The sequence below is a fragment of the uncultured Gimesia sp. genome (genome assembly GCF_963972345.1).
Classification (GTDB): Bacteria; Planctomycetota; Planctomycetia; order Planctomycetales; family Planctomycetaceae; genus Gimesia.
The window spans coordinates 1-57,671 of the sequence record NZ_CAXAVM010000014.1 but is presented as its reverse complement, the minus strand read 5'-3'; the positions used below and the strand labels follow the sequence as shown (position 1 = coordinate 57,671).

The 57,671-nt window shown below is 51.2% G+C and carries 40 protein-coding genes and 1 tRNA gene (1 of these 41 running past the window's edge); 18 read left to right on the top strand and 23 right to left on the bottom strand.

Annotated elements, in window-relative coordinates; genetic code table 11:
* On the top strand, positions 1-857 hold the 3' portion of the coding sequence (locus AACZ40_RS04160) for an SLC13 family permease (RefSeq protein ID WP_339673387.1). Its footprint begins 760 nt before the window's first position; 857 of the gene's 1,617 nt are visible here — the last part of the coding sequence; its start codon lies off the left edge, out of view; its stop codon occupies positions 855-857.
* 9 nt (positions 858-866) lie between these two features.
* Here the strand turns inward: AACZ40_RS04160 and AACZ40_RS04155 are convergent, their stop codons facing one another.
* The 3 genes from AACZ40_RS04155 to AACZ40_RS04145 all read right to left on the bottom strand — a co-directional run bounded on the left by AACZ40_RS04155 (position 867) and on the right by AACZ40_RS04145 (position 5,303).
* Positions 867-2,240, bottom strand: coding sequence for a GTPase (locus tag AACZ40_RS04155; protein ID WP_291172616.1), 1,374 nt, complete (start codon positions 2,238-2,240; stop codon positions 867-869).
* Between the two features lie 190 nt (positions 2,241-2,430).
* Complete coding sequence (locus tag AACZ40_RS04150; RefSeq protein WP_291172619.1) at positions 2,431-4,554, bottom strand: YidC/Oxa1 family insertase periplasmic-domain containing protein; 2,124 nt, start codon at positions 4,552-4,554, stop codon at positions 2,431-2,433.
* Positions 4,555-4,556: 2 nt separating this feature from the next.
* Complete coding sequence (locus AACZ40_RS04145) at positions 4,557-5,303, bottom strand: metallophosphoesterase family protein (protein WP_291172622.1); 747 nt, start codon at positions 5,301-5,303, stop codon at positions 4,557-4,559.
* Positions 5,304-6,389: 1,086 nt separating this feature from the next.
* Here AACZ40_RS04145 and AACZ40_RS04140 point away from each other — a divergent pair.
* A complete protein-coding gene (locus AACZ40_RS04140) occupies positions 6,390-7,784 on the top strand; it encodes a sigma-54 dependent transcriptional regulator (RefSeq protein WP_291172625.1) in 1,395 nt (464 codons plus the stop codon).
* Positions 7,785-8,029: 245 nt separating this feature from the next.
* On the top strand, positions 8,030-9,211 hold the full coding sequence (locus AACZ40_RS04135) for a hypothetical protein (RefSeq protein WP_291172628.1): 1,182 nt from the start codon (positions 8,030-8,032) through the stop codon (positions 9,209-9,211).
* Positions 9,212-9,232: 21 nt separating this feature from the next.
* On the opposite strand, the gene cmk is transcribed toward AACZ40_RS04135, so the two are convergent.
* Both cmk and AACZ40_RS04125 read right to left on the bottom strand, forming a co-directional pair.
* Positions 9,233-9,895: a (d)CMP kinase gene (cmk, locus tag AACZ40_RS04130; RefSeq protein ID WP_291172631.1), complete on the bottom strand. Its 663-nt coding sequence runs from the start codon at positions 9,893-9,895 to the stop codon at positions 9,233-9,235.
* Positions 9,896-9,898: 3 nt separating this feature from the next.
* Positions 9,899-12,808, bottom strand: coding sequence for a hypothetical protein (locus AACZ40_RS04125; protein ID WP_291172634.1), 2,910 nt, complete (start codon positions 12,806-12,808; stop codon positions 9,899-9,901).
* Between the two features lie 796 nt (positions 12,809-13,604).
* On the opposite strand from AACZ40_RS04125, the gene pilM reads away from it, so the two are divergent.
* The 3 genes from pilM to AACZ40_RS04110 all read left to right on the top strand — a co-directional run bounded on the left by pilM (position 13,605) and on the right by AACZ40_RS04110 (position 19,832).
* Positions 13,605-15,749, top strand: a complete 2,145-nt coding sequence (gene pilM / locus AACZ40_RS04120) for a type IV pilus assembly protein PilM (RefSeq protein ID WP_291172637.1) — start codon at positions 13,605-13,607, stop codon at positions 15,747-15,749.
* Positions 15,750-15,843: 94 nt separating this feature from the next.
* Complete coding sequence (locus AACZ40_RS04115; RefSeq protein WP_291172640.1) at positions 15,844-17,571, top strand: hypothetical protein; 1,728 nt, start codon at positions 15,844-15,846, stop codon at positions 17,569-17,571.
* Positions 17,572-17,651: 80 nt separating this feature from the next.
* The gene (locus AACZ40_RS04110; RefSeq protein WP_339673381.1) at positions 17,652-19,832 is read left to right on the top strand and encodes a hypothetical protein; all 2,181 of its coding nucleotides are present in this window, start codon (positions 17,652-17,654) and stop codon (positions 19,830-19,832) included.
* A gap of 164 nt (positions 19,833-19,996) precedes the next feature.
* Here the strand turns inward: AACZ40_RS04110 and AACZ40_RS04105 are convergent, their stop codons facing one another.
* The gene (locus AACZ40_RS04105) at positions 19,997-21,430 is read right to left on the bottom strand and encodes a folylpolyglutamate synthase/dihydrofolate synthase family protein (protein WP_291172645.1); all 1,434 of its coding nucleotides are present in this window, start codon (positions 21,428-21,430) and stop codon (positions 19,997-19,999) included.
* A gap of 208 nt (positions 21,431-21,638) precedes the next feature.
* Here AACZ40_RS04105 and AACZ40_RS04100 point away from each other — a divergent pair, with 208 nt between their 5' ends.
* Positions 21,639-22,127, top strand: a complete 489-nt coding sequence (locus AACZ40_RS04100; RefSeq protein ID WP_291172648.1) for a DinB family protein — start codon at positions 21,639-21,641, stop codon at positions 22,125-22,127.
* Positions 22,128-22,397: 270 nt separating this feature from the next.
* Positions 22,398-22,724 (top strand): hypothetical protein, encoded by a 327-nt coding sequence (locus AACZ40_RS04095; RefSeq protein WP_291172651.1) that lies wholly within the window; start codon positions 22,398-22,400, stop codon positions 22,722-22,724.
* Positions 22,725-22,740: 16 nt separating this feature from the next.
* On the opposite strand, the gene AACZ40_RS04090 is transcribed toward AACZ40_RS04095, so the two are convergent.
* The 5 genes from AACZ40_RS04090 to AACZ40_RS04070 form a co-directional block, all read right to left on the bottom strand.
* Positions 22,741-23,952 carry an AAA family ATPase gene (locus tag AACZ40_RS04090; protein ID WP_291172654.1) on the bottom strand — a complete coding sequence of 404 codons (1,212 nt, stop codon included), beginning with the start codon at positions 23,950-23,952 and terminating at the stop codon, positions 22,741-22,743.
* Between the two features lie 265 nt (positions 23,953-24,217).
* Positions 24,218-25,993, bottom strand: a complete 1,776-nt coding sequence (locus tag AACZ40_RS04085) for a type II and III secretion system protein family protein (protein WP_291172657.1) — start codon at positions 25,991-25,993, stop codon at positions 24,218-24,220.
* Positions 25,994-26,147: 154 nt separating this feature from the next.
* Positions 26,148-27,197 (bottom strand): Flp pilus assembly protein CpaB, encoded by a 1,050-nt coding sequence (gene cpaB / locus AACZ40_RS04080; protein WP_291172660.1) that lies wholly within the window; start codon positions 27,195-27,197, stop codon positions 26,148-26,150.
* A gap of 311 nt (positions 27,198-27,508) precedes the next feature.
* A complete protein-coding gene (locus AACZ40_RS04075; protein WP_291172662.1) occupies positions 27,509-28,060 on the bottom strand; it encodes an A24 family peptidase in 552 nt (183 codons plus the stop codon).
* 806 nt (positions 28,061-28,866) lie between these two features.
* Positions 28,867-29,040, bottom strand: coding sequence for a Flp family type IVb pilin (locus tag AACZ40_RS04070; protein ID WP_291172665.1), 174 nt, complete (start codon positions 29,038-29,040; stop codon positions 28,867-28,869).
* A 457-nt stretch (positions 29,041-29,497) separates the two neighbouring features.
* On the opposite strand from AACZ40_RS04070, the gene AACZ40_RS04065 reads away from it, so the two are divergent.
* Entirely contained in the window at positions 29,498-29,695 is a 198-nt protein-coding gene (locus AACZ40_RS04065) for a hypothetical protein (protein ID WP_291172668.1), read from the top strand.
* Here AACZ40_RS04065 and AACZ40_RS04060 read toward each other — a convergent pair.
* The gene (locus AACZ40_RS04060; protein WP_291172671.1) at positions 29,671-31,128 is read right to left on the bottom strand and encodes a hypothetical protein; all 1,458 of its coding nucleotides are present in this window, start codon (positions 31,126-31,128) and stop codon (positions 29,671-29,673) included. The two genes, AACZ40_RS04065 and AACZ40_RS04060, sit on opposite strands and share 25 nt — an antisense overlap.
* Positions 31,129-31,421: 293 nt before the next feature.
* Here AACZ40_RS04060 and AACZ40_RS04055 point away from each other — a divergent pair, with 293 nt between their 5' ends.
* The gene (locus AACZ40_RS04055; protein ID WP_291172674.1) at positions 31,422-32,336 is read left to right on the top strand and encodes a glycosyltransferase family 2 protein; all 915 of its coding nucleotides are present in this window, start codon (positions 31,422-31,424) and stop codon (positions 32,334-32,336) included.
* Between the two features lie 38 nt (positions 32,337-32,374).
* Here AACZ40_RS04055 and AACZ40_RS04050 read toward each other — a convergent pair whose 3' ends face one another.
* The 4 genes from AACZ40_RS04050 to AACZ40_RS04035 all read right to left on the bottom strand — a co-directional run bounded on the left by AACZ40_RS04050 (position 32,375) and on the right by AACZ40_RS04035 (position 40,768).
* Positions 32,375-34,105, bottom strand: a complete 1,731-nt coding sequence (locus AACZ40_RS04050) for a divalent metal cation transporter (RefSeq protein ID WP_291172677.1) — start codon at positions 34,103-34,105, stop codon at positions 32,375-32,377.
* A 272-nt stretch (positions 34,106-34,377) separates the two neighbouring features.
* Positions 34,378-37,068, bottom strand: coding sequence for a pitrilysin family protein (locus AACZ40_RS04045; protein ID WP_291172680.1), 2,691 nt, complete (start codon positions 37,066-37,068; stop codon positions 34,378-34,380).
* Between the two features lie 181 nt (positions 37,069-37,249).
* Positions 37,250-38,176 carry a rhomboid family intramembrane serine protease gene (locus AACZ40_RS04040; protein ID WP_291172683.1) on the bottom strand — a complete coding sequence of 309 codons (927 nt, stop codon included), beginning with the start codon at positions 38,174-38,176 and terminating at the stop codon, positions 37,250-37,252.
* A gap of 336 nt (positions 38,177-38,512) precedes the next feature.
* Complete coding sequence (locus tag AACZ40_RS04035) at positions 38,513-40,768, bottom strand: transglutaminase family protein (protein ID WP_339673373.1); 2,256 nt, start codon at positions 40,766-40,768, stop codon at positions 38,513-38,515.
* A gap of 246 nt (positions 40,769-41,014) precedes the next feature.
* Here AACZ40_RS04035 and AACZ40_RS04030 point away from each other — a divergent pair, with 246 nt between their 5' ends.
* The 3 genes from AACZ40_RS04030 to AACZ40_RS04020 all read left to right on the top strand — a co-directional run bounded on the left by AACZ40_RS04030 (position 41,015) and on the right by AACZ40_RS04020 (position 43,457).
* A complete protein-coding gene (locus AACZ40_RS04030; protein WP_291172689.1) occupies positions 41,015-41,266 on the top strand; it encodes a hypothetical protein in 252 nt (83 codons plus the stop codon).
* A gap of 186 nt (positions 41,267-41,452) precedes the next feature.
* A complete protein-coding gene (csrA, locus tag AACZ40_RS04025; RefSeq protein ID WP_291172691.1) occupies positions 41,453-41,686 on the top strand; it encodes a carbon storage regulator CsrA in 234 nt (77 codons plus the stop codon).
* Positions 41,687-42,056: 370 nt separating this feature from the next.
* Complete coding sequence (locus AACZ40_RS04020) at positions 42,057-43,457, top strand: DUF1501 domain-containing protein (protein WP_291172694.1); 1,401 nt, start codon at positions 42,057-42,059, stop codon at positions 43,455-43,457.
* Between the two features lie 27 nt (positions 43,458-43,484).
* On the opposite strand, the gene AACZ40_RS04015 is transcribed toward AACZ40_RS04020, so the two are convergent.
* A tRNA-Arg gene (locus AACZ40_RS04015) sits at positions 43,485-43,558 on the bottom strand.
* Between the two features lie 300 nt (positions 43,559-43,858).
* Here AACZ40_RS04015 and AACZ40_RS04010 point away from each other — a divergent pair.
* Positions 43,859-45,514, top strand: coding sequence for a Na/Pi cotransporter family protein (locus tag AACZ40_RS04010; protein ID WP_291172697.1), 1,656 nt, complete (start codon positions 43,859-43,861; stop codon positions 45,512-45,514).
* A 22-nt stretch (positions 45,515-45,536) separates the two neighbouring features.
* Here AACZ40_RS04010 and AACZ40_RS04005 read toward each other — a convergent pair whose 3' ends face one another.
* Positions 45,537-46,637: an acyl-CoA dehydrogenase family protein gene (locus tag AACZ40_RS04005; RefSeq protein WP_291172699.1), complete on the bottom strand. Its 1,101-nt coding sequence runs from the start codon at positions 46,635-46,637 to the stop codon at positions 45,537-45,539.
* 124 nt (positions 46,638-46,761) lie between these two features.
* On the bottom strand, positions 46,762-47,901 hold the full coding sequence (locus AACZ40_RS04000; RefSeq protein ID WP_291172702.1) for a hypothetical protein: 1,140 nt from the start codon (positions 47,899-47,901) through the stop codon (positions 46,762-46,764).
* Between the two features lie 416 nt (positions 47,902-48,317).
* Here AACZ40_RS04000 and AACZ40_RS03995 point away from each other — a divergent pair, with 416 nt between their 5' ends.
* The 3 genes from AACZ40_RS03995 to thiL all read left to right on the top strand — a co-directional run bounded on the left by AACZ40_RS03995 (position 48,318) and on the right by thiL (position 52,355).
* The gene (locus AACZ40_RS03995; protein ID WP_291172704.1) at positions 48,318-49,415 is read left to right on the top strand and encodes a tetratricopeptide repeat protein; all 1,098 of its coding nucleotides are present in this window, start codon (positions 48,318-48,320) and stop codon (positions 49,413-49,415) included.
* A 483-nt stretch (positions 49,416-49,898) separates the two neighbouring features.
* Complete coding sequence (locus AACZ40_RS03990; RefSeq protein ID WP_291172707.1) at positions 49,899-51,158, top strand: trypsin-like peptidase domain-containing protein; 1,260 nt, start codon at positions 49,899-49,901, stop codon at positions 51,156-51,158.
* 273 nt (positions 51,159-51,431) lie between these two features.
* Complete coding sequence (thiL, locus tag AACZ40_RS03985; protein ID WP_291172709.1) at positions 51,432-52,355, top strand: thiamine-phosphate kinase; 924 nt, start codon at positions 51,432-51,434, stop codon at positions 52,353-52,355.
* A gap of 6 nt (positions 52,356-52,361) precedes the next feature.
* Here the strand turns inward: thiL and rpoN are convergent, their stop codons facing one another.
* The 4 genes from rpoN to dnaX form a co-directional block, all read right to left on the bottom strand.
* Positions 52,362-53,852, bottom strand: a complete 1,491-nt coding sequence (rpoN, locus tag AACZ40_RS03980) for an RNA polymerase factor sigma-54 (RefSeq protein ID WP_291172712.1) — start codon at positions 53,850-53,852, stop codon at positions 52,362-52,364.
* 73 nt (positions 53,853-53,925) lie between these two features.
* On the bottom strand, positions 53,926-54,552 hold the full coding sequence (gene recR / locus AACZ40_RS03975) for a recombination mediator RecR (RefSeq protein WP_291172715.1): 627 nt from the start codon (positions 54,550-54,552) through the stop codon (positions 53,926-53,928).
* Positions 54,553-54,632: 80 nt separating this feature from the next.
* Positions 54,633-54,986, bottom strand: coding sequence for a YbaB/EbfC family nucleoid-associated protein (locus AACZ40_RS03970; RefSeq protein WP_291172717.1), 354 nt, complete (start codon positions 54,984-54,986; stop codon positions 54,633-54,635).
* Positions 54,987-54,988: 2 nt separating this feature from the next.
* Complete coding sequence (gene dnaX, locus AACZ40_RS03965) at positions 54,989-56,782, bottom strand: DNA polymerase III subunit gamma/tau (RefSeq protein WP_291172719.1); 1,794 nt, start codon at positions 56,780-56,782, stop codon at positions 54,989-54,991.
* A gap of 513 nt (positions 56,783-57,295) precedes the next feature.
* Between dnaX and AACZ40_RS03960 the strand changes: the two genes are divergently transcribed.
* Positions 57,296-57,671, top strand: a 376-nt coding sequence (locus AACZ40_RS03960; protein WP_339673365.1) for an amidase family protein, incomplete at its 3' end; no start/stop codon positions are given.

Sequence of the window (57,671 nt, the reverse complement as noted above, 5' to 3'; positions counted from 1 at the left end):
ACATGCCCCGGCTGTCGAGTTCGAAAGAGTCCTCTAAAGCAATTATCAATGAACATGTGCGGAAACTGGGGAAGCCAACCCGACCTGAAATCCTGATGTTAATGGTTTTTGTGGTCACGGCCGTGTTATGGATCACCCGGAAACCGCTTACTTTTGGAGAAGATTTTGTTCTGCTGCCCGGCTGGGAAAGTCTGCCCCTCCACTTTCTGACCAGGTGGGGTATTCCCGTCGAATCCGCATCGGGCTGGGTCCACGACTCCACCGTGGCGATGGGCATGGCATTGCTCATGTTTGCGATCCCGGCTCAGAAATCGGAGCAGGGCGAAACAGAATACCTGATGGACTGGGAGACCGCCGAACGACTTCCCTGGGGAGTACTGCTGCTGATTGGCGGCGGGTTTGCGATCGCCAGTGCATTCAGCAGCACGGAACTCTCCGACTGGGTGGGACAGGTATTTTCCCAGCTCATCGCAGGCTGGCCTGCCTGGGCACTCATCTTTGCCGCGTGCTTGATGCTGACGTTTCTGACGGAATTCACATCCAATATTGCGACCGTCAATACAGTGTTGCCCATCATGGCGGCAACGGCAGTCAGTCTTGATATCGATCCAAGGCTGATCATGATCCCTGCCGCGATTTCAGCGAGCTGTGCGTTTACAATGCCGATAGCCACGCCACCGAATGCCATTGTATTCGCGTCGGGAAAAATCAAGATGTCGGACATGCTCAAATACGGCATCATCCTCAACCTGATCGGGGTCTTCCTGCTGACGGCGTTTATGTGGTTTTATTTTGTACCACAACTGGGTATTGAGTTTGGATCCGCCCCCGAATGGTTACATCAGCACAAACCCTGAAGCAATTGATCATTTTCCTATGCAGAATTTGCTGAAGATACGATCCAGAATGTCATCGGTATAAACCTGGCCGACAATCTGCCCCAGGTGCTGCAGTGCTTCGCGAATCTCAATTGCCACCAGTTCCTCGCCCATCTGGCGCTCCGCTGCTTCTTCAGCCGCCTGTAACGCCAGTCCTGCCTGACGCAGACTGTCGCGGCAACGGGAGGCCGTCGAACCGATGAGCTGGCGACCGCCACGACGGTATTCCGTCAACCGTGACAGAATCAGATTCTTGAGATCATCCAGTCCGGTTTCTTCAGCCACGCTCAGCGCCACTTCACAGGATTCGTCTCTGTTGAGAGCAGGGGAGAGATCACTTTTGGTCAGCACGGTTAAGACATGCTGTGATTCAGAAAGCTGCGCCCGTTGTGCACGATCAATGCTATGCAGCTCGGGGCGGAGGTCCGCTGCCGTGCACCAGATCACCAGATCCGCCTGTGTCATCTGCTGTTGACGAAACTGTTGAGCGGAGATGGAAATCTCATGCACGCCCGGCTCCAGACCAGCAGTATCAATCAGTTGAATCGGCTGTCCCTGCCAGTTAAGGGAGGTTACCAGGTAATCCCGGGTAGTGCCTTCCACGTCGGAAACAAGGGCCGCCTGTTTATCTCCCACCAGGGCGTTATACAAAGTACTTTTGCCCGCATTCGGCAGACCGGCCAGCACGAGTGACAGGCTGCCCGTCGATTCCATCCGTTCTGACGAATCGAGATACAACTGCTCGCAGAACTCACGGATCTTCCGCAGGCGATTGACCAGTGTATTGCGATCAATAAATTCGATATCTTCTTCCACAAAATCCAGCCCGGCTTCCAGTTCGGAAAGCAGTTCCAGCAGATCCATCCGAGCAGCGCCGATCCTGGTGGAGACGCCTCCTGCCAGTTGACTGAGTGCCAGATTCAGCTCTTCATGATCGTAGGCATCTATCACCCCCAGTACCGCTTCTGCCTGCACGAGATCCACCCGTCCAGCCAGAAATGCCCGCAGAGTGAATTCGCCCGGCCGTGCCAGTCTGGCTCCGTGCGCTGCCAGATTTTCGATGACCGATTCCAGCAGGGGAGGCGAACTGATGGTATGAAATTCCGCCAGAGGCTGGCCTGTGAAACTCCGCGCCGTCGGCCAGAAATAGAGGGCCCCCGGTAAGCGGACATGGGAGCCTGCCAGTTTGATGATGCCGGGATGACGTGACGGCACCCGGGAACTCCGCCACTGATCATCAGCTTCAAAACAGTGTTCCAGGCAGGGAATAATATCAGAACCACTCACACGAATCAGTCCTGCTGCACCACTGCCTGGTGCCGACGCTAAAGCAACTATGGTATCGTCAAATTGCAGATTCATGCTGAATTTCGTAGTGAAACTTTACGGGAGCATGAACGTTATGAAAAACGCGATGCCCACAAAACCTGATCTTTCTGCTCCCTGGTTTCAGACTCAGACTGGAGCGCATCACACTTAAGCATTGCGTCTCTCAATCCATGCTACTCAGCCCGAATCGCCCGGGAGACGTTGCAGTAAAACTGGACACGGTTTAGCGTCGTTTTTTCGACTTTTTCCCCGGTCCTCGGTCCCGGGAATTCGGCTGTTTCCGCTCATTCAATGCTGCCTGCTCCTGTGCCTGATCCGCGATTTCCTGGAGACGGGCAAACCAGCCTTTTTTAGCGGGTGGCTCATCCTCTTCCGGCTTATTTTTTCTGTTCTGCGTCTTTTTCGATTTGGCTTCGACTTCGATCACGTTGGGATCGGTTCCCACAATTGTCGAGGTACGCCGTTTGGACTGGTAGTCCAGCAGCTTTCGCTCACAAATCCCCCACAGGCTGGAGGCAATGAAGTACACACACAGACCAGCGGGAACATGGTAGAACATGAATCCCATACCGATCATCATGTAGTTCATGATCTTGTGCTGCAGTTCCTGATCCTTATCGGTTGGCGGCGGCATGAACAGCTTCTGCTGGATGACGAACAGCCCCACTGTCACGATGGGTAACAGGTTGAACTGGTCTCCCAGGAAAGGAATAGCAAAGGGCATCTGAAACAGGGCATCCGGAGCGGCCAGGTTATCAACCCACAGAAAGGGAGTCCCCCGCAACTGGACAGCATTGTTCAACGCGGTATACAGACCAAAGAAAATCGGCAGCTGCATGAAGATAGGCAAGCAGCCCGCCAGGGGGTTGTAGTTGTTCTTGCTGAACAGCTCCATTTGTGCCCGGCCCAGCTTTTCGCGGTCATCTCCGTATTTCTTTTTGAGTTCCGCAATCTGGGGCTGCAGCTCTTTCATCTTCTGAGCGCCGATTGCCTGCTTGCGCGACAGCGGATAAAGGCTGCCACGAACGATGATCGTCAGACAGATAATGGCTATTCCGTAAGACAGACCAACCCCATGCAGGGTCGTCAGCAGCCAGAGCATCAGCTTGGCAACCGGCCCGAAAATGCCGAGGTCCATAATCTCAGTGGCATTGAGCGGTGGCCCCAGCAGGGATTCCCGTTTCGGCCCCGTATACATTGCATAGCTGTGTGTGATTTCGCCACCGGGCGCCAGTTCCAGATCTTTCGAATTGACTTTGACCGTGATCCGGCTCTGTGTTTCATCCATCAGTCCACGCTGGACCAGGACCGGCTCGATACTGGCCGAATAATTGGACTGCATTTCGCCGTTAACGAGCTGAGGATCGTAGTTTTTCCCATCAGGCGTCAGCAGAGCAGCGAAGTATTGAATATCAACACCGGCGAATTGAAACGCGCGGCTGTATTTCTCGACCTGTTGTGCGTTGACATTTTCAATGATGTCCGGAGCGGTAAATATTTCCGTTTCTACACTCTTGTCATCCTGCAGAAAGCCGATGCGCAGATCGCGAAACTTGCGGGTGTTTTCGGCATTTTCCAGAGGGATCCCGATCGGTCCCAGCAGTTGGTATTCGAGTTTCTGAACTGCCTGGCCGTGGTTGATCACTTTGATATCAAAGTGGACCATGTAACCTGACTGGTTAGTATCTCGAAATTCACGAAAGTCATCCGGGGGAACCGGATACTTCTTGAGATCGTATTTTTTCTGTACTTCAATGCTGCCATCTGGTGCGGTCAGACTCAGGAGAACTGACTGATAGAGTTTAGGATCATCCGGATCCTTCACCAGGTCCAGAATCTTCCAGTTGGCTGAGTGGCTGTCTACGTTTAACGCCGCCAGTTTGGCATCCAGTTGTGCCACATCCAGATCGAGGCTGCTGCGTTTGAAGTTTTTGCCTGCATCAAATTGACCCAGAATCTGTAAAGGTTGTTTGGGATCTTTCAGATCCCGGTATAAGGGGTCGTTCAGGTGTGCCTCAACCAGTGACGCTCCTGTCGTCGAAATCTTTGTCTGCAGGAAATAGCCCGTTTCAGGGTCCAGTGATCCCAAGAGGATTGTACGCTGAGGATTGTTCAGCAGATCCGCTTGGGGAGGCGCCGGTTGCTCGTCAGCGGCATTTTTCGCCCCGGGGATATCCGGTTTTATTGCCACCAGAGGCGCATCAGGATCCTGAGGATCCTGGATATCATTCTCGACTGCGTTTTGCGCTGCGGGGGGGGGAGCGATTTTCGGGTTAATGAACAGCTGCCAGGCAAATAACATTGATGCTGACAGTGTGACAAACAGTAAGAGTCGTTTTTGTTCCATTGTTATCGACCATCCCGCAGGCGGTCGCCTAAGAAGTTGTCTAGATCAGAAATTTCGTAAATTTTTTCAGCGGTCGTATTAAAGTCATATTCAACGCGGCAGAAACTGACTTTCTCATCATCGATGATCACATAGGAAGATCGATTGTCTGCATCACGGGGCTGACCGACGGATCCCACATTTACCAGAAATTTTTCCTGGCCAAAGGGGTAAACGTAATCAATCTCATCCGGAGCAAGAAAATTCATACTTTCTGTGAAAACGCCGGGAATATGTGTGTGTCCCTGGAAACAGTACTGGTCGACCAGACCAAAAATCCGCTCCATTTTGCGCTGGTTATAGATATCTTCGGGAAACACATATTCATTCAATGGGTTCCGTGCCGAGCCGTGCACAAACAGCATTTTGTCTTCGCGTATCATGCGAGGCAGTTCGCCCAGAAAATCCCAGCGATCCTGGTTCTTTGAAGCATCGCCCGTTTCCAGCATGCGGCGTGTCCAGAAAATGGCACGTTCGGCACCGGCATTGAAACCTTCCGGATCAAATAACGCGGCCTGATCATGGTTACCCAGCAGGGACTTCTGGCAACGTTTTCTCACCAGGTCGATACATTCGCGCGGATTCGGGCCGTAGCCGATAATATCGCCCAGGCAATAAATTTCACTGATCTCACGGCTGTCAATGTCTGCCAGAACCGCTTCCAGCGCTTCGAGATTACCGTGAATATCACTTATTATCGCTCTTAACAACGGACAACTCCCACTTTCTTGACCGGGTCCGCACCTGACGGGGGCCTTCCTCGGCTGTTATCTTTTGAGGAGCCTGATACGAGAGGCTATCTTCAGGAAATTATTACCTGTCTAACGGAAAGATCCTCGGGGCATAACCACGACGATGCAGACCTGAATGTGAGTAACTGCGAAGTTCAATCGTGCCATGAGCCGTTGGAACGGTTATCGAGACAGTTTCTCGCTGAAATGATTCTCGCCAGGTCCACCCATTCTGCCTGCTGACAGTCTGAATTCTTTCCACGTAAGCCCCAATAGTAGCAGTACAAGCGCACCATCTCAAGGCTCTGTTTACAGTTATCATTCGTTCTCAATCGGTATTTCTGAGTGGAAACAGCTGACTTTCAGCCGAATTTCATGCTCGGATACCAGATTCCACAATGAAAACTGCGAAAAACACCGTTTCACTGCTGTTTAACCCGCAGTAAACACTGCCCTGATTTAATCTAAATCAGACAAAACCGGTAAACCCGGGGATTTACCAGCCAACGTAACAGTAATACGTGATTTTCCAGCTGCAGCGCTTTTGCTAATTACAGGACACTGCTGCGCTCTGTTCGCATCACGGGATAACCGGAATGATTGCTGCAATCCTCGCCAGCGGTACGCAATCAGGCAGGTTCAGTGTCCATAATAACAGATCCTGAAAGACACCGTCTGATCTTTTCCACCACACTGATTCTGGAAAACAACAGTCTGTTGATGGTGCATGTTGCCCGATTGAAACCTGTGATCTATGTTTGATTATCCCTTCATTATGTTTGACTCCCAGTTTCATCATCAGGTGATTTCCTCACCGGTCCGGTGACAACTTTGCCTGTGATAACTTTGTCTGACATGAAAGTCTGGATCTGAACCTCATCCGTAACGAGGTCTGATTTATCCAGCAGTTTGTTCCGCTGAGATCATGGATTGATTTTCCACCGGGCATTGAAACAGATTTTCAATTCAGATTGTAAATTCAGCGATAGAACTCCTGAATTTTACCCACGACACAGTTGTACGACGATTACAGCTAACATGCACACTTTGGCGAGACATAATTCAATGAAGACAAACTCTGGTTCCTTACTGGTAGTCGATGACGATCAATATATTCTGGAAGCGATGGCTGATTATCTCAGAAGCCTCGGGCATCGCACCGAAACTTCTCTCAGCTGCCTGGATGCCATTGAACGATTAAAAGAATTCCCTTTTCAGGTCGTCGTCTGTGATGTGAACCTGCCTGACCAGGATGGATTTCATCTACTCGAATGGGTGAAAGACAATGCCCCTGATACCGCGGTCATCATGCTCACCGGGTATGGCACGATTGAAAGCGCCGTCGAAGCAATCCGTCTGGGTGCGTTTGAATATCTGACCAAGCCGGTCATCGATGAAGAACTCAGCATGGCGATCGAACGTTGCCTGGACCAGCGGAAAGTGGTCGCAGAAAACAAATCTCTCAAGGCCCAGCTTGATCAGCGATTCGGTCTCTCGAATATCGTCGGTCAGGACTACAAAATGCAGAAAATGTTCGACCTGATCGAAAGCGTGGCAGATACACGTACCACCGTGCTGGTACTGGGAGAAAACGGTACCGGTAAAACGATGACGGCCCGTGCGATCCACCAGTTAAGCGACCGCTGCAATCAGCCTTTCGTTGAAGTCGCCTGTGGTGCGCTGCCCGATACATTGCTGGAAAGTGAACTGTTTGGACACAAAGCCGGTTCATTTACCGGAGCGTCTCACGATAAAATCGGTAAGTTTCTGCAGGCAGACGGCGGAACTCTGTTCCTGGACGAAATCGCCACCGCTTCTCCCAGCCTGCAGGTGAAACTGCTGCGGGTGTTACAGGATCGGGAATTCGAAGCCGTCGGTGACAACGTCACTCAATCTGTCGACATTCGCCTGATACTCGCCACCAACCAGAACCTGGAAGAAATGGTAGCCAAAGGGGAGTTCCGGCAGGACCTCTACTACAGAATCAACGTCATTACCCTCACACAACCTGCTCTGCGGGAACGCATCAGCGATATTCCCCTGCTGATTGAACACTACCTGAAAGTCTATAACGAACAGATCGGAAAATCGATCAACGGCTTTGATGCTTCTGCCACCCAGGCGATGTTGAAATACTCCTGGCCGGGTAATGTTCGTGAGTTGATCAATGTGGTGGAACGCTGCGTTGTATTGACCAAGGGTGATTATATCCGCATGCACGACCTGCCCGAACAGATTCGCCAGGAACAGTCGTATTCGCTCTCATCGGAAAATCGGATGAGCAATGGATCATTGAAAACCGCGCTGGCAAATCCGGAGCGACAGATTATTATTGAAGCCCTGGAAGCAAACGGCTGGAACCGGCAGAATACTTCCAAAGCACTGGGGATCAACCGGACCACGCTGTATAAGAAGATGAAAAAATACGATATCGATTTCGAAAAGCAGTTAATGCATTAGTCTGAACCTCTTTCCGATTCGCTGAAACCTCGAATGAAAGCACGTCTCAAGGACGTGCTTTTTTTATTTAATCGTAACAACTGCTGCATGCAGCATTTCCATGTAATCCGATAAAACAGATAAACTTCGTTTTATATACCTGTTCTTACACAGCGGGAGTGACGATAACTCCTGTGATACTGCAGGTCTTTTTCAATAAAACAGGCGAATATCGCTTAACTGTCTCATTTCCAGAGGGGGGAAATATGAGGTTCGGGCTACTGCTTTTGACCATGTTTACATTACACGTTGGCCTTTCGGCAATTCCTGCCGCAGAGTCGGCTGAACCACAATCACTGGAGCAAGTGTTCGCAGAAGGCGTCCTCGATCTGGAACCGGCACCAGCCCCTCCCATTGTCGAAACTACGGTGGCTCCCACACTTCCTGCCGCTGTACCTTCAACAGATCTGGCTCCCCCTGCAGAAAGCCTGGATCAACTGATTTCAGCCCCTGCGGCTGCACCAGTTGTCTGTCCCTCAGGTTCTGGATGCAATTGTTCCACCTGCACCTGTCAGAGTCCGGTCTACAGCAGTGAGGCCTGCGATTGTAATGCCTGCACACTCTGTGATCGCATTCCCTTACTCAATAAATTCCCCAGTGATCGCTGTTTTGATGACTTTGTGATGCCCGTCAGCAATCCCGTCTGGTCAATTGATCCGCGTTCCCTGACCTACGTCCGAGGCATCTTCATCAACCAGATGATTGATGCCCAGACTCCCGTTCTCGGAGCAGGGGACTTGCAGGTTTATGCTCTCCAGCTCGGAATCGCATTAAACGAACGTCTTTCGATTATTGCTGTGAAAGACGGCTACAACACGCTGCAGACACGCGGCGTCGGAAACCGAACCGGCTGGTCTGATATTGGACTGGGCGTGAAATATGTTCTGATCCGGGATGTGGAAAATCAGTTCCTTTTATCTGGAGGACTGATTTATGAAGCCACCAACGGCAGTTCGCGTGTATTTCAGGGGAACGGGGATGGCGTCTGGACTCCCTATGTCTCCATTGGTAAGCAGATTGGCTCAGGTCACCTGATCGCCTCCTCAGGCTATCATGTTCCCGGTGATACTGCCGAGGAATCTCAATCAATCTACTACAGCATCCATTATGATCACCCCGTTACCAGCAAGCTCTCCGCGGTAGCGGAGCTCAATGGGATTGTTTATACCAAAAGCGGGCAGGCGCTTCCCTTAAGTATTGAAGGAGGAGACTGGATCAACCTGGGTTCATCCAGTGTTGCGGGAAACAATGTGGTAACGACCGCCGTCGGAGCCAACTACCGGCTCAATTCATGTCTGTCGGTTGCCGGCGTCTGGGAATTTCCGCTTTCGAACAGAAAAGACCTGCTGGACAGCCGCACGACTGTCACACTGACGTTGCAGTTCTAATTAAAGGGACTCGAAAGCGAATCAGTGTGACAAAGCACTGATTCGCTTTCGAACCGTTTTTTCAAGCTGATCCAGCACCTCGTCTCTAGTCAGCGACGAGGTATTGATTTCCAGCGCGTCGTCTGCTGCTTTCAAAGGAGCGACGACGCGTTGTTCATCCCGTTGATCGCGTTGATAAATCTGATCGAGTATCTCTTCCACCGTGATCTGTTTGTCTTGCGCCTGCAGTTCATCATACCTGCGCCGCGCCCGTTCCTCGGGATTTGCCACCAGAAAGAACTTGCAGAAGGCATCCGGAAAGACAACCGTTCCCTGATCGCGGCCTTCGCTGACAATATCAATCCCGGAAGCAGCCTCGCGCTGCAGTCGAACCAGTTCTTCGCGCACCCCTGGATACTGGGCCACCACGGAAGCGACCTCTGTTACTTCAGGAGTCCGGATGAGTCCCGTGACCTCTGTCTCGTTCACCAGCACACGGGCATCAGAAAACGCAATGTGTGTCTGTCGGCTGACCTCAACCACGGCTGCTTCATCCGCCGGGTCGACCTGTTTCTGAAGCACACTCCAGGCCACGCAGCGATACATGGCACCGGTATCCAGAAACTCGAACCCCAGTCTCTCAGCCAGCCCCCTGGCTGCAGTGCTCTTCCCGGAACCGGCGGGACCATCAATCGTCACGATCATCTTTTAGACTGAATCCTGAAAAATAATTTCGATTTCTGCAATTTCGTAAGGTGACATTTCTACCAGAACCGCATCTTCTTCGACAGGCAGTTCGACGACGGTTTTACCATGAAAATCGCGCTGGCGGGCACTCACAGGAGACTTGAAGCATCTGAGTTTGACAGAGCGGTGGATTCCTTCCGTCTCAATCAGTCGCAAAGCAAACCCCACAGGCGTACCGGATAAATCAGCCTCCGCTTCGTGCGCTGATTTCTGCAGATTCATCACACGGGTAATCTGGACATTACTCACAGAAACATGAAACAACCACCCCTGATCTCCCATCCGGGGCGGACCGATCTGGCTGGAATAACTTCCGGCAGGCACCATTACATTCCGGGCAATCTGCATCGGGAAGTTCTGATTGATTGCAATCGAGAACTGAAACTCCCGTCTGGTTTCGCCTTCGACAACCAGCATACTGTCGAGCATCCGGGGCCCTGTTTTACGATGAAAGGGCAGCCCATGATTCAAAATTGTTACCCGTTCTTCCCCCTCGGCGATTTCAAAGTAATGCGGGCCTTCAAAGCGTTCTCCCTGGAAGGCATGCGCACTTTCCAGCAGCGACCGGGTCAGTGAAGCCGTGCTGTCGCCCCAGGCAAACCGGGCCGCATAATAATGATCCCAGGGATTGCCATCGGGGAGCGTCTGCGCATCCAGTTCGATTTTCACATCCAGGATCGGTCGGCCGCGCCACAGTTGAAATGTCTGACGAAACGTGGCGAGTGATGTATTACTCACCTGGTCGTAAATTTCTCCGGTGGTCACGATCTCGCCCATCCCCGGCCCTTCGCAGGTAAGCACTGCTTTAACGCCGCGTGTGGCTGAGTAGGGGGTTTTCGTATCCCAGTCACCCAACGCACCGGGAGTGGAAATGTTGCGTTGATAGGGAAAACGATACGACAGCTGCTGGCTCAGACGATTTGGTTTGCGGCCGTATTCTTTGATCTGGGCAATGCCCCCGGTTTCTGCATGGATATGTACTTCAAAAAATTCATTTCTCAACAGCAGCGGTTCGGCGATGGGCACACTTGTTTTAGGAGGAGCAGCAGGGGACAGACCAGGCTGCAGCCAGACAAATCCGGCAGCAGGAAGTTCGACGACTGCCTGCTTCCGCGTCTCATCAAATTGAGTAGCTTTGACAGCGGGATGTACTGCCGGTTCATGGGGAAAATCAGGCAGATCCACAATAACACGCCGCGAGAATGACAGGGAGTTCAATAACAGGACTCCACTCGCATTCTGTTCTGCTCCCTGCAGAATGATCTTTGCCAGTTGTTCTACACCATCATCAAAGAACCCCTGCAGTGACTGCACCGCCTGGTTCGTGGCTTCCTCATCTGCATCAGGATGCCCGCACTCTATTTCCTGTTCTATTTTGAGCAGTGCTTCTTCTTCCGGCGGTTTTCCATAGATGACCCGTGCCACCGTATGAAACCAGCGCCCTGCGGTAAACTCATCATGCCTGGCAAAATGCCTGATGAAGCGACTGAGTGGATCGGGCTTGCGCATCGCCACCAGCTGACTCAGGAAGGGGGAAAGGTATTCCCGCGCATCGTAAGAGGAATGTCGTCCCGATGATTCCGTGTTCTGGAAGAAATCATTCAGCAGCACAAAGCTGCCCAGGACAGGCGCATAATGATGGATGCGTTTAAAGTCTTCAAAAAAAGGCGATTTGACATCAGGCCAGTGCGCGAACATTAACGCGCCCACCTGATCTTCCTCCATCGATTCGGCCATTCTCTGGGGAAATCGCAGGTAACCGGCTGCCCCCTCCGCGGACATGGGAATCCGGGAAAATGCATCCAGAATTGTGCCGTCCGCTCCTTCCCAGTGAATTTTACTCTGCTCGTAATCGGGATAGATACCGTCATCCAGCACCAGATGCAAAGCCGAATGATATCCAAATCGATGCAACAGCATCGGCAATAGAGAGGCGAGCCCGAAACGGCGTCGCGCCCATGTAGTCGGAGTCATCCCGGTTAACTGTTGAACCGTTTTCGTACCAGCTTGCAACTGCCAGATCACAGACTCCACGGGGACTACCGGGGTGGAAATCTGATCCTGCTCACCGCCGATCACTTCGCTCTCGCGATCCTGGCAGCTTTTGCTCAACAGCGAAATCAACTCTGAATTCTGGTCGGCGATTGTTTGCAGGTCATCCCCGCTGACCAGAATGTTAAAAGGACGCTCATCTGCGATGGACTGTTTCAACGCTTCATTCGCCCATTCCGGCGTCAGCAGACACAGATCAATCAGATAGCAGTCGATCGGATAAAACCGCTCACGATTTTCCAGCAGCACTTCAAAACAAGCTTTGAGATGGGCGCGGGCCGCCTCGTTATCATCCGCCAGAACCGCATCCGCAGCCGCGATGGCTTCCCGCTGAATCGTCGCTTCATCCAGACTGCTGAAGTGATGCATGCAGCGCGTCAACAACTCGAGCTGGATATAACAAATCCCCAGGGCATAAAAATCAGCAACCAGTTCCTCAGACAATGTCGCTTTCTGACCGGCTTCCTCTGCCTCGGTTGCGGAAGAGTGTAAGGGAAGCAGCGCTGCTTCAGCCCATTCCTGCCGGTGAATTTTCCCGCTGACGACCGTCGCGCCATTTGCCTGGGCTTCTTCAATCCAGCCATAAGGCAGCCAGTCTTCAGATGTTTTGGGAACCAGAAGCAGGCGATCCGATAAAAACTGGGGAGGTTCATCAGAACGATGCCAGCTGGGAATGACACGCGAGGAAGCCAACAGTTCCGGGTGCCAGGCTACCGCAAAGGCATTCAGCAGGCTTTCCGCCTCTTTTTCATCCAGTTCCGTAGGAAAATCATCGAGACTGTGGCAGGGAATCAGTACAACAATATCATTGTATGTCATTGAATCACAATGCTTTACATAATTAACAATAGTCAATGGGACTTTGGGTCCGGCAGGTCATTTTTTTCGACACATGCTCGAATCCATTACATTTTACCCATCACGTCTCAAATTTCTGAAACGCATCACATTTGAGCCTGACGTCTTTCGATCTATCATGCTCGGGCCAAATGGCCGGGAGACGCTACATGAAAGCGGGACACTGGTTAGCATAAGCAATCAATTGCCAAGTATCCATAGCGCTGCATGTTTCCGTATTGAGTAAAAGCGAAAAGACAGTCTAACTCATAATCAATTCGGTAGTTAAGCATGAGTCTCCACGGAAATAAAAAAGCAGATTACCGGAAATCATGCATCTCCGATCCAGCAAAAAAACTGATAAAATCGTATTAATTATCAAGTTAACGGGAACTCCTGTAATTCACGTTCCGTCCAATGGAAGGAAAGCAGCGAATTTCTGATATGTAAACGCAATACATTCGCAGTTCGTCGCTGCATCAGGTGACATTGGTTATAACGGTTTGTATTAATTTTTATGAAGTCGTTTTCAAACATCAGTTATTTCATTGACTTTATAGGAAATCCTGTGATAGCCTTATGTTAGGGAATCAGAACTTCTCAATTCATTCCCAAGCCTATCCTGACAGAAATTGAATTGATCTGATACATTTCTGCCTGTTGTCTTAGCTCTCTCAACCGGCAGAATTTCACCTCGTAAAATATTTTCCAAGTAAATTCCGGTTCAATCTGATGACCAGTGGTTCCTCAGATCCGGAAAGCAGGAGTAACCAGACACATGGCAGAAAATCAAGCTGTTTGGGGTATTGAAATTGGTCAGGCTGGCTTAAAAGCCATTCGCCTGCGATATGCAGAAGCCGCCGACCAGGTGATTGCGGTGGCCTTTGATTATATTCCCCACCCGAAAATTCTCAGCCAGCCCGATGCGGTTCCCGATGAACTGATCGGTCAGGCTCTGGACACCTTCCTGTCCCGCAACCAGACCAATGGCGACCTGATCGCCATCAGTGTTCCCGGCCAGACTTCACTGGCGCGTTTCATTCAGTTGCCCCCCGTGCAGTCCAACCGGGTTCCGGAGATTGTAAAATACGAAGCCAAGCAGCAGATTCCTTTCGCGCTCGAAGACGTGATCTGGGACTACCAGCCCCTGGGTGGTGGGGTCGAAGAGAGCGGTTACATGCTGGATGCCGAGGTCGGTATCTTCGCCATGAAACGCGATCAGGTCCTGCACGCCCTGCAGCCGTTCCTGAAACGAAAAATTGAAGTGGAACTGATCCAGATCGCACCTCTGGGACTTTATAACACGCTCTGCTACGACTCTCTGGGGATGCGGGTTGGTCAGGACTTTGAAGGCAACCCGGAAGAATCTGCCATTGTTGTTGACATGGGTGCGGACAGCACCACCCTCATGGTGACCAACGGAAATAAAATCTGGATCCGCAATGTTCCGATCGGCGGCAACCATTTTACCCGCGCTTTGACCAAAGAGATGAAGCTGACGTTCGCGAAAGCCGAACACCTCAAATGTAATGCGACGCGTTCTGAAGATCCCCGTGCCGTCTTCCAGGCGCTGCGGCCGGTCTTCAATGAATACGTCTCGGAAATTCAGCGTTCCATCGGTTACTTCTCGAGCGTCAACCGTGATGCCAAAATCTCAAAAGTATACGGTACCGGTAACGGTTTCAAACTGGCCGGTCTGCAGAAATTCCTGCAACAGAACTTGCAGTATGAAGTGGAACGCCTGGACGACTTCCAGGCGCTCGTCGGCGATGCCGTTCTGAATGAGCCCTTGTTCCAGGACAACATCCTCACATTCACCGTGCCTTACGGAATCGCATTGCAGGCTCTGCAACAGACCACCATTCGCACGACTCTACTGCCCCCCGAAATCGCGACGGCCCGTAAAATCCGGCGTAAAAAGCCCTGGGCTGTGGTGGCAGCAGCGGCTCTGATGATCGGCCTGTGTATTTCCGCAGTCGGCTACAGCAATGTTGCCAATTCCGTCAGTGAAGACCGGTTTGGTGCAGTGGAGACAAAAGTCAAGAACCTGAAACAGCAGGTTGGCGGATATAATACCGCTTATGAAGGGGAAAAGACGGAATACACCAACCTGATCCAAGAGGGGAATAAGCTCGTCTGGAATCTGGACAGTCGCGCTGACTGGCTGGAAATCTACAAAGCCATTGACGAATGCCTGCCGCGCGATGTCGGCGATGACATTGACAACGAACAGATCGAGAAACGAAACCGGATCAAACTTCCCGGGATCACTGTCCGCTACGAGAAGGACCTGGGCTCCTGGTTCCAGCAACTCTTACCTCCGGCAAAATCAACTCTACCCAAAATTGACCGAGAGAACCCTCCTGAAGGTGAAGGATATATCTTCACTTTAAATGGTGTGCATTATCACCACGATGAGTCCAAGATAGCCACGAATGTCGGCGTCCTGTATGTCCACGAAACCCTGCTGAAAAACCTGCAGTCCTGGACGGTCAAAAACCCGGGCTCAAACCCCGTCGATGTCCGGAAAATGGGGATTACCCATCCGGTTGTCATTAAGGACAGACGTGACCCCTTTGAATTCTATCCCAATGGCCGTCCGCGTGGCATGCAGCCAGGGGGAGACGGTGGACGGTTTACCGGGAGAGGCGGCTTTGGTGGCTTCGGCGGGGGAGCAGGTGTGCTGCCCGGCGATGAAGGTGCTTTTGCCGGCGGCGCCCTGGGCGGAGGTGTTAATCGACCCCGGATTGGCGCCAATCGACCTGAAAAAGAAGTCAAACCGATTAACTTACAGCGGACTCAGTTCACTCTCGAATTTGTCTGGAAACCTATTCCCGTTCTGGAACGGCAGGAGAATCCACCTGAAACGCCCGCAACGGAAGGTGAATCAGCAGGAGAAGAAGCAACCGCAGAAGCAGGTTGAGCCAAACTGCGTTACATTGAGAGTTAAAGAGATTCTGGTACATATCTGAAAATCAAAACGTATTTCATCTCTTCGGAGAAAAGAGGACAACCCCATGGACAAATTGAAACCTCTGATTGTTCATAAATTCTGGATCATCCTGTTCATCGCATTACTGCTGCCTGTTATTGGCTGGAGCATGGCAACCGGCAGCCTGGCAAAAGAAATCGAGGAACGCAAGACTGCGATTGACCAGGCCTTTACCGATTCACAGATACCTCCTAACCCTCCGAATCAAACCTGGTCGACCGCCCTAAAGCAGATCAACGACGAAAAACGAAAGTACAATGCAGAGTCAACCCGCTATCTCTGGGAGAAACAAAAGGAATTATTTGTCTGGCCACGCGATATTGAGCCCTTCATGAAAGATACACCCTATCGTGGTGAAATTTCGATCAAACCCCGCAACCTGTACCGTTCTGCCTATCAATTTGAAATTCTCCGTGCCCACAAACTGGCAAATCCTTACAGCCTGAAAGATGGTACGGGACTGGTCGCTCTTGACGAGAACGTCATTCCGCATGTGCCCTTAAATAAATGGCAGACCGTGTCCCCGACTTCTGAGGAAATGTGGGATGCCCAGGAAGATGTCTGGCTGGTCACATCCATTCTCAAAGCGATCGCTAAAGTCAACGAAGAGAGTGGCGCTGCCAATATCAGCGAATCTCCCGTCCGGCAGATCTCCGTACTGGAACTGCGTGGCGGTACCGTTGGCGATGACGGCAGTGCTCCTGCCGGTGACGGTGGCATGGGTATGGAAGGTGACATGGCAGGAGGCCCTGGCGGCGGAGGAATGTTCGGAGCTGGTGGCGGCGGTGGTGCCCGCATGGGTGGCATGGCGGATGGCAAGGATGGCTCCTTATCGATTGACGTTGATATGGACCTCGTGAAAATATTCGGAAATGACGTAGATGGTTCGGCCGGCGGTGGTGACGGCGGTTCTGAAATGATGATGGACGAACCAGCCCTGGGCGGTTTCGGAGGTGGCATGGGAGGCCAGGGTTCTCAAAAACTGAAACGTTATTATGACGAAGCAGAAGACCTGCCTTATAAAACAAGAGCCTTTTATCTCAAAGCTACAATCCAGTCTTCCAAACTACCAAACCTGCTGGCTCAATTGAGCAGTATGCCCTGGCCGACAAAAATTGTACGCGTGCAACGTGCCGACCTGTTCGATGATAATATGAACCCGATTGCCACCACCGGTGGTGGCGGTGGAATGGGTCGACGCGGTGGCGCAGGCGGGGGAGCAGGTGACTTTAGTTCTGAATCTGATTTTGCCGGTGGTGGCAGAGGATTCGGTCGCGCTGGCGGTCCCGGATTTGAATCTGACATGGGTGTGTCCGGTTCAGGAGTGATGTTGGGACAGGAAAACAAGAGTTTGCTTGACGCAGCTCTGAATGATCCCGAGTTGGCTGTTGTGACGATCGCAGGCCTGATGACACTTTATAAGCCGTATGTTCCACCAGAAGGTGAAGTCGTAGCAGAAACAACAGAACCGCCTCAGGATGCGGCAGGACAAACGAATCCCGCTGCTTCCACTACACCCGCCGATGGTTCTGCACCTGCCGCTTCGAATCCGGCAGCAGCGGCTGCAGGAGAGAATCCTGCCACTCCCGCTCAACCGGCTGCGACTACTCCGGAAAATACACCGGCTCAGCCAGATGGTGAGACAGCAAAACCAGCGGAGCCGGCAACACCTGCGCCGGCTGCAGATTCCAGTTCCAGCGAAACTCAACCCCCTCCGGCTGAACCAAAGCCAGAGGAATCAGTTAATCCATAATACACTTTTTACTCGAGGCTGCATTCAAGCAGTTCGTGTAACATTTTTCACTTAACGGAGACAGTCCTGTGAAAAACCTGATGTCCAAATTCAAAGGCATGAATTACAAAGAATTTGCAATCACACATGGCGAAAAGATCGTCCTGGGTTTCATTGCTTTGTTTGTAGTATTCGTCATCTTTACCTCTCAGTGGACACCGGAGCAACGGACTCCTGCTGAATTAGAACAGAAGGTCAACACTGCAGAGACTGTGGTGAGTAACAGCCAGTGGCCTGAAGAAAATCGCAATGAGTCTCTGAAAGAAGACGACCTGAGGCAAAAAGTCGCGAAGCTGATGAATAAGCCCATGGAAGTCACGCCTTACATGTTTACCACCAAACTCTCCTGGCCCATCTATGCGAAAAAAGCAAAAGCCAAAGAGGTCGACTGGCTGCCAGTGGAAGATCTGGTCGCCAACTATGGCCGTGTGATCATGCATACCCGCCCCGCAGATGCGCTGCTGGAAGGCAGTGAAGGAACAAAAGAAGCAGAAGAAAAAGCAAAACCGGATGAACCGGAATATGACGCATTCAAACGCCGGACCGCAGGTATGGGCGGCGGAATGGGAGGACCAGGTGGCTCTGCCATGGCGGGCCTGACATTTGGCGGGATTCCCGGCGAAGCGGAAATGATGATGGCGGGAGATCCCGGTGCCATGAATCCCGGTTTTGCCAATCCTGATGCCTACGCCGGTGGACTGCCTGAAGACATGATGGGAATGGAAGGCGGCATGGGCATGACAGGCCCGACCCGGGAAGGGCGGGGACTACGGTTTGTCGCCGTCCGCGGTGTCTTCGACCTCGCCACCCAGCAGGACAAACTCGAACGTTCTTTAGGTGATGCCTTCTCTTTTCAAAACATGCAGACAGGAAAAATCCTCGAGTTTCTCGACTTTCAGTTACAACGCAAAACAGCCCAGCCCGGAGATAATCCCTGGGCGGGAGAGTGGGAAGACGTAGATATCGAAACGTCAATCGAAGTCCTGAAAGAAAGTGCCGACTTCGATCCGGAAGTCGTCAACAGCGGAATCACGGACCGTGTCTTTACGATGCCGCTTCCCAGCCGTATTGCCGGTTTCTGGTATAAAGTTGCCACACATCCCCGCGTTGAAAACTTTACTTTGAGCCAGGAAGAAATCGAACAGGAACTTGAGTTCAATCGTCGCATCCTGGATCAGTACAAAAAAACTCATTCCAACGAAAAAGTCTTCAAGGAAAAGCAGAAAGGTTTCTCCACCCTGCAGCTTGATATGCGGGGCATGCGGAGTGAGCTGATGTACGGAGGCGGAGGCGCCAGCGAAATGGATTCTGTCATGCAGGGCATGGCTGATTCCATGATGCAGGAGCGTCAGGGCCGCCCCGGAGAACCCATGGATGAGAAGAAACTGATTCAGAAGCTGAAAGCAAACGTGACAGCCGCTGGCCGTCTGCTGCTGTTCCGATACTTTGATTTTGATCTGAACCCGGGTGAGACTTATAAATACCGAGTGCGTCTGGTTGTGCGTAATCCCAATTACCAGCGTCCGATTGAAGAAGTAGTGCTGCCGGCAGTGGCCGAAGGTGAAACCCGCACCACTCCCTGGAGTAATGAAACCGCAGCAGTTGCTGCCGAGGAAGATGTGCACTTTTACCTGCAGAGCGTGCGTCCTCCCCGTGGCATTGCCGGAACGACAGCGAACTTTGAAATCTACCAGTGGTATCCCAAAACGGGAACCACGATTCAGTCAGTCATCAAAACATCGATCGGCGATGAAATCGGCGGCGAACAGGTTACTGAATTGTATGATGTCGCCAAAGAAAAATATGATGACAAGGCGACTGTTGAATTTGATACTCAGAATTACCTGGTCGATGCAATACCCGCTCCTTCCATCCGACTGGAAGAGCATCCCGATTTAAATCTGCCTGCCAGAACACGCGGGCATCTGCCGATCGAACCGGAAGCAATCATCGTTGATAATTTCGGTAACCTGAAAAAATCGCTTCCGCCTGCTATTTCCAGTTCTTACGCGGATGTTCAAAAGAATTTCAGCCGTGAGCGCGAGAGCCTGGCCTGGGTCAAGACAGCGACTGAAGCACGCACAGCCGCCCCTGTCGACGGCTTTGACATTGGCCTCGAAGGCGCCAGTGCATTCGAGGGCATCGATGCCGAAATGATGGGACCTCAACCACCTGGTAAGAGAGGCAAGCGGAAAAGGAATCCCATTCGCGTGGGACCCTGATTGAAAATCGCAATCCAACTTTAATAGAAGGGCGGGACGTTTCAGTGTCCTGCCCTTTTTTTACGGGAATTCTTGGAACTGATTTCGCTCTGTAGCAGGTAGAACTGGCTGCTGCTATTGTTTGCCGGAAATCGAGTAGACGCGACCAGTAAGATTCGTCACGATCAACATGATTCTGTTACCAGAACTTCATCCGTTGTCCCCAGCAGTAACTCACGTAATTCTGCTGCGATGAAAAAGGAGCCAGTGACGCACACCAGGGAATCGCCAGTCAGAACTTCTTTCGCCCGAAACCATGCGGCCTCAGGGCTCTGCGTGATGATGACCTGCGAAGTATTTCCTGTCGACTGCTGAGTGGATCGGGTGAGATCCACTAATTCTTCTACCGGAATACGCCGGGGATTCGAGAGGTATTGCGTGAGGATGACTGTCTGAAAGTGAGGCAGCAGCGTAGCCAGCATTTCTCCCACATCTTTATCTTTCGTCGCCGCAAAAATCAGAATCCGATTCATTTGCGGAAAACTGGCAGCGAGCGTATCAACCAGCGCTTGGATCGAAGCACCATTATGAGCCGTATCAATAATCACCGGCGGATCTTTCTGCACCAGTTCAATCCGGGCCGGCCATTTCAGACGCGACATCCCCTGACGCATCTGCCCGTCTTCCAGGGGAACTCCCTGCTGACGTAAATAATCAATCACAGTCACCGCCAGAGTCGCATTGGTCAACTGGTGGGTCCCCAGAAGTGTCACCGGAATCTGCTCGACCAGGGACCAGGGAGTTTTTACGTGAATGTTCTGCTGATTTCTGTCTGATAGCAGACTGGTATCTTCAGACTGCTTAAGCTGGACACCCGGCTGAGTCTCTGCCAGTCGCATGAAATTCCGATTCAACAGAAACAGGGGAGCCTGCTTTTCCCGGCAGACTTCTTCCAGGACAGCCTTAGCCTCCGGTTGTGTGACCCCACTGAAGACGGGAATACCCTGTTTGATAATCCCGGCTTTTTCACGCGTAATCTGTTCGATGGAATTTCCCAGCAGCGCCGTATGGTCATAGCTGATATTGGTCACAACGGACACCAGTGGCTCGCAGACGTTTGTTGAATCCAGCCGTCCTCCCAGGCCTACTTCCATCACCGCATAATCAACGTGTTCTGTCTGGAAATGCATCCAGGCCAGAGCTGTCGTCAATTCAAAAAAAGTGGGGCTCATATTGCCAGTCTTCTGATCCAGCTGCGCGACAACCGGAATCAGCTCTGAGACCAGGTCGACCAGTTGTTCCGGTTCGATCTGCTGACCATCGATCAGAATTCGTTCTTCGTAACAGGTGATATGCGGCGAAGTGAATAAACCCGTGCGAAAACCGGCTGCTGAGAGCATCTCCGCAATCATTACGGAGGTGGAACCTTTCCCTTTGGTTCCCGCAATATGAATCGTGGGAACCTGTGACTGCGGGTTTCCCAGGCAATCCAGTAATTCCTGCATCCTCCCCAATTTAAAATCACTGGTGGAGTACTTGCTACTCCCCATTCGTTCATAATTGAGACGACCAAATAAAAAGTCCAGACTCTGCTGGTACTTCTCTGCCGAGACTCCCATGCCAGGCAGTTTCCTTATGATATAACTGAAAAAACATACATTCTGTTAACTGTCGTGATCGGCAAAACAGCTAAAACGGCTGAGTATAACAGCGATCTGCCCGATATTATAGTCACGCACATTTCGTAAAGAGACGGTGATGTATATGATCTAAAAAAGAATTTTACAACTACCAGCGCCCTGCGAGCTTCAAAGGTATACAGAAAACATGAGCATTCAGATTGCCACCATCGTGGAACTGTTGAAATTCAACCGGATCATGACACTCAAAACAGTCGATGAGATCAGCACACTACCTGATTCGCAATCGGCCCTGGCATTTCGGCCTGGCCCCGGCAGGGCCACGATTGCCTGGCAGATCATGCATATTGCCATTACCGAAGAATTATTTGCCACAGATCGGCTGCGAAAAACTGAGTCGACACTATCCGACCTGTTTCCACTGTACCAGAAGGGAAGTACGGCGGGTGACGAGATTCCCACACTGGAGGTCATCCAAAATACATTAAACCAGACCCGTGATCATCTTCTGGAGACGATTCAGCTGATCGGGGAAGCCGACCTGGAACTGGTTCCGGCAGGCCTGCAGGAACGAGGCTGGTCCAACGAAATGGCTTTAAAAATCCTGTGCTGGCATGAAACTCACCATCAGGGACAGGCACATCTGACTTTGAATTCCTGGAAGGCAGAACAATAGCTGGTTCCCTGAACAATGACGGGAAAACCGGGGAACATCGAATTCCTGTTGGAGTGTCATTTTAAATTTGGGATTGATGGATATCACTGGAGTGCGACAACGGAGCACGTAAACAACACCCCCAACCCTTAATTTCCAGCTTAACAAAGCACTATTGACATTTTTTCAGTATCTTTATCCAATTAAGTCTGTCATTCAATTAGAGTCAACCACTTCAGACGTTCTACCTGATGTTGAAACGGTTTCAATTCAGTTGGAGGATCTGTCCCCATGAGTTCGATCAACCCGGGTGCTCTTAATATCAACAGCTCTTTTGCCGGTGCGCAACGGAGCGACGCCAATATCGACAAAGAAAAAGCCGAAGCAGCGGCGCAGAACATGTCGATCGATAAAAAAGAGATGACTGACCATCAGTTGCATGATGTCGGTGATCCCCCCGAATCGGGAGACCGTGATGCCGATGGCCGCATGCCGTTGGGACATGAAGAAGAAGCAGAGCAGGGGCCTCATCGCGAAACGGACGAGCAGGAAGAACACACCGCTCGTCATCCTGATGCAGAAGGCAACCGGGGCACGCAGTTGGATCTGGATGCCTGACAGAGGCTCTGAAAGGTTATTTGGAATTATTCAAAAAACCGAACAGGCTTTTCTTCTTTCGCGAAACCGAATCTTCCTGCTCAGAGGCTGATTCCCCACTTACACTCGCAGCCAGCCCCATAATGGTTCTGGTGAGTTTTGCTTTGGGAGCCTGCATCACCAGGGGAATGCCGTTATTACGGGATTCTACCATGGTTGCATAATCATTGGGAATCTGGCAGAAAATTTCGCGACCAATCGTTTCCAGTGCTTTACTCACACTGATCTGGGTATCTTCGAGTCCCAGTCGATTCATGACGACTTTGATTTTCTCTGCGATATGATCATTGGTATCAAAAAACTGCGAAAGTCGCACGACGTTTCGCAGGCAGGGCAAATCCAGCTGCGCCGTCAACAGCACAGTATCTGATAACTCCATCGCGGCCAGGTCGAGACTGTTATAAGACTTGCTGACATCAATCACAAGATGTGTGAACGTCGCGCGCAGCAGAGCAATGATACGGCGGAGGACTTCGGTCGTAATCTGCATCGACATATCCATCTGCACGGGACGCGGTAACAGGAAAGCCCCACACGCATGCTTGGTCAACGAGCGTTTTAACAGTGAATAATCCAGTCGCGAAATATTTTCAGCGACATCCTGAATGGTGTAATCCGGTATGATATCCAACCAGACATCCGTATCACCCAGCGCCAGATCCAGATCGATCACAGCGACACTGTTATGATCATGGCTTGCCAGGCAGCAGGCCAGATTGATCGCCAGCGAAGTACAGCCAACGCCACCACTCACACCAGCAACGGTAATGACCTGGCTGGAACGGGGGGCGTTATGTTCTCCTTCTGATTTACCCGAGGTAATCTGAATTCGGTTTAAGGCAGACAGGAAGTCTTCCAGTACCAGCGGGAACCCCAGAAATTCTTTAGCGCCATTTCTCATGGCTTTTAAGATCAGACTGCCTTCCTGAGAACTGCTGACGACAATCACGTTACAGCTGGGTAAATCACGCGTGACATGGGCGATCAGATTTAATGCCATCTCCGGATTCGCGTCCAGTGAAATCAGCGCAATGTCCGGCTTGGTCTGCGAAACTACCTCCGTGAAAAATTCATAGCGGCTGCACTCCGCTTCGAGCCAGACCATATCCACGCCAATCAGCATGTTCTTCAGCTCATTGCGAGTTGCTTCATTGGGATCGATAATCGAAAGCCGGACAACTCCACTCATTCGTTGATCACTTCTACTTAGGGTTTGGTTTTTCTACTGTCTCTTTTAATAGTATCGAACTTGAATGCCCACTTTTTGAATCTTTTCAAAAATGATCCTGCCACACGGATCTGCACTCCCGTACACGCCGAGCAATTCCTGTCTGAATGACTTTCAACTGAAACAGTTTCCCATCCGGGTTGTGTCCCGTATTACCGTAGCGTCTGTCAGACCATCTGGATCGAGTATCTAGATTGAATGACACTTTAATTAAATGTGAACAGCTCTAGCTACCCGGTCCAATCAGTCCCGGTTGATTACTGGTCGGAGAACTTAAGCTGGGTGCCCTAGCTTTCACGTTCGGTTCAGGAGTTTTTGATTTGGCTTTCCATTCTTTATTTTGCGGACTGGAAAGATCTGGCACTTTCGCAGCCGTTGCTGGCTTCTGAGTTGCTTTCTGCATTCTTTCATGCTCCTGTAATGCTTTGACATTCTCGGGAGACAATGAGGGTTTCCTGATTTCTTCAGAGTGAATGCTGGGAGCCGCCGGAACAGGAGGTACCTGGGAGGCCGAAGTGGGTGGCAGTACATGATCGGGAATCATCATCGATTCCGGGCTGATCGGTCCGGGAATGGAATACTGACAGTCAGGGCAGTCATCCCCATAGTTGGGTACTTCCAGCACGCCATCCAGATACAACTCGCGATCGGTGGGTGTTGCGGTAAACAGGCCGGGACCTCCTGCGGGAACCTGGCCCGATTTCAGTGGGGAAACCAGTTCCGGAGTCACCATGATCACCAGTTCGGTTTCGCCTTCGGTGTATCTGACCCGACGGAAGGCTGCTCCCACAACGGGGAGTTCTCCCAGGAAGGGTGTCTTGGATGTTTCAGCAGTTTTGCGGCTGGAAATCAGACCGGCAATCACCATGGTTTCGCCGAAATTCATTTCGACAGCTGTATTAGCGCGGCGGACAGTCAATCCGGGAACGGTGGTTCCGGCTACCTGAACCGCGTTGGAAAAATCGCGTTCACTCACTTCAGGCTGAACTTCCAGTCGCAGGCGACCATTCCCCAGAACAATGGGAACGGCTTCCATTCTGACCCCGAATTCACGCCATTCAATCGTGACGGTACCCAGACTCTGAGGAACCAGGATCGGAAATTCACCACCTGACAGCAGGTTGGCAGGGCGACCACTGGTTGTCACCAGTTCCGGTTCCGCGAGAATTTTCAGCAGTGCTTCTTTCTTCAGTGCTTCGATGAACGCCTGAAAAATACTGGAACCATCCACCAGTCCAAAACCCAGTGACGTGCCACTGATCAGGTTCTGTGATGCGGTAATTGCCGGTGGCCCGCCGAAGGGGGTGGTGATACCGGTGATGGGAACCAGGCTGCCTGGCGTACTGTAAGCATAACCTGACTGATTCAAAAACAGCCAGTTGACGCCCAGCTGCCGAATTTTCGATCGCTGAACTTCCATGATTTTGACTTTCAGCAGGACCTGTTGTACTCCCGCCAGCTTCATCTGATTTAACACGCCATTCGGAAAAAACTGCTCGGCGATTTCCACCATTTCCGTGATGGCTTCAGGTTCTGTGACCCAGCCACGCAAGACAACCGAATCCTGAACCTTGATGGCAGTCACAGACGAAGTGGGGAACAGTTCCTTCAGGTAAGCCTGCAGGTGACGTGCATCGCCACTCACGAATGTCTCTATCGTGTAGACTTTGCCATTTTCATCAGTAATGACCAGTGTGGTCACACCGGGAATCAGGGCCTGGATGCGGAGCTCATTGGGAGTGAGTGCTGAGACACTCAAAACAGTCGGATCAAATCCGTCCACGCGTTTGATCTTACCCGCGAATTTGAGGATTTTGGAGAACTTCTCTGTCACTTCCAGCTTCATCTTTTCAGATGTGATCTGTACGACAGGTTCACTCGCACCGGGAGGTGCAGGCTGCTCGTCCTGGGCATACGCCTGTAATGCAATGAGGCTGCATACCAGTGCGACGAGAACAACAGGCAGACATTTCACTCTCATGTGTTTTTTTAAGGCCAGCATCCGTGCCCCTTACATTTTTTTTACTACAGAGTGATGTCAGAAATTATCCGCAATCACCCTAAAACAGGTATCATTCCATAACTTGTTGAGAGAACTCTCTCTGCCCGCAATCAATTCCCCCCGGTCTGTGTCAGAGAGCAGGGGGGCTCGTATCTCAGTTAATTTTCTGTTTCTGTTTGTTTGTAAAGACTTCCCACAGATCTTTCAGAGCTGCTTTCTGATCTTCGATTTCTTCTTCCAGAAGTTCGACTTCCTGTACGATTTTTTCTTCTCCGGAATAAATCTCAATCTGCCACATTTTTTTCGGTTCTTCCAGTGGCTCGACCTCGGTTTCCACTGAAGTCATCTGCTGCGGTTCCTGTTCTTCATCCAGAAACTGCTTCGCCGACTGAGGCGTTTTTTCCTGTTGAACCACTTCCGGTTTCTCTGTTTTCTTTACATCCCCTTGCGTCGATTCTTCACCATCTTTCAGGTATTCACTACCGTCGATCGAAAAAACTTCAGCCAGTTCGTCATCATCAAACTGCACATCTTCTGAATTTGTCGAATCAGACTGTGCCCTTAATGCGAGATGAACTTCTCCTTTTTTCTCAGCCAGTTTCAACATGGCTCCTTCACGGGGAGACAGTAAGAGTGAAATATTCTTTGATTTAACCTGATTACTTTCTGTACCCCCGACATCGGTCAGATGGTCCGTCGCAAAGATCTTGACCCGTTCCAGTATCACTTTTGTTATCGTTGACATACCGCCTTCAGGTTTGCGGGCTGTGAACGTGACGTACACATCCACAAAGTCTCCAGGCAGTATCAAACCGCTATGTGTTTTGGTCATATCCACTGATGTCGTGAAGACCCGTTTCCCATCTGGAATTTCGACCGAGGCTCCGCGAACCCCTTGTTCACTGAGTTTCGCTTTCATCACGATTTCTCCCGGAACGGCCCGGGTCTTGATGGAGCGGTCTTTATACTGTTCCAGTTTAGTCACGGCACCTTCCGGTACCTGATCAATCGGCCATGATTTGAATTTGACGTTGGACTCATTTAAAGGAGTACCAGGCGGGATTTCAGCAATTGTCATCAGAACATCTGCCGTTTTCACTTCAACCTGCTTGTCATCCTTATTGAGGATCTGCCTCACGCCCAACATCGCAACCAGTCCACAACCGACGGCGATCACCAACATCATCAACGACTTGACTTTCATATCTGTCACCCATCAAAGAGAAACATATCAGCGAAGCTCTGATGAAAAGGGGCTTGTGTCCCGCAGGATGCAAGTCCGTTTTCCGAAATGGCGAATCTGATAGGCATCTGTTTTCACAGGAGAACAGAAAAAGAAAATTCTGTCATCATGGAGAACATCGGCACTTCGAGAGCTTTCGCTTCAATTTATAACGATTTTATCGTTTGAAAAAGTTATTCTGGTTGTAACACTTGGCTTCTCGCGAATACCCTGAAGCCCGCACTCGCCTCACACCCCCTGTCTTCACAGCAGGCGGGAGTTCCTGTTTCGTCTTACAGAAGTCCTGCGTAGAAGAAATAGGCAATCGATCCGATGCAAATGGGAATCCCATAAGGCAGCAGAAACATGGTTGGCTTTCGTTCCTTAGCGATACGTGACAGTTCGCGTGGGTTCTTCACCGAACGCCATTCATCAAGAATCACTAGAGCCTGCCCCAGATGCTTGTAGAAGTTCTTACGGTAGAGCACCATGGCCACAGCCATGATCGCGCCCACGATTGTAGTCACGCAAAATGCATAGAAGGTAATTTTGACACCCAGCCAGGCACCGATGCCGGCCATCAGTTTGACGTCTCCCGCTCCCATGCCACCAACGCTGTACAGGGGGAGAAGTGTAGCCAGTCCGACGACCATTCCCAGCAGTCCCCAGCCCAGTCCAGCCAGTCCGCCAGTCCAGGTCATGTAAATCAATCCGGACAGCACCATGGGGTAGGTGATCCAGTTGGGAACACGCAGTTCTTTTCCATCAATGTATGCGGCATAAATCAAGACAATGGAAACAAACTTAACATGCCAATTCTCGAGAAGTAACTGTTGCCAATCCATCAATATGGCCTTTCTTATCGTGTCTGAATGAAATGCATTTGAGAGCATTCCGTTGGGGATATTGCTAGTTAGTGATACTCAGTTCTGATCGTCTGCCAGATGATGCGAAACACGATCGACACGATCAGCCTGGTATGAGAGTTGTATTCTTATTATTCAGTTTAGGTCACAGGCGCGGCAGAGGAGTGAATATCTTAAAATTTTTCTGGTTTATGGTGGCCTGCTGCCGGGGTGTGAAATGAGGGCCTGCCGGAGTTGAAGCTGCATCCGGAAAGACTGTCTCTGCTGTATTAAAACTTTCGTATCAGCAGACTCTGCGCTATGCCTTGATCCAACAGAACTGGTCTGCTACCTGCATCCGGATCTCCAGAACTTGAGCGGACCAGGGGAGTGCAAACGGATACGGCAATTGATATTCTTTATTCAGTGGTACTTGATTCAGAGCGCATGACAATTAATTTCAGTGTCTCACAATCTACGATACCTGGCCCCATGGGCCTGGAGACGCAGCGTTTAAACGGGACACATTCTAGCAGCGACTACAGCTCAACAGGGAAGTAAACCAGACGACAACCATAGCCATCATCATGAACAACTCCAAAACCGCACCTGCCGGGGCATCAAAGCAGTAAGGAAACATGCCACACTCTCCTCAAAATTCGTAACAGCGTAAAACTCAAAAAAACAAACCTTATCAGATACAGCGATCAACAGACTTTCAGAGAATCGCATACGCAAGAAAACGCTCAGCCGATGATTCGACTGAGCGATTTTCTTTTAACTTTGCAGTACTACATTGCCCGCTATTAGGTCAACGCATCACGTACTTCTTCAAACTTCGCATTGGCGTTTGTTCCGACAGCCTGAATAGCAGTCAGACAAACGATGACGATCAGAGCCAGCATCACAGCGTATTCAACAGCTGTAGGACCATCTTCTGAAACCAGGAAGTTCTTGATGCTCTTTGTCAGATTCTTCATTGTTGTTGCTCTCTTTCTTTCCAATTGGAGTCGATTCATGAACCACATTTATCGACACTAAACAACCAAGCCAGGGAAGAGACGACACGATGTGTCCGCTGATTCCCACAGCTCACCCGAAACATTTGCTTCTTTGAGTTACATCCTCAAATGAAGCTCCCAATATGCCCCCTCTTCAGAAGAGCAGATTTCCTGTATCCCATAGCTGAGATAGAGAAACGGTATTGGAGATATTTAATTCACATAACAACGGAAGATATTTCCGATATGATGTCAAAACCTGTTGTGCTCGCTGCTTCAGCTTAAATCCTGCTGAGCAAACTGATCACACTTAAAAGTAGGTCACGGGTTAAAACAGTCAAGCAGAGTTGCAAAATATTTTTTAAGAAAAACACCCGGTTCACATAAAGAAACACTCAAGTCCCGGCAAACTCTACGCAGCCAGTGAATTACTGCCATGATGATAAAAAACAACAGCCGAGAATTTTCAGCAGAACCGCTGGACCCGCCTGAATTTTTTTCCGCTCCGGCAGTTCCATCAATCATCGCCTGTGAAAAAACAATTCGTATTTCTGCCAGGACTTCGGAACCGTTCCCGGAAATTTTGATTTCTGCAGGCGCAGGGATGCATTATTTCGCGGTCGACCAATTTTGAATCTTCTGCTGCATACGTGCCCGGTCCAGTTCATCCGGCTCTGTCTGTTCCAGTGCATCCTGGAGGATCGTAACAGCCCGCTGCGCATCTCCCTGGCTGTGATAACTGTTAGCCAGTTGAATCTGTACCACCGGGATCTCGGGCACTTGTCTCGAAGTGTACTGCCAGAGCGTCAGCCCATCACGCCAGATCATCAGATAACGCTCTGTCTGCCAGCTGAAGCGGGTTAACATGGCCAGTACCAGCACACCAAAAACAGCTGGCATGAAATAGCCTGATCGCGAGATGTTCGGTAAAACAGGCACCAGAATGCGTTCTCTCAATCGCTCCAGCAACTGCATCGCACCGGAAAAGATCAGTGCAAAGAAGGGGATGGAAGGTAAATAGAGATATCGGTCATTCATCAAGGTCGTAATGGGAAATAAATTCAATACCGGTATCAGCAACAGAATGAATGTGCTACCAGCAAATAAGATGAGTGGCTGACGTCGCCCCATGCGGACAAACATAATCGCAGTCAGCAGCCAGCAGATGACAGAAATCGTGACGTTCCAGGCGATCCCGCTGGTCGGAGGGTCATACAGCACAGAGCGTGTTCCAGGCCAGAGCAGCATCTGCACGTACTTCGACATGATCACCGTATCGACCGAAATCAGTTCCAGTTTGCTCATGCCGAAGTGATCGCGAACGCCTCCCAGTTCACTGGTCTGGGCCAGCATCGTAATCACCAGCAGCAACAGGGCACAACAACCGGGAAACACCTGTTTTTTAACTGCTTCCCGGAATGGCACTTTCGCAACCCAGTAGTCATAACAGAACACAATCGCAGGCACGACAACTGCTAACGCCTTGGAAAGCAAGGCACAAATGAAACAGATCAATCCACAGGTATTCTGCTCCAGGGTGCGATCTTTTCTGAGCCAGTACCAGAGCGATGCCAGGATAAATGCCCCTGAAAGCAATCCTTTCCGCGAAGAGATCCAGACGACTGTTTCCACCTGGACGGGATGAATGGCGAATACCGCTGCAGTCGCCCAGCCAATCATCCGGTTCCAGGTCAGCCTGGTAATTAACAGGAAGACGAGAACCACATTGACCAGGTGCAGGAGAATGTTTGTCAGATGATAACCGCCGGCCCAGAGACCGTACACACTATGATCCAGCAGAAAAGAGAAGACGGTCAGCGGCGCATAATTTCTGGTGACAACCTGAGTTGCCACTTTCTGCAGATTGTCGGGATCCCAGCTTTTGATCAGGGGATTATGGATGACATACCAGGGATCGTCCCAGTTGACAAAATCAAAATTTATCGCCATTCCAAAACTGATCAGAACCAGCAGCGCCAGCAGGCAGCAGACGCGCCACTGCTGTTTCACCACCTGGCATAACTGCCAGGGGAGTTCACCCTGATCGGATTGAATTTGATTCGACATTCGTCCTGTCCGGTAAGAAGTAGATTCACCACGACCTGCTTTTAACATAGGTTGCTCACAGGAAATTGCACATGCTTTGCCGGAAATGTTGTTTCTCTGCAACATCAATTGCCAGCCCAGTCCCTAATTTCAGTACAACCGGCTCAGTCAGTCCACGCGATACTTCAGATGGACGCATGACGTCTCCCCCTGATAATGATCACACATGGCTTCTGAATTTAAGCTAAGCTTGCTTCGGATAACGCGCGACCCATTGCGCATATATTTTGATGTCGAAACACCCGGAGAGACACGTGCAGGTACCACTGTCAATTTCAGAATCGGAAACGATTTCATCCGTTCCCGTCATGGCGCCAGACAGCGCCGAGATCATGTCGCAGTTCCAGAACAGGGAACACCTGTTGGCTGAAATCGAACGCAGCTGCTTTCCGCAAGGGAAGACCATCGTGGTGATGCCCGCTTATAATGCAGCAGGTACGCTGGAAAAAACACTGGCCGATCTGCCTGCAGATGTGGTTGACGAAATTATCCTCGTCGACGATGGCAGTACGGATGGAACTGTTGATCTGGCTCTGCAGCACGGCCTGACGGTCATCAAGCATAAAGAAAATCGCGGTTATGGGGGAAACCAGAAGACCTGTTATCAGTATGCGCTGGAACATGGCGCAGAATATGTCGTCATGCTGCACCCCGATTATCAGTACGACAGCCGCGTCGTGGGTATTGCCATCCAACTTTTAAGGCTGGGGATCTGCGACGTTGTCATGGGCTCCCGCATCCGGACCCGCCAGGAAGCGCTGGCCGGCGGAATGCCTGGCTGGAAATACCTGGCCAATCGACTGCTGACCATCACCGAGAATATCGCGCTCGGACCAAACCTGGGTGACTTTCACAGTGGGTTTCGCGCCTATCGCAGAGAGGTTCTGGAAACGATTCCCTTTGAACACAACTCGAATGACTTCGTCTTTGACAGCCAGCTACTCGCCCAGGCAGTCTACTTTCAATTCCGGGTCGGCGATATTCCCGTTCCCGTCCGCTACTTTCCCGAATCCTCCAGCATCAGTTTCAAACGCTGCGTGAAATATGGCATGGGTACGCTGGCAGTGCTGGCTCGCTTCTGGGCACAACGACTGCGAATTCGCCCTTCAAAAATTTTCTTCACCAGAAAAAATGACCAGGACGCAGAGAACCGGGTCAAACTGCAATAGAATTCCACTACAATTGCCCGGCACTTCTACCTCTGAATTCACTCATCCGCAGCGGGCGGCGTTGAATTTGCATTCCCGCGTGCGAAATGCACGATGACAGCCAGTCCGATGAAGGCCCCCAGCGCGATAAATCCATACGCTGCGTAATCACTGGATTTGATACTCCACAGGCAGCCAAAGGTCGCCAGCAAAGTCGAAATCCCCATCGCCAGGTTCCAAGCCACACGTTTGCCTCCGCTGGGCATCCGATCGCCCAGAATTTTCGGGGAGTTCATCATAAAGAAGAAGGTCGCATACGCGATTGGCAGCAAGACCATGCCGAACATGGACGTCGGGACGGCTAACCAGGCTTTGGCTTCACCTTTCCAGAGATACGCGCCTGTCATACCAGTCAATGCCGGCATGAAACAGCCAATGCGATGGTACATCCCGCGCGGTGCCACTCCCAGCATTTCACAGAACACAAAGCCGTTGATGAGCATCAGAATGATAATCGTTGAGATCGCCATGGCGACGACACCCAGACCAAAAACCAGCTGGGATACGGTCGCACCGGCCAGTGGTGTTAAAGACGATGCCAGCTGAAAGGCGTCCCGGTTGACCAGCATTGCTGCCAGTTTACGTTCCGGAAGAGGCAGTTCCGCCCGCTTCTGTTCCAGGGCACTCGGGTCACTCGTCAATTCGTTCCATTCTGACGCGGGCACTTCGGTTTTAATACGGGCATCCAGCAGTTTGTGATACTGGCCCAACAGACCAGGATCTGCCTGAATTACCTGGCCTTCTGCATTTTTTTCACCCAACAGGCCGGCTGCAGGCTTAGCATGAAATTGAGAGGCGGCTGCGATCACAACGCAACTGGTAGCCAGCACAAAAGGTACGAATAAACCTGTCGAGAGGTCAAACATTGCCAGGCCACGAAAATCCTTATCCCAGCCTTTCGCTCGCATGGAGTAGGGCAGCAGGAAGGTCATATTAATTCCGACAGCAGTCGCGGCTGCGGTGATCATCACTTTCTGCTGATTCCCGACAATCAGGTTTTTCCAGTAATCGGCATAGCCACCGGCCTGAGAAAGCACTTCGGAAAACTCTGGTGAGGGATTCGCAAACATGCTGAAGTTCGGAATATAACCAGCCAGAATTTTAGCCCAGTCCAGATCATTCGTCGAAATGCTCATTTTGGCGACCACACCAAAGAAACAGAGCACTACGATACCAACCAGAATTTTCAGAATGGCTTCGAACAGCTTGATACCCCATCCGCCGGAATCATAAAACCAGATCACGACGGCAGAAATCACAAACAGCAAACCGACTGCCATCGCTTTCCCGCTTTCACCAGCCATCATTTCCGGTGCGAGGTTCTGCTGTAATGCAGCCGTCCCTAGAGCATATTGAGGCATACACCACACGAGGTTGGCCATCAGAGTGGCAATCGCCCAGCCCCAGCCCAGGACCGGGCTGATATGGGTGTTGATCGAAGCAAACGGGCGTTCTTTGGTTGATAAAGCGACATAGCCAATCGCACTGAGCATGATGACGCCCATAATCATCGCCACAGGCTGCAACCACATCAGGTGGTAGCCGGAAAGAATCCCCAGATAGAGGCCGCCCGCTAAGGAGCCGCCTCCCAGCGTAATGGCACTCTGTAACCAGCCCGGGCCCGAAAGCTTTGTATAAGCCAGTACCTTCGCACCGGTTCCTCTTGCCTTCGCGTCCAGAATCAGTTGACGGTCTTGTTCAATCCGTGAATTTGCTGCTTCGTCTGTCATTGCAAACTCTTGCTATACCAAGGTTTATTTAAGTTACTTAAGAATACTTTACTCAGTATGTCGAAAGGACCAAGGTAACCAGTTATCAGTCGAGAATCAAGCAACGTTGATTGATCGACGAGCGAGTTTAGCAATCTCTGAAACGCGGTGTGACGACGATAGTGTATACACACAACAGCAACGAAGAAGAGCCGAAGGAGCTCATCAGGCAGGCAGACCAGCGATGCCCTCCGGACATTGATTGTCCGAAGGGCTTGCATTGCTGGAATCGACTATTGTTTCAGGCTTCCTGAAACGGTAATGATCAGTTTCGCTGGATCGATATACTTTGCGAAAGCCTGCTGGGCAGCTTCCGCAGTCACCGCGTTGATTTTGGTTTCCAGTTCGGAATAGTAAGTCATATCCCGCTCAGCAAACAGGTTGGTTGTCAGAATGGATGCCAGAGAAGCATCGCTGGTGCGGGAGACTTCCTGCTGTTCGAGGTAGCCTTTCTGAGCATTGACCAGTTCTTCTTTTGTGATCCCTTTTTCAATCAGCAAGGCCAGTTCTTCCTTGATGGCCGTTTCCACTTTTTCCATGTTGTCAGGATTACAGCTGGCATACAGGGAAATCGAACCACGGGAGTCAACGGCATCCGCATGAATCATTGCCCCGACGCCATACGCCAGGCCTTCTTTCTGTCGGACACGATCTCCCAGCCGTGAGGAAAGCCCACTGGATCCCAGCACCGAGCCAGCGACAATCAGATCCGGATAGTCGGGAGAACTGCTGTTCATGGGAAACGTCAGGCCGCCAAAGTAGAACGCATTTGCTTTGTCGGGAATAATGATTTCCGTCAGATTTCCGGGAATCGCATGCGGCTCTGCAGGAATATGACTGTAAGGCGCGGGGGACTTCCAGTCATCCAGCATGGATCCCAGTTGGGCATACACTTCGTCTTCAGAGAAGTCACCCACGACGGCGATTTCTCCTGTCGAGCCGCCGATAAAGTTTTCATACAGCAACTGCAGATCACTCTGTGATAACGCTTTGATCCGTTCAATTTCCTGTTCAATCGTCGGCACATACCGCGGATCTGACTCCGGGTAGGGTCGAAGTTGACTTCGCACTGACAGAATGGCCCGTGACTGGGGGTCGGTTTTCTGTTTTTCCAGGGTCGCGATCTGCTGCGATTTCAGCACATCCAGTTCGTTTTCCGGCAAGGTCGGCTCGCGGAGAATTTCCTTGAGGATGCTTAATACTTTGGAAAGACTCTCGCTGCGGGTTTTGATCGCGATATTGATTTCGCCGGGTGAACCGGAAACACTCAACTGGGCACGCAGCTTATTCAGTTCGTCCTCAATCTCTTGACGCGTCCTGTTTTTTGTGCCTCGCTTCATGACCGCGGGCAGAAATTCACAGGCCGTCTTTTTGCCCTGCAGGCTTTCCAGAGTCCCGTAGCGGAGCGTCATGTTCAGATTGACCTCTTCACCGCGCGTCTTTTTGGAGAGCATCGCCACCTTCACACCACTGGCGAGTGCTTTGACAGTAGTACGTTTATTGATATTCTCGGGCGAGACATCAAAATCTTCCCCCAATGCAACCGTTTCACGTCCCTGGTAGTCACCAATCATTTTCGCAATATCATCGATCTGCGGAATCGTGACTTTCTGACTTTCTTCAACGGGAACAAAAATTCCCACCGTCCGGTTGTTTTCTCTCAGGTATTCATCTGCCACGCGTTTGACATCTTCCGGAGTCACTTTTTCCAGCGCATCCCGATACAGGAAGCGCAGACGCCAGTCTCCCATCGCGACCCATTCTGATAGCTCCACAGCCAGCCGCGAGCTGTTATTCTCGGCCTGCTCGTACTGCTTCAGCAGTTTTTCTTTGGCGCGGGTCACGTCTTCGGCGGAAATCCCTTTTTCCCTGACGGTCTGCAGCGTATCAAACATGATTCCCAGAATGACCTGGGGATCATTGCCTTTGATGACTTCTACCATCAGTCGCAGCACACCGGGATCATGTAAGGCAAACAGAGAACCGGACACACTGGATGCTTTTTTGGTCTTCACGAGTGCCTGGTACAGGACACCGGAAGGATCATCAGTGAGGGTGGATTCCAGCACGTCAATGGCAGCCATGTCTTTGTGGGCAGCTGCCGGAATATGATAGACGACTCCCACCACGGGAACTTCACCAATCCGCCGCAGCGTCACGATGCGTTCACCTTCCTGCGGAGGTTCTTCGGTATAGGTCTGATCCAGTTTGCGTTCGGGCCGGGGAATGGTACCAAAATACTTGTTGATCAGTTCTAATGCTTCGTCAGTATCAAATTTTCCGGCAACAATTAAAACCGCGTTATCGGGCTGATAATATTTTTTGTAAAAGCTTTTCAGGCGGTCTATGGGCACCCGTTCGATATCAGCCCGGTTACCAATGGTCGATTTTCCGTAGTTATGCCATTCAAACGCGGAGGACATCACCTTCTGCATCAGCATCCGGGAAGGACTGTTTTCTCCCCGCTCAAATTCATTACGAACCACTGTCATTTCAGAGGCCAGATCTTCGGCTTTCACATAACTATTCATCATGCGATCGGCTTCCAGCTTCAGCGCGAATTCCAGGTTATCCTCGGTGGCTGGCAATGTTTCATAATAATTGGTCCGGTCATACCAGGTGGTTCCGTTAAACTGGGCACCGCGGGCCTGCAGTTCCTTGGGAACATTCTGATGGGTAGGCGTCCCCTTGAACAACATGTGCTCCAGCAGGTGCGCCATCCCGGTTTCGCCGTAACCTTCATGTCGCGAGCCGACCAGCAATGTCAGATTCACGGTCACCTTGGGACTGGACGCATCGGGGAACAGCAGTACTTTCATGCCGTTCGCCAGGGAATACTCGGTAATGCCTTCTACGGTCCGGATTTTTTCTGGTGGGGGAGGGGCATCAGCGGCTGTCAGAAATGATTGGGAAGCAAAGCTCATTACGAAAAGTACCCCTGCGGTTAAACTCCATTTTTGTCGATTCATCATCCGATATTTCGCTCCACTAGAGAGGGTCAGCAATTTTGTCAGTCCTTTACTCAACAGCATCTTCAATTCATTGTCCGAATTATAGGCGATTCCCGAAGGGGCAACAATCACTGACTCCGAGAATTCCCCGAGTTCATTTCGATTTGCCCGGCTGCTTTAAAAATGTCATGCCGACACCAATCAGCATTCCCATTCCAAGTCCCCCGGCATGCGCCAGGTTGGCAACAGGCCCCATGACGCCCGTCATACAGAGAAAAAACCAGCCAATCAGAATCACGACCATGTTGGGAGGAATATTAAAAGAAGACTGCGGGTCAAACTGGCTTTTCATCCACATATAACCGAACATTCCATAGACCACGCCTGACAGACCTCCAAACGACGGCCCCGACCAGTAAAACTGAGCCAGATTAGATGGAATCGCTGCCAGCAATACAAGTAATACCAGTTTGGTACTGCCGCGATTCATTTCAATCGCACCACCCAGTTGATATGTCATAAAACAGTTAAATAACAAATGCAGAGGTAGTCCCCAAGAGCCACGAAAATGAATAAAAATCGGTGTCACCAGTCTCCAGACTTCACCCTCGCGAATATCCAGAAGATAAGGGCTGTAGCGGATCATGTTACCTGATGTTTGAAAGGAGCTGATACTCAAAGCCTGCCTGATCTGTTCTCCATACTCATTTGTCTGCATAAATAGATAGACAACCACAGAGACACCAATCAGCATCGCTGTCACCGGACAGCGACTGGTGAAAGGCTGATTCCAGGTCTCGCGGACATTGACCTGTTTGCGGGCGGTGTCCGCTGCCTTTTTGATTTTCGACTCACGAATCGCGTCTGCCTGCCGGGTTGCGTCCTGATATTTTTCGGCATCAGGATTTGTAGAAAATTCCTGCAATTCCCGTTTGGCGGGTTCGATCTGATCTTCATCGTAGACCCAGATCGAACATTGATCGTCGGACTGTTCCACCTTGATTTCCACACCTGTCGTCAGCAGATAGTCTTCGAACCGTTTTGCCTGCTGCCCGTTGGGAAGGGAACCGATTTTTCTCATGCTATTTTCAATCCATGCCTGATGTGCACAAGACCGGCTTCATCCTGAATCCAGATTGTTCCCGAAAGGTGGGGAACAATTAATCCCGTGCTGATGCAGATAAAAGTATTTGAACCGATTTTTTGTAACGTTGCCTGATCCGATTACGGTTTATGAACAGTTGAGTATAGGAATAATTATCACGAATGCCATAGTACCACGGTTGCGAAAATGGGTTCGCAGCCGGACAGTCAGCAGAAAGCAAACTAATTTCGACCGACAACACCGGCCGGCAGAGAGCATGTCTGAGCCAGCTCGTCTCTGATCGTACCGCTCAAATCAAATCAGCCGTTCTGCTTATTCAGACTGTTTTACTGTCTCCAGATAATCACGAAACTCGTGGATGCGGCGCAGATCAAACCCTTCTGGAGATTTTTCCAGCAGGAAATCGGCATCAGCCATCGCTTCGGAAATTCGTCCTGTCTGATAACGTAAGACGGCCCGTAACCAGCGTTCCTGCAGCAGATCTTCATCAATGGCAATCATCGTCTCGACATACCGCAGCATTGCCTGGACGTCTTCATCATCTCGCGCCAGGTTCAGCAGATTCCTCAGCATGCGTTTAATGATTTCTTTTTTCGGTTGGGCCTTGAGAAATTCTTCATCAAAGCGGCCACTGTTCGCAGAGACAACAATTGCCCGAGCGGCTTCCTCGCTCACCACTTCGCCTCCTTCGAAGACATCAACCAGTTCCCCCTTTTCAGAAGTCGAATTGACACGGACCACAAAATGCCCCGGTAATCCCACGCCTTCGATGTCGAGGCCCAACCGTCGTCCAAGTTCCATATACAGGATTGCCAGTGTAATCGGCAGTCCCTCACGATCTTCGATCGTCTCATTGATATAACTGTTGGAACGGCTGTAGTAATTCGTGCGGCTTCCATGAAATCCGGTTTCGCGAAACAGGTAATCATTGAGTGCTTTGAGTTTTGCTTTCGGGGTCGCCTCGGCGGGCAGCATTTTCTGAATTTCATTTGTCATGGCAGCGACCTGGTTGAGATAGGTTTTCACTTCCACTTCCGCATTGTCCAGCCTCGCCACCAGCAGGGCGGCTGTCAGTAAGTCGATGTCTGCTTCTTTCTGCTTTTCGAACAGCTGCTCCAGATCATCGCGTACGGCACGTTCGTGGATCGACTGGGCTAACTGCTGCAGACGTTCGGCCTGCTTCTGGAGTAAACGAGCCCGTTCCTGCAATGCCTGTTGTGCCCGCTTCTCATCCGTTTCTTTGACAACCTCTTCAATCAGGGCAGCATGTGGCGGTCGATCTACGCGCAGGTCTTCAGTCAGATCAAGTATCTTCTGTGCGGTTTCCCTGGAAGGGCGGTAGGGGGGAATATCGCGGGCTACCTGAAATCCCCGAAAGGATGCCACCGTGTCTCTGAACTTGGCCAACCCCGCTTTTCCCTGGGTATAGCGCTGATCCCTGACTTCGAAAACCTGCTCATCATTCACATAACAGAGAATGCGGTCCGTCTCCAAGCGGACTTTGAGCTGATTCCATTCCCCTGCACGATACGAGTTGGATTTCTTTTCCTCAATCACCCGCCACAAAAACACATCCGAACCATCAAAGCGACTGATCCGTAAACTCTCGTTACTCGGATAGAAACCGTAATGCTTTGTATTTTCATCCGAATAAAAGATCAGCCCCGCTGCGCCGGACTCGTCATCCAGTTTGACTTCGACGGCAATTTCATAAGGAAGTTCGGGCAGGTCTTCCTGGGAAACGCACAGCGAACGACTGCCCAGGCCAGATCCGAATCCTTCTACCATGATGCGACCGGCACGCTGTCGCCAGCGCGAGCCGAACAGCGGTTTCCAGTGCCGCTCGTCGAGCGTTCCGATAGTCAACCAGCGGTTCATGGGCACCGGGTTCGGTTTTTCCAGCAACCCCTTGAGAGCGCTGATATTCACTGCGTAACCCAGATTCCGTGTGACGGCAGATTTCAAAGTCACAATTCCCTGGACATGTCCCTGCGCATCCAGAACCGGGCCGCCACTGTTTCCCGGCTCAATCGGAATCGCCAGTTGAATCATGGGCTTCCCATCAATTTCACGGGTTCCCGAATTCACCCCTTTCACTACACTGTAACGTAACCCCTGAGGATTACCCAGCGCGATGACTTCTGCTCCCTGCTTCAGGGAACCGGGTTTCGCCAGGGGTAACGGAGACAAATCTTTCGCTTCCACCTTGAGCACAGCCAGATCCATCTGTCGATCCGTTGCATAGACCTCTTTGACGTCGTATTTCTTTCCGTCAGTAAACTGCACCGATATCGGTCGTGCTTCACCAATCACGTGCAGGTTCGTCGCAATCAGACCATCAGCGCTGATCACAAAACCGGTTCCCAGTCCCGCCTGCTGACCATCGCGGCCCGCATAGGAAACGGCAACAACAGAGGACTTCGCCTGTTCCGCGAGATCCTCAGCAGCCAGCATTGAACCGGTTGCCGCGACAGGGATGTCAGGACGACGGGCTTCGATCGGTTCGTCAGAGTCAAAGCCTGCTGAAGCCACTGGCGACATTAACAAAAGCAGAATCAAACCAGACACAGTGAATGTCCCCTGCCTGCAATGAAACCTTGCATTTTTTCTCTGACAATCGATCATTTCATGCTTCCCGTCTAAAAGGAATTCTGTCCGCCTGGATCCGAATCTACTGGATACATGCAGAGAGTTCTCTGCGGCAAGGAACTCATGGATGCAGTCAGGCAGTAGTCGAAAGCGCTCAGGCTGGCGTGGTTGCTGGTGATATTGTATTTCCCCCGACCAGAGAATGCAAAAGAAGTCTCAGATTCGATGCGTACTGAAAGTCTTATCCAGACTACACTTTCGCTTAAATCACAAAATCAGGAGACGGGACATCCTACTGATGAAACACATAATTTTGTAAAATTGTCAAAAATGGTATTGCATAAAAAAAGAGGAAGAGCTAAATTTCGCGCCAGCAATCAACTACTTGCCCGGCAGGTGCCGGCCGCATGCTCGCCGCTGGAGGTGCGAGCGCCTGGTTACATTGAGAGACGCGACAGCAAATTACTGCTGAATTGAGTTGAATAACTGACTCATTAATGCCCTTGGTTGCCTGATTCTACCTACCGAACCTGACAGAATTTCGGTAACAAGCGGAACGACCCCACGATTGTAAAATCGAACCGTTTCCAGCCCCACAACAGGCAATCTACACGATTGTTCTACACACACTACTCTTCCACATTGATTAGAAGGAGTCTACTAATGTTGGTCTTATCCCGCAAAATCAACGAAACCATTCAAATTGGAGACAACATCCAGATCACGATTCTGGATAACAGAAAAGGAGCCGTCCGCATCGGCATCGCTGCTCCCCGGGAGATTCAGATTTCCCGCCCCGAGCAGGCTAAGCAAACGGTGACCCAGGAAATATCCAACCAGGAATCAGCGCGTGGAAACTCACAGTTTTCTCTCGCTTTTTGTGGCACGATTTCCTGAATTGGTTCCAGAAAATTGGACAGCTGGAGGAAGCGCTCCCGCGCTTTCCTGCCCCTGTCCGGACGGAACCCCACCCCCGCACTCTCCTGACGTCCCGCCACGGTTACTAAACCGACTGACTACTCTGAATGAACTCCTGAAAACCAGCAGGACTCCCTGACAGGCCCAGTATGCGCGCCTGCAGGGAAGGAACCAGTGCAGAAAATCAGCCGGAAACCCCAGACGCATCAATTTCCGCTTGTGTGTATCCAGCCGCCCGGCTAGAATCGCAACTTAACAATCCTGCGTAATTCCTGCTTATGTACTTTCCCGGGATCTCCCGGTAGTACTCTGATTTTCCTGCCTGTTTCTGCATGCCAGAGGTAACTCCATGAGTGCTGACCGTTCCATTTACTGTCCCGGACCGATGTCACGACGCAGTTTTCTGGAAGCCGGTTACATGGCGCTGGGAGGGCTGGGGCTCGCCGACCTGCTGCGGCAGCGCGTGCTGGCCAATTCGCTCAATCCCCAGGCAGGGAACCGGGAAGATACCGCCGTAATTTTCATCTGGCTGCTGGGCGGGCCCAGTCACATGGAAACGTATGACATGAAACCGAATGCCCCCAGCGATTACCGCGGGCAGCTCAATCCCATCTCGACCCGGGCTCCCGGCATGGAAATCTGCGAACTGCTCCCGCTGCACGCCAAAGTCGCGGACAAATTTTCGATCATTCGTTCGATCTCGCATGAAGATTCACAACACGCCCGCGGCTCGGTCCGTTTCCTGAGCGGTCGTAAAACACAGAGCGTCAATCCGATCTCGGAATTTCCCACGGTCGGACCGATTGTCGCCAAAATGCGCGAACAGCGTCGCGTGGGTGTACCCAACTACGTTGCCAGTTCTGCCCGCGCGTATGGTGGTGGCAGCGCTTACCTGGGAGAATCTGCGATGCCTTTTGTTGTCGGCGGCAATCCGGGTGCCCCGGGCTATACCGTGCCCAACCTCTCGGTTTCCAACAGTGTCAAAGATCGACTCGATGACCGGCTGAGTCTGCTGCAATCGTTTGACAACTTCCGTAGAGACGTCGACCTGCATGGTTCGATGGCAGCGCTCGACAGCATCAACGAGCAGGCACTGGGTATGCTCACCAGTGACAAAGCCCGCAAAGCTTTTGATCTGTCACAGGAGAGCGACGCCACCCGCGATCGCTATGGCAGACACAAATGGGGCCAGCGCGCCCTGCTGGCACGACGTCTGGTCGAAGCGGGCACCAGCTTCGTCACCATGTATATGAACAATCCAGACATCCCCGGCACCGAGAAAAACCGCATCCATGGCAACTGGGATATCCACGCGATCAACGGCGACCTGTATTACGACCTGGGTGTGCGGATGCCGCCGTTCGACCGGGCTGTCTCTGCATTGATTGAAGATATTTACGCCCGTGGCCTGGATAAAAAAGTGCTGCTGGTCGTCTCGGGTGAATTCGGTCGCACGCCCCGCATCACCGTACAGCCGGGAACGAAAAGCAAAGTCATGCAACCGGGCCGCGACCACTGGCCGGGTGCGATGTCGGTCCTGGTCTCCGGGGGTGGTGCTCCCATGGGACAGGTAATCGGCTCAACGACCGCCAAGGGGGAATACGCCAAAGATAACAAGCTCGATCCCAACGATCTGCTGGCAACCGTCTACCATTTCCTGGGCATCGACCAGAACCACGAGTTCCTCGACCTCAGCGGCCGCCCCATGCCTATATTGCCACACGGCGCACCGATCAGGGAACTGATCTGAAACTTGTAGTATCTCTTGTTTCGAAAATACCCCCGGCTGGGCTCGAACCAGCAACCTCTGGCTTCGGAAGCCAGCACTCTATCCAATTGAGCTACGGGGGCTCATTTCTCTGACACCTGAACAGGTTTCCCTGTTTTCTCTCTATTTTCGCGTGAACCGGTCTCAGACCAGCCTATGAACTGATTTACCGTCAGAGACTCCCACGCACAAGGACCAGCGTCATAATTTTAGTTCTGTCTTGAAAGACAGTCCGCTCAGAGCCTTGTAAAATCACCAAATCTTCATAATAAATAAGCACAATCTTAACAACAATCAATTCAGATGAACACCTGCCAGACACCCCCATTCCTGTTCTTTGGGGTAATTACCAACACGATAGGTTCAAAGACAAAATGTTTGAAATGACGACCACCCTCATCGGAGGTCTGGGGATCTTCCTCCTGGGAATGAAATACATGTCCCAGGGGCTTCAATCGATTGCAGGAGCCGGTTTGCGGCGGCTGATCGGTGCTGTCACCAATAACCGGATCCTGGCAACACTCGTCGGGTTCCTGGTCACTGTACTGGTTCAGTCCAGTTCTGTGACCACCGTCATGACCGTCGGCTTCGTGAACGGGGGCCTGATGTCGCTGACCCAGGCCATCGGTGTGATCATGGGTGCGAACGTCGGGACCACGGTGACAGGCTGGATTCTCGTGCTGAAAATCGGCAAGTATGGTCTGCCCATTCTGGGGGTTTCCGCGTTTGTTTACCTGTTTTCCAGAAATGAAAAACTGCGCTACACCGCGTTAGCCATCATGGGGGTGGGTATGGTCTTTTTCGGGCTGGATCTCATGAAAGATGCCTGTGCATTTCTCAAAGATATGCCCGAATTCAAGACCTGGTTTCTGCAGTTCCAGGCTAACACATTTATCGGACTCTACCAGTGCATGCTGGTGGGCTGCATATTGACGGTACTGGTGCAATCTTCATCTGCCACGCTGGGGATTACGATCTCCCTGGCGACAACCGGTTTGATCCCCTTTGAAACGGCTGCTGCCCTGGTTCTCGGAGAAAATATCGGCACCACCGTCACTGCGCTACTGGCTTCCATCGGCACCACGACCAATGCCCGCCGTGCCGCTTATTTCCACTTTCTGTTTAATATTACAGGTGTCATCTGGATTTCGACGATCTTCTTCTGGTACGTCCGTTTCATCCCCTGGATCATTGATGTCGATGTGACCCAGACAGCCGTGGTGAATGGGGAAACCATCTACTCCAACGCGCCCCTGGCGATTGCAGCCACTCACTCGGTATTCAACATTGTCAATACGATTGTATTCCTGCCGTTTTCCGGAATCATTGCCACGTTATTAACACGGCTCGTCAAAGATCAGCCTCAGGAAATCTCCCATCTGCAAAGTCTGGATATCCGCATCCTGGAAACGCCGGCGCTGGCCATTGATCAGTCACGGGGAGTCGTGATTAAAATGGGAGTGATGTGTGATGAAATGGCCCAGATCCTATACCGGATCCTGTCGCGAGAGAAACCCGAACCGGAAGATGTTGAGAAATTGTTTCAGTATGAAGAAGATCTGGATCGGATGCAGGATGAAGTGACCAGCTACATCACCCATCTGCTGGCCATGGATCTGACACAGGAAGTCATTTCCAAAGGACGTTGCCAGTTGCGCATGGCGGATGAATACGAATCGATCAGTGACTACCTGCAGCGGATTGCCAAATTCAGGCTCAAATTAAACAAGCAGGGCAGGGTCTTTGATGACGCCCATAATAATTCACTGCTGGATCTGCTCACGATGGTTGAAAAGCAGTTGAACCATGTGACGACCGCTTACCAGCAGTCTCACACCGATGTGGTTTCTGCTACGATTCGCTCCGGAACAGAAATCAAACACAAGGTCAAAACACTGCAGCGCGAACACCTGGAGTACCTGTCAGCTGAAAAGGTGGATCCTTATATCAATGTCTCGTACACGTCGACATTAAATGCCCTGCGTCGCGTGCGGGATCATGTGATTAATCTGGCGGAAGCACTCGCCGGCGAAAAATAGCAGAACGCGAGTCTGCTTAAGCTTAATCGAGTACGCAGGCAAACTCTTTCATGTTGGCATGCACCACCGGTTGCGGGCAGGACCAAACCAGGAAAAACATCGCCTCGCGAATGGCGCGCTCAGCGGGATGCCCTTTGACAAAACCGGCTCCCTTGACCGCAGCCAGCAGTGCCTGGGAAGCACGCAGAACCAGCGAATTCGACTGCCCGCGAATATTTTCGGAAAATCCGCCGTTCAAAGTTCCGGCTTTCAGGGTTGCAAACATTTCAGCGCAGATGCCTTCACATTCAGTATTGAACGGCTGGTATATCTCCAGCAGGTCGGGACGCTTCGCTGCTTCTTCACCGAGTTTCGCTATTGCTCTGCCGGCAACTCCCAGCGCGAGTGCTGATGTCGTCAGAGATCTGGCGCCTCCCTGGCCGTCGGGCCGTTTCATCACGTTCTCTACCGGGCCCGCGATGAGACACTGATCTGGCACGATGACCTGGTTGAGCTTCACGGCACCGGTTTGAGAACCCGTCATCGATAACATTTCAATGGGCGGCTGCGGGGCGACTCCCTCCTGATCGGTCTGAACCAGTGCCAGGATCTGGCTTCCCTCTTCACACACGCCACCGGTAACGATGTAATCGGCATGGACTGCTCCGGTCACCCAGGGCACAAAGCCGTCCAGCTTCCAGCCCGCTGGTACTCGCTCTGCGGTCACCGATGGTTTGCTTAAGTGCTGACGCGATGTCGTGAGGTGAGAAATCCCGACGGTGGCAAATTTCTCGCCCGCTGCCAGTTCCTTGAAGACCCTGGTTTTCAACTCCTGGTCCTGCGACCAGTTGATCCGCTGACAGGCCGCATTGAACTGGGTCAGAACGAAAGTGGTGGTCAGACAGGCCTCGGCAAGTCTGATATAGCCGAACGTCATCTCCACAGGATTCAGATCGGCCCCGCCGAATTCCAGCGGTACGTTCCAGCCCAGAACTCCTGCCTGCCTGATTGCCTCCCAGGCTGCCGCAGGCCATGCCGTCTCGGAATCACCGTTTTCAGACAGTTTCGAGATCGTCTGAAGCAGACGGTCAAACTCGTCATCAAATCGTTCGGGTCGGTTAGAATTCAAAGCGGAATCAGTCATCAGTCTTCTCGTTGCTGGAATCGTCCGGAAAGTGTTCTGCCATCCAGTCTATTAAAAAAGCCTCATACCCGAAAGTATGAGGCTGATTCTCATCTGATTGAAACCGATTCAGACTGATTCCATGTTAATTGCAGGTAGTGCAATCTGTGGGACAGGGAGCACAGTCAGGTACCTGTACGGCGATTTTCTTTGCCACCTGTCGGCAGACCTGAACCTGAACTTCTTTCTGTACTGTGTAAGGCACACAAACCGTATAGGCCTGCTGCACAACTTGAGGCACGCATTTGAAAACGGTCACTTTTCGTGTGCAGGATTTCTGCTGAGGTACACAGACCGTATAGTTTACCAGTCGTGATTTTTCCTCTTTGACGAACGAGCAGACTTTCACATCACAGGTTCGTGTTTCCTGTCGGCACTTCTGAACCTGGTAAGTAAATTCCTGAGGCACGCATTTCACCTCACAGACTTTAACCATACGGGTCCTTACTTCCTGCTTACAGAGCTGGATATCGTATGTGTATTTTTCCGGCACACACACGGTTTCACAGACCTGAACGGTTCTGGTTTTAGTGACCGGCTTGCAAAGTTGAACCTCATAGGTAAAGGGTACCTGCACGCATTCCTGACGATAGGCGGTGTACTCGACCTGCTTCTGCACGATTTTAGGAACCCAGACGCGTTGTGTGCAGACGGGAACACAGGCTGGCTGGCAGCAGTCACCACAAGTTCCACAACCACCACAGACAGGAGCAGGGCACGCTGTTTCGATCGGACGGTCTTCCCAGTGCCCCTGATCTTCACAGACAGTGCGGTACTGTTTGACGGGAACGCATTTCATCACAGTCCGCGTGCCTTCTCGCTTGACTGTGTAAGGCTCATTCACTGTATATTCCTGAACCACGTCCTTCATGACCACTTTCTGAACCTGGCGGGTGGCAGTCCGTTTTTCGGTATAGGGGACATTGACCGTATACTGCTGCTCCACATCTTTCCAGAATGTTTTCTCAACCTGACGGACTCCGGTCTGTGTTTCATAGTAAGGCACATTGACCGTGTACGTCTTTTGGGACGTCTGCCAGACCGGCTTGCAGACCACATACTTTTCTTCGCGGGTCCGGACCTCGGGGACCATCACGGTATAAGTATGATTGACCTCTCTGATCTCTGGAACTTTTTCATAAATCGTCACATCCCGCTGCCGCGTTTCGGTGCGATAGGCAGTGCAGTTGACCTTACGGACTTCGGTGACCATTTCGGGAACCATTACAGTTCGTTCCACAGTCCTGCATGCCGGTTTACATGCGACGGTCGCGCATGGATTACAGCCGCTTACACAAGGTGCTGCACTCACGCAACACTGCTGTGAATGACACTTTCCTGCCTGGGCTGCCGATGTCATCATCATGATGGCTCCCACAGCACAAAGTAACTTAAGCATTGGTTTCACGATTCTCCCCTTTCATGTTATCTGGCTCATGTTGTCTGGCTCATATTGTTTTGATATTCATGATGCGAAAAAATGAATAATCTCTGTTTTCTCATTCCCTTTAGTTTGGGAAAGAGTCGAACATTGCTATAGAATAACATGTTAATATAGGAATTCTACGAATTATACTAATTATATCAAAAAACTAACAATTCTCTGGATTGAATAGTTAAGTCAATATTAGGCAAGCATCTATGAACACAACCTTAAAATTCATTCTGTACAAGCTGACTCTGCTTCTGGTGATCAGTCCGTATGGTCTTAAGTACACATATTGCGGGCAGCCAGAGATCTTTTCCGAGACTATGATCGTGGCGACACAAGGGGCGGAGCTGAAGACCGGCAGTGGAGTCTTACGTCAGTTGAACCCGGGAGAAGTGCTGGTCGCGACTCAGCGGAACCAGGAATGGCTCTGGATTCCTTTGCAGGGGGGCTGGATTAAAGCAGCAGAACTGAAATCAGCGGAGGATCTGATTTCTGTTCTTGATCAGTTTATTGAAACCGAGCCGACCGCCGAGCGTTATCATTTAAGAGGAATCGCTCAACAGGTCCTGAAGAATTATCCCGCGGCACTGTCGGACTTTGCGGCCTCACTGGAGCTCAAACCGGAGAACGCCCCCATTTATGTCAATCGGGGAAATATCCGGCGGCTGCAGCGGGAGTATGATCTGGCGCTCGCTGATCTGAACCACGCCATTCAACTGAGTACGAAAGATGCCAACGCGTACTACATACGCGGTCTGATCAGACTGGAACAGAAACAGCTGGACTCTGCAGTGGATGATCTGACAAAAGCGATCCAACAGGAGCCTCATATGGTGGCCGCTTTGAATGCCCGGGGAATCACCCATCGGGAATTAAATCAGTTCGATCAGGCATTGCAGGATTTCAACCAGGCAATCAAGGCCAACAACTTCGTATCCGAAGTATTCAGCAATCGTGCTGCCATCTGGGAACAGCAGTCCGAGTTTGAATCCGCAATCAAAGATTACCAGAGAGCACTGGAGCTTAACCCTGCTTCAGCGGTGGCCCATAACGATATCGCCTGGTTATATGCAACCTGCTCTGACACAAAATTTCAAAACCCGGTTCTGGCAGTCAAACATGCCCGGAAGGCGTGTGAATTGCCCCGTTTCGATGACTGGAATCTACTGGACACGCTGGCGACTGCGTATCAGGCAGATCAGCATCTGGACAAAGCATCCCATACTCTCACTCAGGCAATCGAGAAAGCGCCGGCTGAGCAGAAAAAAGTGTTAAAAAAGAAACTCGATAAAATCGTAAATAAATGAAATCGATCTCAAGATTCAGATCGCAGGAGCCTACAGTCGCTCCACTTACGTATATCTGGTTGAATCTCGCCACATCCAGAGACTCTGCCCCCTGTGGGCATGAGACATTTTCCCATCTCTGCGATATTTTATCGAAACTACAGACCGCTTAACCGGCATGGATTGCCTAGAGTGGTGGGTTGTGAACTAGGTAAACTATTCCACAGACTCTGTTCATGATTAAGGCGCTTATTAAATCATTCCGATATGCAGTTCTACGGAGCATTGATGGATCGCCTCCGGTCGGTAGATGGAACTAGGACTCGCGAGCAATCGCACCGCCACCTCGATGAACTGAGCCACCGAATGATTAAGTGCTTTATTAAACTCACCATGTGCGCTGTTCTGATTGTAACAGGATCAGTGGCATTTTGTGAGAACAGTGTTGCTTCCGACATACGGAAAACACCCCTTGTTCGCGCTATTGAACGTGCCAAGACTTCTGTGGTTAACATTCACAGTGAGAAAACGGCCCGTTCAGAAGACTCGCTTTTCGGTTCTGGAAAAAACCGCAAAGTCAATGGGATGGGAACCGGTATCGTCGTGGACCCCCGTGGATACATCGTCACGAACCACCATGTGGTTGATGGAGTCGATTCGTTGCGCGTCACGATGCTGGATGGCAGCACCTATAATGCGCGGGTGATTTCGTCCAATCAGAGTGAGGATCTGGCGATCATCAAGATTGATCCCAACAAAAAACTGACGGTAATGCCTCCGGGAACCTCTTCGGACCTGATGCTGGGCGAAACCGTGATCGCGGTCGGCAACGCGTTTGGATACGAACACACCGTCACCTCCGGCATCATCAGCTCACTGTCGCGGGACGTTGAAGTCAACGAAAAACAATCTTATAAAAATCTGATTCAGACCGACGCCAGTATCAATCCCGGTAACAGTGGTGGTCCGCTGCTGAACCTTGATGGCGAAGTTGTGGGGATTAACGTGGCGATTCGTGCCGGTGCCCAGAGAATCGGCTTTGCCATTCCCATTGATGATGCCCGCAAAATTATTGCCGACCTGATCAGCACAGAATTCCTGGATCACACCTACCATGGTATCCTGGCTAACGACATTAAACAGGGCGACAAACAGATGCTGGTACTCGGCGAACCAGCCAAAGACAGCCCCGCTGAAAAGTCCGGTCTCAAGAAAGATGACATCGTCATGAAGGCCGGTTCCGTCAACGTTGTGGATCGTGTTGACCTGGAACGTGCTTTCATGGGACACAAGCCCGGTGATACGATTGACCTGTTAATCCGCCGGGAAGAAAAAACACAGACCGTGCAGATCACGCTGGCCGACAGCGGTTCGGTTGTGCGGACCACACCAGTCAGTGCTCCCATCGTACGGGCACAGAATAATGAGATCTCGAACGACCCCACACTTGAAAAGACCTGGGAAGTCCTGGGAATCCGCATCAGCAAAGTTCCTGAAACCCAAAAGCATCTGCTCAATCCCCGTTACGAGGGGGGCATGCTGATCGAAGAAGTGCGTCCCCAGAGTCCGGCAGCCATGAACGGCATGCGTCGCGGCGACATTCTCGTCGGACTGCATATCTGGGAAACCGTTAACCTCAGCAACGTTTCTTATGTCTTAAGCAACTCGAAGCTCCCCAGCTTCAACCCACTGAAGTTTTATATTCTCCGCAAGAATGAAACCCTCTATGGTCATCTGCCGCTCAACCTGACGAGTTCGCCGTAAAGTCTTGTCAGGCCGGTATTGAGAGAACCATAGTTTATAATAGATCCATCAATCAGTTCATACTGATCCATCAAACCCGGCACTCTTTCCACGAGTGTCGGGTTCTTTTATTAACAGTGCTGAGACCAACAGCGCTCAGATCCTGCCAGCGTCATAAAACCAGATTGAGCACACTCGCAGGCCGAGAGCAGAAACTGTTATGATAGGCTGTTGACAGGAAGGCGTTGTACGTCTTTCAAGCCCAAAGACATCATTGCCTCAGACCGTATCATTATGACTGCATTTCACGAATTTGAACTCATTGAATGGATTCGTTCACAGGGGGGCACGTCGCATTCAGACCTGCTGGGAATCGGCGATGATACGGCAATACTGCAGCCATCGGCGAATTCAGAACTGTTACTGGCGACTGACATGCTGATGGAGGGGACACATTTCACATTTCCTCCCGCCACACCCGAACTGGCCGGTCGCAAAGCCCTGGCCGTCAATCTGAGTGATCTGGCAGCCATGGGGGGCACCCCTCATTCGGCACTCGTCAGTCTGGCATTGCCTCGATCACGGGGTTCCGAATTTGCTAAATCAGTGATGCAGGGCGTCATGCAACTTGCAGCAGAATTTGAGACACAACTCGCCGGCGGTGACACGAACAGTTGGGACGGCCCGCTGGTGATCAATGTCGCCATCCTCGGCACCGCTGCACAGTCACATTCCGTAAAACGCTCTGGCGCTCAGCCAGGCGACTGGATCTTCGTGACAGGCGCGCTGGGGGGAAGCCTCGGTTCGCATCACCTGACATTTCAACCCCGCGTCAGGGAAGCAGCCACCCTGAGGGAAACCGTGACCATCAAATCGATGATCGATCTGAGCGACGGGCTGGCTTCGGATCTCCAGCATATTCTGAAAGAATCGGGCGTGGGTGCGGTGATCCGGTCGCAACAGATTCCGATCAGCCCGCTCATCTCCACGGAACTTTCCTCTGCAGAGCGTCTGCAGAAAGCGATCTCTGACGGAGAGGACTTCGAGTTGCTGTTTACCGTCTCACCCGACGAAGGACAACGACTGCTGAAACAGAATCCCCTCGCAATCGCGTTGACGCATCTGGGTGAAATCACAGCAGAGCAGGGGGCATTTCTGCTGCAGGAAGATGGCTCCCGTATCTCCCTGAAACGAAGTGGCTGGCAGCATCAGCTCTGAGTCTGGTTAATATTCACGTCGCTGACGGGAAGACGGGATATTCATCGCTTTCCGATACTTGGTCACCGTTCTGCGGGCGAGGTTATAGCCTTCCTGGGACAAGGCGTCCACAAGGGCATCATCGCTGAGGGGCTTATTCTTATCTTCCCCATCAATGATTTCCTTGAGTTTCAGGCGAATGATGCCCCAGGCGACGTCTTCACCATCGGAGGTTTTCGTCCCACCACCAAAGAAGCGTTTCAGGGGATACAGTCCGCGGGGAGTCTGGATCCATTTGTCATCGACGGCACGCGAAACCGTTGTCACGTGGACCCCGACCACGTCGGCAATCTGCTGCATTTTTAAGGGGACGATGAACTCAGGTCCGTTATCCAGAAACTCGGTCTGGAAATCCACAATCGCCTGGGCGACCCGTTTCAGTGTACTGTGTCGCTGTTCGATGGCTTCGATCAACCACTTGGCAGCGTCGATTTTCTTTTTGATGTAGTCTTTGGTCTGATCGTCGGCTTTGTTACGCAGCATCTGGGCATAACCCCGGCTGATACGCAGGGGAGGCGTGTATTCGTTTTCCAGCTCGACCACGTATTTGCCGTCTTTGTCCAGTTTCACAAACACATCCGGCGTCACTTTGAGCACGGGCTCTGATTCGAATCCCCGACCGGGAAACGGATCCAGATACCGCAGGTACGACATGGCGTTCTTGATCATATCGATCGAATAGCCGGTCTTGCGTTGAATCACAGGCAGTCGATTCTGCCCCAAGTCATCCAGGTGGGAAGTGATCAGAGTCACCAGCACATCGCGATAGGGCGCATCTGGCTTCAACTGCAACAACAGGCATTCCTGCAGGTCCCGGGCTCCCACGCCAGGCGGATCGCATTTTTGAATCAGATGCAGGGCGGTTTCCGCTTCTTCCTGAGTTATCTTATGTCCATACACCTGCACAATCTCGGGCAGGGAGCTTTGCAGGCGACCATTATGGTCCAGGTTCTGAATCAGGTATTCGCCAAACTCTTTGATTTCCGGAGAGCAGTTGAAGTAATGAAACTGTTCAACCAGGTATTCGTTGATCGTCTGCTGTCGTTCGGTAATATTGGCGACCGCATCATTATTGCGTTCGATATCATCGCTGATACGATTGGAAGAAGGTTTCGTCGCCGAGGTCACATTGTCTTCAGGCCACTGTTCGGCCATCTCCAGCAGTCGTTCAAAATCGGACTCGTTATTCTGCTCGCTGCCGGCAACCATTTCCTTTTCGTCAATTTCATGACTGTTGGAATCCGAGTTGGCCTGTTCCCGCATCTGTTCCGTCTCGGTATCAGGTGTATTCTCGTTGTCGCTGATACGTTCCAGGCAGACATTCTCTGCCAGCTCCTGATCAATGCGTTCTTCCAGCGCCTGTAAAGGGAGCTGCAGAATCTCCATGGACTGGATCATCCGGGGAGCCAGCTTCATCTGCTGCCCCAGTTTCATTTGTTGTGAAATATTCAGATGCATGTATTATCCGAATCCAAATCCGTTGTTGTCTTACAAATAAATATTAAATGGAACAAATGAAATACGGGAGATTTCAAAATCTCTGCCGTCCCTGTAACGCGTCTGATAACATCTCTTTATTAGCAAACTCTAGCACACTCCCGGAGGCAATACCGCGGGCAAGCCGGGTGATTTCCACATTTTCATGTTCCAGCAGATTGGAGATATAAAGTGCGGTTCCATCACCTTCCAGCGTCGGATTGGTCGCCATGATAATTTCGGTGACCCCATCCTGTTTGACGCGTCGAATCAGGGCATTGATCGTCAGGTTATCCGGTCCAATCCCTTCCAGTGGTGATATCCGTCCCTGCAATACGTGATAAACGCCTTGAAATGAACTGGTCGCTTCCAGCGAGACTACATCCCGGGGCTGCTCGACCACACAGACCAGTTTCTTGTCACGCCGGGAATCGGAACAGATGGTACAGACTTCCTGTTCGGTAAGATTGTAACAGACGGAACAGGGACGCACCGACTGCTTGACGGCGTTGATGGCATCTGCCAGCTGGCGGGCCTGTGGTTCCGGAATGGACAGGATGTAGTGCGCAAGCCGCTCAGCAGATTTACGACCGATTCCAGGCAGTGTCGCAAACTGATCAATCAGTTGCCCCACACTGGTACCATAAGGATGAGACTGACTCTCTCTTCCACGTAGCGACATAAAATGACTCTTCAAAAAATTTGAAACAGACGGATTGCAATCCGTGACAGAGACAGAATCGAAAGACCTCAAACGCCTGATCAGGAATTAGGGTTGAATTTCGAAAGCGCTTCATCCAGACCGGGTATATTCATGCCACCGGTGATTTGTGACATCTGTTCGGCAGCTCCTTCGCGCGCTTTGTCCAATGCCTGATTGGTCGCTGCCGTGATCAGATCTTCCAGCATCTCGCGGTCGCCGCTCTCCAGCAGAGTCTGGTCAATTTTGACCCCCAGAATCTTCTGCTGGCCATTTGCTTCTACATTGACCATGCCGCCACCGGCAGAGCCTTCAAAGCGAAGCTTCCCCAGTTTTTCCTGCATCTCCGTCATTTTGCCCTGCATTTCTGAAAACTGCTTCATCATGCCGGCGATATTTCCCAGTCCTTTGAACATGGTCACGAATCCTCTTTTTTCTCTTCTGCCTGAACTTTTAAAACATCGACTCTCACACTTTGTGCATTAAACACGGAAAGGGCTTCCTGCAGAAATTCATCTGCAGCAGGGGCCAGTTCACGCTGTTCCGCTCGCTGTTGCGCAACCGATGGTCTGTTTTGTTTGTCAGCTGCATCCTCGGGTTCCGTCGGGGCTTCCTGAACAATCAAACGAATTTTAATCCGTTCTCCAGTCACCTTTTCCAGTGAATTTTCGAGGCGGGCCAGCATTTCCGGCCGTTCGCAGTATTGCTTTGAGAAATTATAGCTCTTAGAGAATTGTAAATCCAGCTGTTTCGGCCCAGAAATTGCTATTGACGTCACACCTTTCACGGAATCTTTTAACAAATCCTTAGTGTTCTCAATAAGTTGCGACAACAATAAACTTTCCATTCCGGCTCGAAACGGGACTGTTTCTGCTGCAGGAGCTGAATTTTCAACGGGTTCTGATGCTACTGGCGATTGAATTTCATTTTTTTTTTCAATTTTTTTTTGATCAGTCGGCTGTTCAGGACGCTCTACGGGAGTAGCTGGTGCCTCAGAAACTGGTTGTGAAACCTCAGAAGCTGAGAGGCGGGGTGAAGCCTGCCTCACTGCGGTCGGAGCAGCTGGTAACTGTCCCCCTGATGACAGAAACTGGCTTAGCAGGTCCAGATCCTCGAGCAGGGACATCCGTATCAATGCCAGTTCCACCAGGGCACGACCATGACTGGCACGAAACATCCGGTTACGGGCTTCATTCAGAATCTGAAACGCGGCCAGGCAGGTTTGAATTCCCCAGGCCTCGGACTGGCGCTGCAGACTGGCCCGATTCCCTTCTGAGATCGAAAGCAGGGTGACCTGCGAGGCACCCGTTGCCACAACAGATAAATCCCGCAGATAATTCAGCAGTTGATCGACTAACTCATTCAACTGCACGCCTGCGTTCAGAGCCGCATCGAAGTGGGTCAGCGCCACATCCCGCTGCTGTTCAATCAAGGCGTCTATGAGTTGAATCAGTCGTTCATCACTCGCGGTCCCCAGGATCCGATGGACACTTTCCGCCGTCAGATGGGACTCGCCAAACGAGAGCAGTTGATCAAAAATAGATTGACTGTCCCGCATCGATCCACCCGCGCGACGCGCGACCAGTTGGATTGCCTCATCAGATACGCTGACCTGTTCGGCTTCCGCAATCTGTTTGAGTCGATCACAGATACTGTTCTCTTCAATGTACCCGAAATCGAATCGCTGGCAGCGGGAGAGAATTGTATCGGGCAGCTTGTTTGGTTCGGTCGTACAGAAGATGAACTTCACATTGGGAGGCGGCTCTTCAAGCGTTTTCAACAGGGCATTGAACGCTTCCTTGGTTAACATGTGAACTTCGTCAATGATGTAGATCTTATATTTTGATCGCATGGACCGGACATTCACATTCGCCCGCAACGAACGAATATCATCAATCCCGCGATTTGAAGCACCATCGATTTCCAGTACGTCGACATCGCTGCCCACAGAAATATTCTGGCAGACTTCACACGTGCCACAAGGGATTCCATCCTGGGTATGAGGGCAATTCAACGCTTTGGCCAGAATGCGGGCCATTGATGTTTTTCCCACACCCCGCGCACCGGTAAATAAATAAGCGTGCGCGACACGGTCGCCGCGGATGGCATTCTGCAGTGCCTGGGCCACCATTCCCTGTCCGACAACTTCCGAAAAATTCTGAGGCCGGAAGCGGCGGGCCAACACCGTATACTGTATCGATTTACTGGACATACCTGTTTTCAGACATCGAAATCAGAAAGAGACAAAGAAACGGAAAACGAAGAGCAACTAACTGCTCAGCCACTTACAATAAGTGACTCTCATCCGTTTATCCAGTGAGAGATGGTAATCAATTTACGATCAAGGCGTGAATGAGGAACTGATAGAGCGTATCATATTGAACCATAGCGTTCGCAATCTAATATACTCGGCCCTAAAGGCTCTGGAGACGCTACAGTAAAACTGGATACAGTCTAAGAAAAAAGGGGCGAAAAGCTGCCTCCTCGTACACCTGGAATAAACCAATGTGGGCTGCTTCGGTTAAGATCTGACCCGGTCAATGACTACCCCACCATACTCGGAGACAGCTTTTCGCCCCCTGATAGCTGGCGATTCAACGCCTGAACCATGCATTATGGAGCTAAATTCGCGATCGTCAACCCACTGCCATTTGATTTCCCGCACTGAATCGCCGAAAATCATAAAATACTGCGATAATCCACTCCTACGCATCAGAAACGAATTATGAATCTGTACCAGACACCGCCCCGAACGATTGCCGACGCACAGCAGGCGATCAAAGCCGGCGAACTCACCTGTCGCGAATTGCTGGAACAATGCTTTCAGAATATTGAGGAAAAAGAACCCGTCATTCACGCCTGGGCATACCTCGATCGTGAGGCGGCCTTTGAACGTGCCGACTTACTGGACCAGGAACTGCAGCGGGGTCGCTGGCGGGGACCTTTACACGGCATTCCGATCGGCATCAAAGATATCATCGATGTCAAAGGCATGCCCACCCGGGGGGGATTGGAGAGCCGCGACAAATCACCTGTGTCCCAAGATGCCACCCTCGTAGAAAATCTGCGCCTGGAAGGGGCGATCTTCCCCGGCAAAACCG

Coding starts and splice junctions, on each gene's coding strand:
- AACZ40_RS03970 (WP_291172717.1), bottom strand. CDS start 54,986: ATGTTCAAAGGACTGGGAAATATCGCCGGCATGATGAAGCAGTTTTCA.
- AACZ40_RS03995 (WP_291172704.1), top strand. CDS start 48,318: ATGAACACAACCTTAAAATTCATTCTGTACAAGCTGACTCTGCTTCTG.
- AACZ40_RS04045 (WP_291172680.1), bottom strand. CDS start 37,068: ATGAGCTTTGCTTCCCAATCATTTCTGACAGCCGCTGATGCCCCTCCC.
- AACZ40_RS04005 (WP_291172699.1), bottom strand. CDS start 46,637: ATGACTGATTCCGCTTTGAATTCTAACCGACCCGAACGATTTGATGAC.
- AACZ40_RS04090 (WP_291172654.1), bottom strand. CDS start 23,952: ATGAGTGGAGTTGTCCGGCTTTCGATTATCGATCCCAATGAAGCAACT.
- recR (WP_291172715.1), bottom strand. CDS start 54,552: ATGTCGCTACGTGGAAGAGAGAGTCAGTCTCATCCTTATGGTACCAGT.
- AACZ40_RS04135 (WP_291172628.1), top strand. CDS start 8,030: ATGAGGTTCGGGCTACTGCTTTTGACCATGTTTACATTACACGTTGGC.
- AACZ40_RS04040 (WP_291172683.1), bottom strand. CDS start 38,176: ATGAGAAAAATCGGTTCCCTTCCCAACGGGCAGCAGGCAAAACGGTTC.
- AACZ40_RS04030 (WP_291172689.1), top strand. CDS start 41,015: ATGCGTACTGAAAGTCTTATCCAGACTACACTTTCGCTTAAATCACAA.
- csrA (WP_291172691.1), top strand. CDS start 41,453: ATGTTGGTCTTATCCCGCAAAATCAACGAAACCATTCAAATTGGAGAC.
- AACZ40_RS04020 (WP_291172694.1), top strand. CDS start 42,057: ATGAGTGCTGACCGTTCCATTTACTGTCCCGGACCGATGTCACGACGC.
- thiL (WP_291172709.1), top strand. CDS start 51,432: ATGACTGCATTTCACGAATTTGAACTCATTGAATGGATTCGTTCACAG.
- AACZ40_RS04075 (WP_291172662.1), bottom strand. CDS start 28,060: ATGGATTGGCAACAGTTACTTCTCGAGAATTGGCATGTTAAGTTTGTT.
- AACZ40_RS04050 (WP_291172677.1), bottom strand. CDS start 34,105: ATGACAGACGAAGCAGCAAATTCACGGATTGAACAAGACCGTCAACTG.
- AACZ40_RS04000 (WP_291172702.1), bottom strand. CDS start 47,901: ATGGTTCCCGAAATGGTCACCGAAGTCCGTAAGGTCAACTGCACTGCC.
- AACZ40_RS04100 (WP_291172648.1), top strand. CDS start 21,639: ATGAGCATTCAGATTGCCACCATCGTGGAACTGTTGAAATTCAACCGG.
- rpoN (WP_291172712.1), bottom strand. CDS start 53,852: ATGCATCTGAATATTTCACAACAAATGAAACTGGGGCAGCAGATGAAG.
- AACZ40_RS04105 (WP_291172645.1), bottom strand. CDS start 21,430: ATGGGAGTCTCGGCAGAGAAGTACCAGCAGAGTCTGGACTTTTTATTT.
- AACZ40_RS04150 (WP_291172619.1), bottom strand. CDS start 4,554: ATGGAACAAAAACGACTCTTACTGTTTGTCACACTGTCAGCATCAATG.
- AACZ40_RS04125 (WP_291172634.1), bottom strand. CDS start 12,808: ATGACATACAATGATATTGTTGTACTGATTCCCTGCCACAGTCTCGAT.
- AACZ40_RS04070 (WP_291172665.1), bottom strand. CDS start 29,040: ATGAAGAATCTGACAAAGAGCATCAAGAACTTCCTGGTTTCAGAAGAT.
- AACZ40_RS04060 (WP_291172671.1), bottom strand. CDS start 31,128: ATGTCGAATCAAATTCAATCCGATCAGGGTGAACTCCCCTGGCAGTTA.
- dnaX (WP_291172719.1), bottom strand. CDS start 56,782: ATGTCCAGTAAATCGATACAGTATACGGTGTTGGCCCGCCGCTTCCGG.
- cmk (WP_291172631.1), bottom strand. CDS start 9,895: ATGATCGTGACGATTGATGGTCCCGCCGGTTCCGGGAAGAGCACTGCA.
- pilM (WP_291172637.1), top strand. CDS start 13,605: ATGGCAGAAAATCAAGCTGTTTGGGGTATTGAAATTGGTCAGGCTGGC.
- AACZ40_RS04115 (WP_291172640.1), top strand. CDS start 15,844: ATGGACAAATTGAAACCTCTGATTGTTCATAAATTCTGGATCATCCTG.
- AACZ40_RS04140 (WP_291172625.1), top strand. CDS start 6,390: ATGAAGACAAACTCTGGTTCCTTACTGGTAGTCGATGACGATCAATAT.
- cpaB (WP_291172660.1), bottom strand. CDS start 27,197: ATGAAAGTCAAGTCGTTGATGATGTTGGTGATCGCCGTCGGTTGTGGA.
- AACZ40_RS04085 (WP_291172657.1), bottom strand. CDS start 25,993: ATGCTGGCCTTAAAAAAACACATGAGAGTGAAATGTCTGCCTGTTGTT.
- AACZ40_RS04095 (WP_291172651.1), top strand. CDS start 22,398: ATGAGTTCGATCAACCCGGGTGCTCTTAATATCAACAGCTCTTTTGCC.
- AACZ40_RS04010 (WP_291172697.1), top strand. CDS start 43,859: ATGACGACCACCCTCATCGGAGGTCTGGGGATCTTCCTCCTGGGAATG.
- AACZ40_RS04065 (WP_291172668.1), top strand. CDS start 29,498: ATGATGATAAAAAACAACAGCCGAGAATTTTCAGCAGAACCGCTGGAC.
- AACZ40_RS04110 (WP_339673381.1), top strand. CDS start 17,652: ATGTCCAAATTCAAAGGCATGAATTACAAAGAATTTGCAATCACACAT.
- AACZ40_RS04155 (WP_291172616.1), bottom strand. CDS start 2,240: ATGAATCTGCAATTTGACGATACCATAGTTGCTTTAGCGTCGGCACCA.